The organism is Methanocorpusculum vombati, from assembly GCF_026891935.1.
In the GTDB taxonomy this organism is placed as follows: domain Archaea; phylum Halobacteriota; class Methanomicrobia; order Methanomicrobiales; family Methanocorpusculaceae; genus Methanocorpusculum; species Methanocorpusculum vombati.
This window is the reverse complement of the sequence record NZ_JAPTGC010000011.1, coordinates 1-57671: the sequence shown is the minus strand read 5'-3', so window position 1 is coordinate 57671 and position 57671 is coordinate 1. Positions and strand designations below refer to the sequence as shown.

The following is a 57671-nucleotide window of genomic DNA, read 5'->3' as shown; positions in this document are numbered from 1 at the left end:
AAAAATACGAACCTGCCCGCTGGCAAAACGCTTTGCCAACCCGGTTGACCCGATCACCAGCAAAGCCGTTGCCGCAAACATCACCGCACGGATCCAGCGGTTCGGCATGTGCACCCGCGAACGCGGAGTCCTTGACAAAGAAACCTTTGTCCTCTTCGGCGCATCCGAACTCATGAACACCGGCCTGCGCACAGGAACCCTGGACGCAGCGATCATCGCCTGCGACGGAGCAGGAACAGTCATCGTCCGCTCACCCGAAATGGTACAGGGCATCGGCGGCAGAATGTCCGGCCTCATCTCCACCACACCCTATCCCGAAGTCATCGCACGCATCGAAGCCGGGGGCGGCATAGTGATCAACCCCGACACAGGAACAATGGACGCACTTGCAGGTCTCGCCACAGCAAAAGAAAAGGGATGGACAAAAGTAGCCGTAACAATTGCCGGATTCCAGCACGAACTCGCCGAAGAAATCCGGAAAAAATATCCGGACGCCCTGATCATTGCAGTGCACACCTCCTCCGTGGCATCACGCGAAGATGCCCTGCGGCTGGCAAAAGCATCGGATCTGATCTTCTCCTGCGCGTCAAAACACGTGCGCGAAGCAGCCGCATCCACCGCACTGGTACAGGGCGGAGTCGGCGTACCGGTCTTCGCCACATCAAAAGCAGGAAAAATGCTCATCATGGAACGGCTGATAGAAACCGACCAGCCACTCCTCGTAAAAAATACACGCCTCCCGGTCAGCGACATGGGCAGCATCCCCGACCCCCTCATCTGACGAAACACAGAAAAATAAGTTCTGGCGTATCTATTTGACGGACAACCCGCATAAATCAGGCATTTGCCCCGCAACGCATGAAAAATAAATATTTTTTCAATCAGGTCCGCGGATTATTCTCTCTCCGTGCCCGGAGCGTATAGTGGATACCAAAACCAAGCATGACAAGTCCCACCACACCAACAAGGACACCGATGATATCCCCGATGACCACGACCGCAAACTCATTTGCAACGATCTCGGATGCCGTGAAGAGATAGTGATTAAACGTCCGTAATCCGAAAATTGAGAGGATTAACGCAAAAGCACCCCCAAAGATCAATCCGGACGGACTAGCCTCGTACTTTTGGAACATAATACCTGATACTCTTCCCTTACGATATTTATAAATATCGATCAAAATCAGAACCCGTCGGAAAAAACAGTGCGAGGGATGGGATTCGAACCCAAGAACTACTACTAGACTAGCCCCTCAAGCTAGCGCCGTTGACCTGGCTTGGCTACCCTCGCATACGGTCTGAAAACCCGTTCCGGATTGTCAGTGCGACCTATACATGTGGGTCACGCTGATTAATAAACCTACTGATGCGAAAGAATCCCCGGATTCAGGCACACAAGAGACAGTATAAATACATTCGTCGATACACATTTTTGTACATGTGGCGCAGCATTCTTGAACCATTTTCCGACTCCCCGTCTCAGCAGCGGGTTGTCAGATTCCTTCTTGAAAACGGATTCGGCATCAGCGACGCAGGCCGCGTCGTGGTAAACGGCATCGAAGTATCGGCAACCGCCATCGCCCGCGTAGTCGGCGTTGACCGGCGCGTCGTAGACACAACCGTCAAGCGCATCCTGGGAATGGAAGAAATCAGACGGACCTTTGCACACCTGCGGGTAACACCCGACCTCACCAATGTTGCCAAAAATCTCGGCTTATCCGTAATAACCATCCTTCCGAAAAACGCCGGAGACAAAAACATCGTAGCCTCCGCCGTCGCCGTCCTTGCCGCGCATGACCTGCCGCTCCGCCAGATCTTCGTAACCGACCCCTACATCGTCGAATCCCCGCGCCTGGTCATCATCATCGACGGCATAATTCCCGCAACCGCAATCGAAGAACTGCGCGCCCTGCCTGCCGTCGAATCCATCATCCTCTGAAACAATCACCTTAATTAGTCTGGGTGACGAACAATAACGATATGGTATCCAGTATTGTCCTTCCCATAAAAAAGGTCAACTCCCTCGTAGACTCCAAGATCTCCGTCGAGATCAAAGATGAGGGACGCAAATTCGAGGGACGCCTTGTTGCAGTCGATGAGTACCTCAACCTCCATCTCGAAGAAGCAATTGAAGTAAGCGATTCCACCCGCCGGAACCTCGGCACCGTAGTCATCCGTGGAAACAACATCCTGAGCATCTCTCCCATCAACTAATTCCCATGACTGCCCTCCAACTAAGTGAAACGGAGACGACCGTCCTTGCACACATCCGGGCAAAACCCGACGGTACATACCAGAGTGAACTCTGGAAAGACCTGGGTGTGGACAGCAGGACCTGTTCGCGCATTCTCAAGAAACTTGAGGACGGCGGATACATTGAGCGTGAAGAATGCAAAAAGGACGGAACCCGTACGTATCTCGTACGGATAGTAAAAACAGAGAAAACCATCAACCCGATGCTTCTGATGGCTGGCGAGACTATCGTACCCTGCGTTGCCTGCGATGAAGAGTGCGACATCGAGCACTGTAAAATGCTTGAGGACTGGGTGTACGAACTCGTCTTTTCGGAAATGGAATAAAATTCCGGAAAAATACCCCGCCTATTTTTCAGAGAATCGATACGTTATTTTATGCAGGCGTAGATGTTTTATGCATCATGTCACAGCGAGCCGCAGATGCTCTTTTTACCGCCCTGTTTTCGTTAACGGACGTCCGCGCACTCCTCCGCGAGACCGCGCCGTCCCATGAATTCGATGAATCCCAGAAAGCAGCCGCAGCAAAGTCCCTTGCATCCGTCAAAAAACAGATTGCCATTCTTGAGGAGGAGCTGTTATGAAGTGCGCGGCAAACATCGACGCACGCATGGTTGAAGAAACCGCCATCAACCTCGACCCGATTCAGGTCGCCGGACGACTGACACCCGAAGCAATGAAAGCCATGATCGCCTGGGGAGACGGCTACTCCGTCTGTGACAACTGCAGAAAACCGTTCCGGCTGGACTACATCCAGAACCCGCCCTTAAAAGACTTCCACGTGGAACTTGCCGAATGGCTGGGAATGGATCAGGCACGTACCGTACCGGGCGCACGCCGTGCATTCCAGCAGATTGCAGGAACCTATGTGGAAAAAGGCGACCCGGTACTGATAGGCGCGCTTGCACACTACACCTCCTACCTCTCCGTGGAGATTGTGCAGGGAATTGTCCGTGAAATTCCCAAAACCGCCGACAACCACATCACCGCAGATGCCGCAGCAGACCGCATCGAAGATGTCATCCGCGAGTTCGGCAAAGCGCCGAAACTGCTCTACATCGATCACGTGGACTACCAGTTCGGCAACATGCACGATGTCGCAGGCATCGCAAAAGTCGCACACCAGTACGATGTCCCCATACTCTACAACGGCGTCTACACAGTCGGCGTAATGCCGGTAAACGGAAAAAAACTCGGCGTTGACTTTGTCGTAGGCTCCGGCCACAAAAGTATGGCCGCACCCGCGCCCTCGGGAGTCCTGGCAGCAACCGAAGAACGTGCCGAAGAAGTGTTCCGCACAACAAAGATGACCGGCGACCTGACCGGCAGAACCTTCGGTATCAAAGAAGTCGGCATCATCGGCTGTTCCCTGATGGGCGCACCCATCGTCGGCATGCTTGCATCATTCCCGAAGGTGAAAGCGCGGGTTGAACACTTCGACGAGGAAATGGCAAACAGCAAAATCATCGTAGATGCGCTGAAATCGATTGAAGGAACAAAAATTCTGTCCGAATACCCAAGAAAGCACACCCTGACCCGCGTGGACACCACAGGATCCTTTGACATCGTTGCACAGACCCACAAAAAACGCGGATTCTTCCTATCCAGCGCGCTTGGCAAAAAAGGCATCACCGGCATCATTCCGGGCGCAACAAAGGTCTGGAAGTTCAACACCTACGGCATGACAAGAAAACAGGCCGAGTACGTCGCCGACACCTACCTTGGCATCGCCGAAGACAACGGTCTCCGGGTTGCATAATGTTCTTTCATCTGATCGTAACCGACGACTGCAACCTCTGCTGTTCCTACTGCCGGGCAAAAATGTTTGAAGAAGAGGATCCGGCAGGCGGAACACCCGGAACGATCGATGAAACGATCGCAGAGACGATTCAGTATCCGCTTGAAGAACTGTACCGGTTTCTTGCAAAAGACCCGGACTGCGTACTGACGTTCATCGGAGGAGAACCACTGATGCGCGCCGACCTCGTAAAGGAGATCATGGATCACGCACCGGTCCGGCGGTTTATGCTCCAGACGAACGGCACACGGCTCGGCGACCTCCCGGCCGCCTACGTGAACCGGTTTGAGACGATCCTGATCTCCATTGACGGATGCCGGACACTCACCGACGGTCACCGCGGAAACGGCATCTATGACACAGTACAAAAAACCTCTGCACTGATCCGGGAACGCGGATATGCGGGCGAGCTTATCGCCCGCATGACCGTTGCCGAAGACACCGACATTTACGCAGCAGTAACACATCTCGCCGAGCATTTCACCTCGATTCACTGGCAGATGGACGCGGACTTTACAGGCGACTACTCACACCGCCGGTTCGCGGAATGGAAAGACTCCTACAACAACGGAATCCGCCAGCTTGCAGCAGAGTGGGTAAACCGGATTGAAACAACAGGTATTGTACCGAAGTGGTATCCCTTCCTGTCAACGACCGAGGACCTCTTATCGGGAACAGCGAGCAGACTGCGGTGCGGATCAGGATACACAAACTACAGTATTATGACAAACGGCTGGATCGCACCATGCCCGATCATGGTGGGAATGGCAGACTACTATGCAGGCCACATCCGGGACGCCGACCCGCTGCACCTGCCGGAGATTCCGATCGGAGAACCGTGTCCCTCCTGTGACATCTACGGATTCTGCGGCGGAAGATGTCTGTACTCAAACATTGTGCGGCCCTGGCGGGAACATTACACACTTGTCTGCGACACGGTACGCGCACTGCACGACGCCCTCGCAGCAGAACTGCCGCGCCTCAAACGTATGATTGCCGAAGACCGCCTGTCACAGACAGCATTTGCGCATACGCGCTACAACGGCTGTGAAATTATCCCGTGAGGTGAGATGAAATGGAGCCGGTTTTATTTTGTCTGCTGATTGCAACCGGCTTATTCGCCGGATGCATGTCAGGACTCCTCGGGGTGGGAGGAGGATTTATTTTCGCACCCGTGATGTATTTTGTACTGAAGATGTCGGGTGTTGCCCCTGAGACAGCAATTTTGGTGGCATTCGGAACGAGCCTGGCGGTTGCACTGCCGACAGTACTGACAAGTGCGCTCGGCCATAGCAGAAAAGGGAATGTGATCTGGCGTGATGCAGCGGTAATCGGGATTGCGGGGATTATCACCGGATACATCGGCGGGACGGTTGCAACATATCTGCCTGTTGCCGTGCTGACATTTTTGTTCGGCGTAATGCTCGTAATCGGCGCGGTACGAATGGTAACCGCCCTGCCGTCCGGCGCGGCACAATCACTCCCCACACCCGCCGGCATAGGAATCGGAGGAATGACAGGATTCTTCTCCGGTCTTCTGGGCGTGGGCGGCGGAACAATTGTAGTCCCGATGCTGACGATTTTCGGAAAATATCAGATGCGGTATGCAGTAGCAACATCCGCCGCAGCGATTGTATTCATCACGCTTGGCGGCATCGTTTCATATCTGACAAACGGCATAGCGGCCGGAGTGAATCTGTCCTCCTACGGATTTTATCTGATCGGCTACGTGGACCTGGTGGAATGGACGATTCTTGCGGTAACAGCAGTACCGACGGCGCTGATCGGAGTAAAGTATGCAAACCGGTTCCCGGATAAGATACTCCGAAAACTGTTCGTACTGCTGATGATTGTCATCGCCCTGGATATGCTCGGAATCTTTTCCCTCATCGGAAAAATCCTCGGGCTGTAACCATCACGAAATAAAACAAAAAAAATCTGAATCAAAGCGGGAAGAAAACCCCCGCTTTCGATATTTCTTTAGTACCGGGGCGAACGCGGTGCTCTGTGCTTGGGGAGGCAGTCACGGCAATAAACTGGTCTGCCCTCGGTTGGTTTAAACGGAACTTCGCACTCTTTACCGCAGTCTGAACAGATTGCTTTGGTCATTTCGCGGGGCGCGTCGTTGTATTGGCGGGATCCGCCGTAGGAATTTCTTCTTTCCATTTTTTTAACTCCATGAGCGGGCATGACTGCCGCGCCCATGAGTCTGCACACAGGAACCCCGGGGACTCCCGGGATTCTGCGTAGATAACTCATGCAGACGAAACTGCATTGTGACATTGGTTTTGCATAGTTAAATAGCAATGTATTGCTCCTCCCCCGCGCGCAGTAAACAACATCCACCAGACAGACAATACGAGTAAACCTTACAACATTGACAAAACCACTGATAATCATCAAAATACGGAAAAAACACGGTTAAGTTAACTTTAGGATTATATGCGGCGGTCATCGACCTTTGTATGAACAATCATGGAAATGGAATATGTAACAACCACCTGCCCCTACTGCGGAACAGGATGCGGACTCAACCTCATTGTGTCGGACGGAAAGGCTGTGGGTGTGGCCCCGTATCACCGCTCGCCCGTTGGTTCCGGCAAACTCTGTACCCGCGGACTGCATGCAGCAAAAGCACTTTCCGAATGGCGGATAGAAAAACCGGCCGTCAAAGGTGAACCGGTCACCTGGGACGAAGCAGTTGCCGAGGCAAAGAAACTTACCGCCTACTCCGGTGACGAGATTGCCGTTGCGATCTCCTCGCGCCTGACAAATGAAGCAATGTTCCTTGCAGCATGCTACGCCCGCGAGGTGCTGGGCGCTGCAAACATCGGTGTTGTCGGCGGCGGATGCGGCGCGTCCACAACAACGATCACTGATCTTGCAAAAGCAGACACCATTCTGATGATCGGCGACGTGATGAAGCGTCTGCCGGTAACGGGCAACAAACTCTATCGTGTACAGGCAAACGGCGGAAGACTGCTCTACCTCGGCCCGGAATCCTACACTGCGGTACAGGCCGACACAGCGGTCATTACAGACGAGTACACCAAAATACCGGATGAGTTCTCCAGGGAACTTGCCGCCGCCGCAAATCCGGTTGTGATGTATCTTGCAGGTGATACCGCCGCCGCCGCAATCACCGCCGCCCTTCCGGCAAAAACCGCAGTTCTCTACGAAACAAACAACGGCCGCGGTGCAGCGGCACTTGGTCTTGACCGGTTCGCTCTTGGAGAAAAGACGAAGGCTCTGCTCATCATCACCGAAACGCCGGAACGCGAAGAGGATATTTATGCAGACCTCATGCCGAATCTGGAGAAGCTTGAAATGATTGTGGCAGTCGGCAGCAACGCAACATATCTTTCCGATGCCGCAACGGTTGTCCTCCCCGCCGCAGCCGTAAACGAATACCCGGGAACGGTCACCAGCTGGGAAGGCCGCGTCCAGAAAGTACGTGCCGCCGCCGCAGCACCGGAAGAAGCCAAATGCCCGTGTGAGATCATCAGCCTGCTTTCCGGCGGGAAGTACGCATGGGAAGACAAAGCAGCAGTCTTCGCAGATCTTGCCGCAGCAGTTCCGGCATATGCAGGAATTGTCTATGAAGAGATAGAAAAGCCCGAAGGCGTATTCCTCAGGGAGGCCTGAACATGACAGCAAAAGGCGATATGGTGTATGCATGGACAACATCCTGTGACATTCACGGAGAGTGCGGAGGAGCAGTTACCGCCCTTCTGCAGCATGCACTTGCAAGCGGTATGGTTGACGCGGTTCTTGCGGTCTGCCGCGGAGCGGATCTGTATGACGCAAAACTTACCCTGATCACGGACCCGGCACAGATGCCGAAAGCAGCAGGTTCCCTGCACTGCGGAACACTGCTGTCCGCAAAGATGGTGAAAAAGTACCTCGGCGGCGCCCGCGACATGAAGATCGCCGTTCCGGTGAAAGGCTGTGATGCCATGGCATTCTATGAACTGGCAAAGCGTCAGCAGATCAATCTGGACAATGTGATCTTAATCGGCCTGAACTGCGGAGGAACGGTTTCCCCCATGGTCGCCCGCGACATGATTGCAGACAAATATGAGGTAAACCCGGATGCGGTCCTGAAAGAAGAGATCGACAAGGGTCAGTTCATCATTGAGTACACCGATGAGAACGGTGCGCACCAGCACAAAGGCATCTCGATTGAGAAACTTGAGGAAGAACCCGAGGGATACGGCCGGCGGCAGAACTGCCAGCGCTGTAAATGCAAGGTACCGCGCCAGGCGGATCTTGCCTGCGGGAACTGGGGTGTTATCGGTGAGAAGGCCGGAAAAGCAACCTTTGTGGAGGTCTGCTCCGAAAAAGGTGCCGCACTTCTTGATGCGGCGGTCAGCGCCGGAGCGGTTGCAACCTGTGCGCCCGAACCAAAAGGCCTTGAGATCCGCGGGAAGGTGGAAAATGCAATGCTGAAACTGGGCGACAAGAACCGTGCCCGCCAGTTTGCGGAACTCGGCAGCGGACGTGAGCGGCTGGAGAAGATTATGAAACTGTCCTCCCGCTGTATCGCCTGCCGTGCCTGTATTGAAAACTGTCCGATCTGCTACTGTGTGGAATGTTCAACCGCCAAACCGCATCTGGTACGTCCCGGACAGATTCCGCCGGACTTTATGTTCCATTTAATCCGGTTCGCCCATATCGCAGACTCCTGTATCAACTGCGGACAGTGTCAGGAACTGTGTCCGATGGACATTCCCAATGCACTGTTTATGCATGCACAGCAGGTTGAGCTGGAGAAAATGTTCGGCCACAAACCGGGTTACGACATGACGATGCCGGTCCTCTCCTATGCCGAGGAGGCGGAGGAACGTGCCCGGCTGAATGCAACCGGATCGGACATGATCTTTGAGAATGTATTCAAAGAATAGACCGGGAGTATGCCGCCCGCACCCGGGGATATCCCCCGGAACGTTCCTCTTTTTTTCTCACGTCCCCCTCTTCCGGACGCAGAACCTGAACCGTCCGCCCGGGATTCCGGAGTTCCCCGGAATCAGATACCGGCGGATGCTGCCTCTTTCTTTCCGGGATGCGATACTTCATCTTTACCGCCGTCCAATCAACACCTATGAACAGAAGGCCGATCGTTGCGGTAATCGGTGACGGTGCGCTTCCGCCGCAGTCGGAGAAGGAACGGTTTGCCGAGTGTCTGGGAGAAGCACTCATCACCGCAGGCTACCGGATAATCTGCGGAGGACTCGGCGGGGTGATGGAAGCTGCCGCCCGCGGGGCACACCGGTCACCCCGTTACCGTGACGGGGATGTTATCGGGGTTCTGCCGGGCTGCACCCCGGACGCGGCGAACGAGTTCATCGACATCCCGATTGCAACCGGACTGGATCATGCACGCAACTTCATTGTTGCCAACAGTGACGCGGTGATTGCCGTCGGCGGCGGGTCGGGAACGCTGTCGGAACTTTCGTATGCATGGATTATGCGCAGGCTTATCCTCGCCTACCGCGTGCCGCATCCGGCAGGGACACCCGACACGTTTGCGGACTGGAGCGCGGTTGTTGCCGACAAAAAGCTTGATGATAAAAACCGGTGTCCGGAGATCCCTGATGACCGGATCTTCGGCGTAGATACTCCGGAGGAGGCGGTCAGACTGCTTGGAAAGAACCTGCCGCTGTATGCAGGCCGTCCGCCGTGCGCAGGAAAACGATAAACAATACTTTGGATCCGCAGCTTCCGGAAATCCTGACGCAATCACGTTGCGGCATTACACAATCTATGCCGTTGCTGCTGCTCCATAATTCCGGGGATTACCGGAAAAATTTCCAAAAAAGTAGGGGGACTGACCTGTTTGGAGGAATTTCTGGAGAAACATGCCACAACATTTCTTGAATCCCAAATGATGTATTTTTCAGTGCTCAGTGCTCAGTGCGCAGGCCACTGTACCAACAGACACCGTGCTGAAAAATCCCGCATACTCTATTTTATTCCTGATGTTTGTGCTCCGTGGAATACTCTCGTGTAACATATTTGTAATTAATTGTATAAATATATTCACAGATGCTTGTTAGTGATCATTAGGAAAAACACGTAAACTGCAGAGGAAATGAGGGAGATGTTCCCCCTCTCCTCCTTCGCGCAGCATCCCCCTGCGCACTGAGCACTGCGCACTAACCCTCTCATCAGACAATAACACGGACACCCAGAAACGGATCTGAAACAGGAGATGAAGTGAAAGTACATCTCCGGCAGAATTACTGCATGCCTACGAAAATCGGAAGAGATATTCGAAAAAAAGAATGTGATCAAAAATATTCAGGCAATTCTGGAAAGAACGCCGGTATTCAGATCATAGTATAATCCGTGCACCTCCAGAGCACCGCGCTTTTCTGCGTCGGCGACCAGCGGATAGGATCTGAGATGCTCGATCTGGAGACGGATATTTTCGATCTCAATCTCTTTTTTGCGTGCTGCCTTCTCTTCAGGAGTTGATGCGGGCTTACCGAGCCGTGCATCAACCCGGACCTGGGCTTCACGGGCATTGTTGATCCACATCGGAATATAGGCATCGCCCGTCATATCTGCATCAAGTGCCTTGAGTGCACCGCAGTCGGAGTGACCGCAGATCACAATATCCTTGACTTTAAGATGACGCACGGCATACTCAAGAACCGTTGCAAAGTTCCAGTCATGCGTGGGAACAATGTTGCCGATGTTTCGGTGGGTAAACAACTCTCCCGCACGGCAGTGGGTAATCCGCTCCGCATTGACACGCGAATCGGAACAGCCGATCCACAGAACCGTCGGGTGCTGGGACTCGACCAGAGTCATATACCGATCCTTTTTCCGCTCGAAATCCTTCTCGAGGAAAATCCTGTTGCCTTCAATAAAACTATCAATCATAGGTACTCATCTCCGTTTTTTCAAAAAAAAGTTCGGGGGACGATCCGAACGCCCCCGCGAGGTTTATCCTGCAGCTGTTTTCGGAAAAATTATTCCTTAAACACATTGTCAAAGATCATATCAGACCCGGTCGCATTCAGACGTGCACGCTCCTCCGTCTCCTCAGCATAGGAGAGAACCGGCATCGTCATATCGTAACCCGGTTTGTGACCGAACATCTTCTCCAGCTCAACCTGCTGTGCATGCATAAAGAGCGAGTTCGGAATGTTCATCGGACACAGCTCCTCGCACTGACCGCAGTTGATACAGGAATCCGCAATATGGGCAAAGCGGATCATCTGGAACATAAAGTCCGGCGGAATCCGTCCGGGCCGCACCAGATGCGGCTTCTTCGTCGAACACTCCACACAGTAGCAGATCGGGCAGTTCTCAATACAGCCGTAACACTTAATGCAACGGCTCGACTCTGCCATGATATAGTTCAGACGCTCGGTTCCGGTACCAAGAGCTGCAAACTGCTTCTCCTGGTTTTTCTTCCCCATCTTGATCATCACGTTCTCGATCTTACCGCGAATCTCAAGACCCTTTGCCTCGGGTGCAGACGTCTCAATGACACCGGCCTTTGCCGCTGCATCAAAAATTGCCGCACCTTTCTCCGAACAGACCTCAACAAACGTTGCTTTGCCGGCCTTCTCGCCGATGACACCCCAGTTACCGCAGGCAAGATCCGCCTGGCGCGGAATCTTCGTCTCACAGCGGTGACAGTTCGTTCTGCGGCCAAGACCCTGCTCCTCCAGCTCCTCAATCGAGATGCCTTTGTGCTCACCGTCCTTCGTGATCACAATGAACTGACCCTTATCGATCTCCTCTTTCACGATATCATCAGGGTTCAGACCGTACTTCTGGGCAATCATCGTGCGTGCCGTAACCGGCGACACCGAACCGCCGCAGTTCAGACCAATCATGAAGATATTGTCCATGTTGATCTGATTCCGCTTTGCAAGCTCGTACATTGCCTTTGCATCACAGCCCTTGCAGGTAACTGCGATCTTCATCTCGCGGGCACCATCAAGATACTTCTTAATCAGCTTCGGCAGAAGAACCGTACCGCAGTGCAGAGACCCGGCAGTCTGTTTCAGCTCCTCGGACGTGTGAACCAGAACCGGGACTGCCTCATACAGGTCACGGCCTTTGGTAACCGTCAGCACTGCATCAACAACTTTGTTGTCAAGCATATACGAGAGAATTGCCGTAACCGCACCGCCGCACTCACCCTTCACCGGGCATGCGGACTGGTTAGCCCATGCATAGAACATATCGCCTTTTGCTGACATTTTCAGGCCTCCGTAATCTTTTCAAGTCTCATAGCGCATGCCTTGTACTCCGGAATCTTACAGACCGGGTCCAGTGCATTGTGGGTCAGCAGGTTTGCCGGGCACTCGATAAAGTGGAACGGCATAAACGTGGTTCCCTTCTTAATCGTCGGGGTAACTCTTGCAGTAACCGTGAGTCCGTCACGGCGGGTAACAGCACGAACCATCTCACCGTCGTGGATGCCCAGTGCCGCTGCGTCCTCGGAGTTGATCTCAATCCAGCCGGTCGGAACCTCTTTGTCGAGTGTCTCGGATCTGCGGGTCATCGTACCCGTGTGCCAGTGGAACAGACAGCGTCCGGTCGTAAACTGGAACGGATACTCATCATCCGGAACCTCTGCCGGCGGCTGCCAGTCTGCCGGGAAGAACACTCCAAGACCGTCCGCAGTCAGGAACTTCTGCGTGTGCAGAACCGGGGTTCCGGGGTCCTCCGGAGTCTTGCACGGCCAGTGCAGACCGTCTGCCTGTTCCAGACGTGCATAGCTCATACCGTGATACTGCGGGGTAACCTCGGCAATCTCGTCAAAGACCTCAGAGGAAGACTTCCAGGCGAACTGATCCGCATAGCCCATCTTGGCTGCAACCATCGACAGAATCTCCCAGTCGTACTTTGCCTCTCCCGGTCCGTCCGCTGCCTTGTGCCAGCGCTGGACACGGCGTTCCGTGTTGGTCTGGGTACCGTCACGCTCTGCATAGCAGACCGCAGGTAAAATCACATCCGCGTACTCACAGGTCTCATTGTAGAAAATATCCTGCACCACAACGAACTCAAGGTTCTCAAATGCCTCTTTCACGTGGTTGATATCCGGATCGGACAGAAGCGGGTTCTCACCCATGATGTACATGGCTTTCAGCTCGCCGGGGTTGTCGGTTAAGACGTTCATCATGATGGTGACTTCGTAACCGTTCTCCGCCGGAGCGATGCCGTCAGGGAACTTCCAGGCATCCTCAAACTTCTTGTGGTTTGCAGGATCGGTAACCTTCTGGTATCCGCTGAAGTTCACCGGCAGTGCGCCCATATCACAGGCACCCTGCACATTGTTCTGGCCACGCAGCGGGTTCACACCTGCACCGCGCTTTCCGAGGTTGCCGGTCAGCATCTGCAGGTTTGCACAGGCGTGCACATTGTCCACACCAACCGTGTGCTGGGTAATACCCATCGAGTAGATCAGAGCAGTCGGGCCGTTGTTAGCGATCCAGTCTGCTGCCGTCTCAATGTCCTTGGGATCAAGACCGGTGATCTTGGCGACGTTTTCAACGGAGTACTCCTCCTTCATCACAATCTTCTTGAGATCTTCGTAGCCTTTGGTACGCTTCTCAATGAACTCTTTGTCTTCCCAGCCGTTCTTGATGATAATCTGCATCAGACCGTTCAGGAGAGCCACATCCGTTCCTGAGTGGAACTGTAAGAACAGATCCGCCGGGCTGCTCGTGTGGGTACGGCGGGGGTCGGCGTAGATGTACTTTGCGCCGTTGTTCATCTTTGCCATAACCTCACGGCGTCCGATCAGCGGGTGCTGCTCAAACGTGTTGGAACCGATAATGAACACACACTTTGCCTCGGCAATGTCGGGGATGCTGTTGGTCATCGCACCGGAACCAAAGGAACCGGCAAGACCGGCAACCGTTGAAGAGTGGCACAGACGTGCACAGTGGTCGATGTGGTTCGTCTTTAACACACCACGGGCGAACTTCATCATTGCATAGTTATCCTCGTTGGAAGCACGGGCAGAGGAAAGAGCACAGCGCTCCGACGGCTTGTACTTCTTCAGATTCTCTGCAATATACGTCGTTGCCTCATCCCAGGATACCTGAACAAGCTCACCGTTCTTGCGAATCATCGGGTGGGTAAGCCGGTCAGGCGAGTTGATGAACTCAAAGGCGTACATGCCTTTCGGACAGAGTTTGCCTTCGTTGACAGGAGACCGCTGGGAAGGGGCAGTGCCCACGACTTTGCCGTCTTTGACAACGAGGTTAAAGGAACAACCTGTTCCACAGTAGGGACAGGTTGTCGGAACAAATTTCAGGTCCGTCATTTTTCAAAACCTCATCTACAGTAAAGGTTTCAAACGGGACATATTAAGGTTGGTGAATGTTAAGTAAAAATCATGAAAATAAATTTGGTTTAGTTTACTCACACATCTTCATTCAGGCGAGTTTAGTTAATTGGGATGACGAACCAAATTTGTAAATGTTTTTTGTATTTTCCCCGTCCGTTGCCGGTTCCGCACCCGAAAGAAATTCGCGCAGAAAATCAGGGTGTTTTGTAGATTAACGGTGGGTTTGGACCCAACGTGCGGCACGCAGCAACCGGCGGGATACATATCTGCCGGCGCATGAAGATATCCGGTTTTCCCAGGTTGTTTCCGAAAAAAATAATCACAAAAAAGAAGGAGAAGAAGCAGATATTACTTCTTCAGATACAGCTTTGCATACACCGTCTCGCCCTTCCGGGTCGGATGACGTTCACCGAGATCTCCGTTATAGACAGCAAACACCGCCTTCGTACCGCAGACCTCAAGCTCCTCGTCACGGGCATATGCATAGCCCGGCATCATCACATCAACGGTGCCGAACACATACATCTCACCGCGGGAAGCCTGACCACCAAGCCGGCTCTTTGCATTACCGAGGATAACGATCTTTCCCCCGTCCGCATGGGTCATTACGTGTACATCAATGTTGCCGCCGACAATGATCTCGCCGCCGAGCATGAACGTACCGCAGTCGGAACCGACATTACCGTTCACCGTGATCTTTCCGCCCTTCATACCACGCCAGTCGCCGCGGTAAGATGCTGCCAGATAGTTCCCGGCATTGCCGTTCACGACAATCTCGCCGCCCGCCATAGACGTTGCCGCAAAGTGGCCGATGCTGCCGTTTGCCGTGATCTTTCCGCCGGTCATCCATGCACCGACGTACATATCCGCATCACCGTTGATGACAACTTCACCTGCGGACATCTTCGATCCGATGTACTTCACGCGGGTAAGATCGCCTGAGATAACCAGCTTCGTATCCTCCGCAGTCTCACCGGCATTGCCCTCAACCGTAAAGTAGTCACCGACCTTCTCGGTCGTTCTGCCGATATAAACCGGCAGTTCGGCAATCTGCTCTGCAGTTTTGCCTGCTATTGCATCCGGCGTAAAACACTCGGCTTCAATAAACAGCTCCGGCTGTTTTGTAATGGTAATAGTTACAGTATTCATGGATTCCGCCTCACAGTGTTGCGTCAATCGCAATGACGCTCGGATTCTTCATAAAGGACTTCTCCTCGACCTCGTAATTCCGTTCGCTGACCGTGTAGTACTTCCGGAACATCTCGGTGAGGTCGTGCTCAACCTGGGGGCTTGCATTCGTCTTGACATCAACCCAGTAGGTCTGCTTGTTGCCGTTACTGACAATCTCGGAGTCGTTGATTATGACCTCACCGGACTTAATCAGGTACTTCGCATTGGAGAATGCCCGTTCGATCTGTTCAGGATCGGACTCCGTCTCCGGATTGTACGGATACACCGCAATATCCGCCTGCATTCCGGGTACAAGACCGCCGAGTCTGCCGCCAAGACCAAGAGCCTTTGCAGTTCCTGCACGGGTCATCATCGCAATCTCGTAGAGCGTCAGTTCACGGTCAATACCGCCCAGCGTCGATCTGTCGCGGACCTTGTCCTCGCTCTTCATCGAGGCAAAGACTTCATCCCGTGCCTTCTCGCTCATCAGCCACTTCATCACACGCGGGTAGCGGGTAAAGGGACCTGCATTCGGGTGGTCGGTGGTCAGATAACAGCGCATGTGATCCTTTGCAAGGAGCGCCATCTCCAGACCGATCGACCACTGCACGCCGCAGACATAGATGTCTTTGCTGTACACATACGGCACAATACCGGAACCGCACTCAACCTCAACATCGGTGTTTGCCCACTTGAGGTGGTTGAGGGCGTTTAAGTGGTACTCGAACGGACCGTCACCGGTCATCGTTGTCGTCTCGTCCAGCGTAACAAAGCCGATATCACAGGTCAGCTGCGGATTCTTGTTGATGTAATCCATGACCTCCGCACCTTTGGACTCAAAGTCCGCCCACGTTGTTCCGCCGTAGGAGTGGAACTGAATGTGGGTATGGTGCAGAACCTGATCACGGCCGAAGTTGTTGTTCGGCTTAAAGCCCTCGGCAATCTTCAGGGTATCGAGAGTTGTCTGGTAGTTACCGGGATTGCCAAGATTATTGCCGTGCAGATGCAGGGAATGCGGCAGATGCAGCGCCTCGTTTGCAGCAATCAGACCGGCAACGATCTCCTTGGGGGTGATCTCAAAGTACGGGACAGGATCGTTGATGGTCATACAGTTCAGACCCCATGCCCATGCCTCGGTTCCTCCGGGGTTCACGCACTTAATGCCGTAGCCTTTGGTACTGCGCAGAAGCCAGGAGATGTAGGCGGTTGCATTGTCCATCTCGCCGTTTTTCAGGTACTCAAGGATGAACCAGTTGTTACCGAACAGCGGAAGTGCCGCCTGGTCAATGATCGGGGTATCCCGCATCTCCTCATGGGTGTGACGGGCATACAGCGGCGGCATGGCAGCCTCCATAACCGTAGTGTATCCCATATCGGCATACTTGTATGCGGTCTTGAACACCGTCGGCACCGAGTTACCGCCGGCCATGTGGCGGACACCGCGTGCAGGCTCATAGACCGCCTGAAGTTTGTCCTCAGGCCGGAAGTTCCGTCCGACATTGACCTTTGCTCCGGCAACGTGGGAGTGAATATCCACGCCACCGGCCATAACGGTCATACCGGAGGCATCAATCACCTTTGCAGCACTGGAGACAGACTCCACAATGACGCCGTCCTTGACTGCAATATCTTTTTTGTCGCCGTTGATTCCCTGAACGGGATCGAAGACGAATCCGTTTTTGATCAGAATTTCGGTCATGCTGCAACTCCTTTGATGCGTTTAACCTCAGCGAGCACCAGTTCGAGGAACTCAGCGTCGGTCAGCATTCCTGCCGGCGGGTCAACGACTTTGCGTGATTCAATCGGAACATTGTCCATACGGTAGCAGGAGCCGCCAATCTCAATACCGACCAGAGCAACCGGTACATGGCATTTGGAAACGGCCACGGTCGGCGTCATATGGGGATCGATACAAACCGAGGGGAGGTCGTGAATCTTTTTGACCGACTTGAACGGGAAGTGGGAACCCGGATCACTGCCGATCACAAAGCTTGCATCCACTTCGCCGCGCATCAGGAGATCGTTGGCGCTGCTCTCACCCGGATTGTAACGGGCAAAGCCGCGGGAGAGATCCACACAGAACGGGAACCCGAACTGCCAGCCGAGCACCTGTCCGGAACCGGTAACGTTATAGTGACCCCGCATCGGAATGATGGCAGCTTTGGTGTATTTGTTCAGGTCAGACGTCAGAGCAATGGCAATGTCGATGTTGTGATTTTTCCCAAGAGAATGGGTCACTCCCATACCGAAGAAGATGGTGACAAACCGGCCGCTCTTTAACAGACGGGCAAGTTCATAGATCTTTTCTTTGGGAACACCGGCAACAGTCTCCGGCAGCGGACCTTCCTGTAAGGCAACACGCATCGCATCAAGCAGTTCATAGTCACGGCCCTGCTCAACCTGCACGTGATAATCGGCAACTGATGCAGTATCAGTCGGACGCGGATCGACCACAATGACCTTTCTGCTCTTCGATCCTCTCGTCGTAAAAAAGCCGCGGCTGAAGATGGAATACCGGGACATGTGGCGGGGGTGGGCATGCGCCGGGTTACAGCCCCAGAAAATAACACGGTCAGCACGGTTCTTGACCTCCCCGAGTGTACAGGAGGGAATACCCACATCATGCACCGCAATCAGGGACGGACCATGACAGACGGTTGCCGTGTTGTCCACAATACCACCGACCAGCTCGGCAACCATATGACCGGTTGCCTGGGCTTCGCAGGAGGTTGAGGACCAGCCGTACATCAGCGGTTTTTTCGCATCGCACAGAATCTTTGCAGTATATTTCGCAGCTTCGTCATAGGTGATCTCCTTCCAGCTGCCGTCTTCCTGCTTCATGCGGGGACGGACAATTCTGTCCGGAGACTGGGCGTGCAGAAACTTCTCCGCACCAATAGCACAGGCGTTCATCACCTTGAGGATCTTCTTTCCGTCATCGCTGACCTCGACCTCAATGTCGTCGCACAACGTCCCGCAGAACGGGCAGATAATATCGGTTACCAGTTTCGTCATAGAACTCACTCCTTATCACCGCAGGCAGAAAGTACCAGATCGATGGAACTGAGCACTTTCTCTTCCTCGGCAGGTTCGACTGTAACACGGGTTCCTTTGAAGGTCGGCATACCAGTTGAGTAGGTATTTGTGTCAACCACCATGTTGGCCCAGGGTCCCATCGGAATCCAGGCAAGACCCGGATGCGGTCCCTGGGTTGTCGGAATGGCTTTGACCACAACACTGCCGAAGTCGCTTGAGACTCTGACATTGCTGTTCTTCCAGATGCCAAGTTGGGCAATATCAGCTGCGTCCAGCTCAATAATGCCGCAGGATTTCATGTAATCCTCTTTTTCCTTGCCTGCTTCCATAGAGACACCCTGTTGGATTGTCCTGCCGGTAATCAGGTTTACGGTTATTTTTGTCAAGTAAATCATCCTCTCCGGAGAGTTTGTACGAGAGATATGTTCAAAATGCAGTAACGACTGATACGATAAAACTGCAAAAGACGGATTCCCCGGGCTTGGGATCTGGCACAACATCATCGTTGTCTCATTGATGCGGGAAGCAGAAAACGAATTTATCTACCCGGAAACAGTTCCAGTTGCAGCGGTATCAACATACATTTTGACTGGAGCGAAAGGACAGAACCGGTTTAGTGACCGGTTTTATCCTCTGCTGTTGGGTATGATGGGATATTGTCGATATATTTTTCACCCATGAGTTACAGAGTACTCACTTCCCGTTCGAGGCTTCTGTAGTTGTGGCTATCATCCCGACGATTACCATCGACCCGCATATCAACATGTCCACAGAACTTTGATGCATGTGGTATCTGTTACCGCATGGACAACGTGCCAAGTTGAAAGTCCGAAAGACCGCTGTTGATGACTGCTCCATGCTCCTATCAGGAGACATAACTAACGCTGGTAAGCGTATAGTCAATACATAGGTTGCCAAAGTCCACGTATATAGCTTCGGACGGGTATCAATCAATTACTTTTCATTACTTTTACCCAATTTACATAAAAATAAATTAACAAAGCAGACAGAGATCTTGTGAGTAAATCAATCATGATTACCAGATAAACAAGAATCCGAAAAAAGGGAAGTTTACAGGTTTTCATCCGAAACGCGCACAAGTCTCTATTTGACAACAGCAGGAATCAGATGCACCAGAGAAAACTGCCAGGAAAGCCGTACCCGGGTTCCTGTGGCAAAAACATCGGCAATGTGATGACGGGCAGGAACCAGGGCAGTGATCAAAACGCCGCAGTCGGCAATAATCTCAATCACCGGCCCGAGTTTTCTGACCGAACAGACCGTGCCGGAGACACCTTCCCTCAAATCCGGGATGTCGGCATCGGAAAGGGAAACGGTGATCTCTTCGCTGCGGAGCGCAACCGTTACGGTATCTCCCGGACAGGCGAACCCTGCAGGTGCACGGATCAGACCGGCATCGGTTTTGACCGTGGCACAACCTTCCGCAACAGTCAGCACCGTCCCCTCAATTAGTGTCTGAAACCCGACAAAACGGGCTGCCTCAACAGTTGCAGGATGATAAAACACCTCGTCCGGCGTACCTGTCTGCACAATTCTGCCGTTCATCAGGACTGCAACCCGGTCGGCGAGCCGCATGCCCTGGCTCTGATCATGGGTATTGAGAATAATGGTCGTGTTGTGTACCGCATTCTCGGAACGGATCATATCCTCCAGCATCTTCGTTGCAAGAGGATCGAGATTCGCCGTCGGTTCATCAAGCAGAAGCAGATCCGGACCGGTCAGCAGTACACGGGCAAAGGCTATCCGCTGACCTTCCCCGCCCGACAGGGTCCGGGCATTCCGGCATCCGTACTCCTCCATCCCCAGACTTTTCAGGCATGCAGCGGTACGTCTGCGGATTTCATCAGGAGAACAACCATGATACTTCAGGCCAAGCCCCACGTTATCGGTAACGCTGCGGTCAAACAGCACCGTCTTCTGGAACAGAATACCCACCCGTTCCCGAAGAGATTTGCGGGTTTTCTTTGTGACCGGCGTACCAAACAGCATAACCTCACCGGAGCTCGGCTCCTCAAGCATATCACAGATACGCATCAGAGTACTTTTACCTGCACCCGAAGGACCAATCACCGCAAGAACCTCCCCCCGTGAAACTGACAGGCTTACCTCTTCAAGAGCGTGTTTTTCTCCATAAATCCGGCTGATGCGGTTAAGACACAGTACTGGTTCTTCAGACATCCTTTTCTCCTCCCATATGACGGGTCTGAATCAGATTCATACCGAAGTTCACGATCAGTGCAATGGACAATAAAATAATACCGAGCGCAATGGAGGTTGCAAACTCGCCCATTGATGTGTTCAGCGAGATTGCCGTGGTCAGAGTGCGGGTAAAGTGGCGGATATTGCCGCCGACCATCATCACCGCACCGACCTCGGCAATTGCCCGGCCGAACGCGAGCATAACGCCGGAAAGAATCGCAAACTTTGCTTCACGGCAAAGCGTGACAATCGCCTGAAACGCACTCGCGTTCAGCGACTGAATCGTGTACTTCATCTCTTTGTCAAGACTGGAAAGTCCGGCAATTGTAAGACCGGCAATGATCGGAATGATCAAAAGTATCTGCGCAAACACCATCGCGTTCGTCGTGTACAACATCCGAAACATTCCAAGCGGCCCGGCATTGGAGACCAGCAGATACACCAAAAGACCGACAAGAACCGTCGGCAGTGCATACAGGGTCTGAATCGTTCCAATCACAATCCGTTTCCCCCGGAACGAAAAGTAGTAAATAACCGCACCAAGCGGGATTGCAATCAGGGCGGCAATGATCGTTGCCTCCATTGAGACGGTCAGACTTCGCTGGGCGATCTCCATGACCTCATGGTCCATGGTAATGATCAGCTGAAATGCTTCGATGATACCGTTAACGATGTCGTCCATTGCTCACCACACACAGTTGCCGGAAAAAGAAAAAAATAAGTGGGGATTTATGCAGTTGCAACGGTCGGAACAGTCACCGGCGTGGTACAGTCGATGCTGAACGGCGGAACCGTGCTGTCTGCAAGAGAGCTCATCGGGACAAACAGGGATTTGCCGTAGGTCTCGGTACCGTAGTCACCAATAAATTTCTGACCCTCTTTGGAGATGAGCCAGTTGGTGAAGTCGGTTGCAGCTTTCACGTTCGTGTTCGAATACTTCTCCGGGTTGATGGTCATGACGGTGTAGCGGTTCAGAAGAGACTCGCCTTCATCAATGATCGGAACAAGCTGGAGGTCGTTGTTCTTCTTGTAGGTCAGGAACGTCGCCTCATCGGTCAGGGTGTATGCCTGCTTCTGGCCGGAAACGGTCAGAGTGTCGCCCATACCGGAACCGGTCTCAACGTACCAGGTACCCGGGTTGCCGCTGATGTTTGCAGTATAGTTGAAGCCTGCTGCCTTCCAGATGTTCTTCTCTGCAGAGTGGGTTCCGGAGTTGTCACCGCGGGAAACGAAGATAACGTTGCTCTCACCGGACTCGCCAAGGTTCTTCAGCTTGGTGAGACCCTCCTCAGGAGTCATGCCTTTGATGCCTGCCGGATCGGACTCGGGGCCGACGATCAGGAAGTAGTTGTAGGCAATACCGCGGTGGTTGACACCATAGCCCTCATCAATGAATGCGGCTTCCTGAGACGGGGAGTGGACTAAAAGGACATCAACATCGCCGTTCTTTGCGGACTGGATTGCCTTACCGGTTCCCTGGGACGTGATCAGGAGATCAACGTTATAGGTTTTCAGATAATAGTCCTGCACAGAGTCGAGAAGACCGGTATCATACAGGGACGTAGTGGTTGCGATCTTCAGCTGGTCCGGCGCTGCCCCGGTGGTGGGGGTCGCGGTCGGAGTTGCAGTCGTGGTTGCGGTCGGAGTTGCAGTCTGAGTGCCGGTTTCCTCGCCCGGAGTGCCCACACACCCGGCAGTAAGGATAACTGCGACAATCAGAAGAACCATACCAAACACAGGTAATACTTTCTTCATCAGGATATTTCATATGTCACTTCTGAGATAAAAGGAGTATAGTTGATTAAATTAACAATGACGTGGACATTTAACATGATGTCATTAGACGACACTGATTGTCAAACAGATGTGATTTCCGGCAAGGAAATTCTCCGTTGTTCTGGCGTGCTGGAGAAAACCGCGAACAATATAGCGAAGAAACTCCTACGATATTCCCATGGCAACCAGTTCTGAGGAACAAATCCGCGCAGCATTTACCGCTGAGCAGATAGGATCAGAGATAACCTGCCCGAAGGCACAGGCCATCTGCAAAAAATACGGGATTGAACCGGCATCTCTGGGAGAATACTGCAACAAGGAAGGAATAAAACTGCGCCACTGTATGTTTGGCTGTTTTACCTAATTTTTTCAATTTTTGCAGGCCGGCTGCCTGCATCACGACCGGTTACCGTGTTTTGTACAAGTTCTCTGGTCTCGAACTCAACATAGTGCGATGGCATGAAGAGGGTGCCCGGCAGAATTTCCGTGGTGACCCGGGCAACGGCAGAGGTTGCGCTGTCGCGGGTAATAATGCGGACCGGATCGCCGGATTCAATACCAAGCCGTCCGGCGTCGGTACTGTTGATCTCGACCCAGCCTGATTCTCCGGTACTGGTACTTTTGCGTGCCATTGTCCCGGTATCCCAGTGGAAGATGCAGCGGCCGGTGGTAAATCTGAACGGGTATTCTGTATCAGTGGTTTCCCTAGGAGAATGCCACACAGCAGGAAGAAAGATGCCAAGACCATCGGCGGTTGCGAACCGGTCGGTGTACAGATGCGGAGTTCCGGGATGAACGGCAGTGGGGCACGGCCACTGCATACCGTCCGGAGTCTCAAGCCTGTCGTAATCGAGGCCTGCATACTGAGGAGTGAGTGAGGCAATCTCGGTAAAAATTTCGTCGTAAGAGGACCAGGGAAACTGATCCGCATAGCCAAGCGCTGCGGCGATGTCAGCGATGATTCGCCAGTCGGCTTTTGCTTCACCCGGCGGGGTTGCTGCTCTGTGCCACCGCTGTATCCGTCGTTCGGTACTGGTCTGCGTACCGTCGCGTTCGGCAAAGCAGACTGCAGGCAGCACGACGTCAGCAAACTCGCAGGTTTCGTTGAAGAAAATGTCCTGGACAACGAGAAACTCAAGATTGGTCAGGGCTGCTTTTGCATGGTTTATATCAAGATCAGAGAGGACAGGGTTTTCACCCATAATATACATGGCTTTGAGTTCGCCACTGCCGGAGATCAGGGTATCCATCATTTCCGTGATTTCATAACCGCAGATAGCAGGGGCAATACCGTCGGGGAACTGCCAGGCATCGGTGAATTTTTTGTGGACAACTGCATCGTCAACACGCTGATAGCCGGTGAAATAGAACGGCTGTGCCCCCATGTCGCAGGCACCCTGAATGTTGTTCTGACCGCGGAGAGGATTGATACCGGTTCCCGGACGGCCGATATTTCCGGTCAGAAGCTGGAGATTGGCGATACTGTGGATATTTGCCGCACTGTCCCCCTGTTTGGTGATGCCGGTTGAGTAGATGACAATACAGTCCGGCTGGGCAAGGAGGAATGCCGCGCGTCTAATGTGGTCTTCGGGAACTCCGGTCGCTGCGGAAACAGCGGAAACCGAATAGGCAGGATCCATGATGATATTTTTGAACTCGGCAAATCCCCGGGTACGTTCCGCAATAAAGGCAGTGTTTTCCCATCCGTTCTGCAGAATTTCCTGCATGATGCCGTTGAGGAGCAGGACATCGGTCCCTGCATGGAACTGAAGAGAAAGATCCGCTCCTTCGCCGGTGAAGGTGCGCCGGGGGTCGGCACAGATGTAGGTCGCGCCGCGTTTTTGGGCGAGTGCGATCCGGCGGCCGATCAGCGGATGCTGAGCGAAGGCATTGGAACCAATGACAAAGATCGTCCGGGCAGTTGAGAGATCAGGGATGCTGCCGGTCATCGCCTGACACCCGAAGGAGTCCGCGAGTGGTTCAACGATGGAAGCATGACAGAGCCGTTCGCAGTGATCGATATGGTTGGTTTTCAGAACACCCCGGGCAAACTTCATCATAACATAGTTGTCTTCGTTGGACGTCCTCGGCGAAGAAAGAACACAGAACTCGGAGGGACGGTAGTGCCGGAACCGCTCGGCGATCAACAACACAGCTTCGGTCCAGGAGACAGGAACGAGAGTGCCGTCTTTGCGGATAAGGGGGCGGGTCAGGCGGTCGGGGCTGTTGATGAATTTCCAGGAAGACATGCCGCGGGGACAGAGTTTGCCTTCGTTAACGGGAGAGCGCGTAGATGGAGCGACCCCGACAACTCTGCCGTCCCGTACGACGAGATAGAGACTGCATCCCGTCCCGCAGTAGGGGCAGGTGGTGGGAACATACTTCAGGTCCATTGGGTTATCCTATGTAGAGAATACCGGTTTCGTTGAGGTAGATGTGAATGTCGGATCGAACGGTTGCATCACGGAGTTTTTCCGGAACAGCGATGCGAATCTGGGTAACAAGCGCACCGATGTCGTATTGAATTTTGATGCCGAGCGGCTGGGCTGCTTCATACAGAGTCTGGGGCGCGTGATTGATATCAGTTCCCCGTTTGAGAACACAGATGTGAATGGCATCCATGGAGTACACGAACTCAAGGACATCTTTTGCCATGCGGACATTTTTGAGCGCAGATTTTTCGATGAGACTGATATTGGATTTGTTCGTCTGAAGCATTTCAGAGATCTGCTGCTGGGTCATTCCCATCTTTCGGCACTGGAGAACGGTCTTCTGGCGCTCGGTAAGAATGCTGTCTCTCACGGTGAGATATTCTACGTTTTTTTCCATATAAAATCTGTTGTTGCGGTGAGGCATGGCAGATACTAACTATTATGTGGTTTGTAAACGATTTTGTTAGGTATAATGCGTGAGATATCCGGGATAATTTTGTACCCGCATGCAGGATGCGGGAGGTTTTTATGAGGTCAACCAGGTTTTTACATCTGGTGTCGGCGGAGACAGCAGCAGAGACACTGATTGAGATGGCAAAACGGCTGCCGGAGGAGATGATTCCACTGGAGAAAGCGTGCGGCAGAGTGCTTGCAAAGCCGATTGTTGTGCAAAAAAATAGTGTTTTGTCAAATGAAATGCTGGATGAGGTGATTTCTGAAGGAGAAACAGTGTTTGCGGAGGGGACGATTCTTTCTGCGCGGGATGTAGGAGGGCTGGCAGCGCTGTGTATCGATCCGGTACCGGTTGTGCGGCAGCCGCGGGTCGGAGTTATTTCGACCGGGAATGAACTGGTTCCACCGGCATCAAAGGTGATGACGGGACAGATTCGGGATGCGAACAGTACGCTCCTGATCTCGTATCTCCGTGATTTTGGAGCAATCCCGGTATTTTATGGAATTGTACCGGATGTGGCCGAAAAACTGACCGAGACATTACGGCGTGCGGCAGAGGAGTGTGATCTGGTGGTGGTTTCGGGAGGAAGTTCAAAGGATGAACGGGATGTGACGGCAGGGGTAATTGCACAGCTTGGAACCGTACGGATCCATGGAGTCTCGGTTGCGCCGGGAAAACCGTTAATCATCGGAACGGCAAAAGACACACCAGTGATTGGACTTCCGGGAAATCCGGCTTCAGTGTATATGATTACGCAGGTGTTTGTGACCCCGATGCTGCGAAAAATGACGGGAGAGCCGGCTGTGGAGCGGACTGTTAGAGCGGTTCTTTCGATGAGTTTTCCGTCGGAACGGGGACGCGAAGATCTGGTCCGGGTAAAGTTCCGTCCGGATGGAACGGTGGAACCATGTCTGGGGAAGTCAGGGCTGCTGAATACCCTTGTCCACAGTGACGGGTATCTCCGGGTACCGGCAGGAGTTGACGGGCATGAGGCAGGAGAAGAGGTGGAGGTGCATCTCTGGCAGGGTTGCTGAATGGTTACAGGAACCGGGAAAATCAAAAGCAATTGGGATATGCAGCCGGATGATATGTTCCGGAAAAATGTGAGGTAAAATATTCAGGCAATTCTGGAAAGAACGCCGGTGTTCAGATCATAGTATAATCCGTGCACCTCCAGAGCCCCGCTCTTTTCCGCATCGGTGACCAGCGGATAGGTTCTGAGATGCTCCATCTGGAGACGGATATTTTCGATCTCAATCTCTTTTTTGCGTGCTGCCTTCTCTTCAGGAGTTGATGCGGGCTTACCGAGCCGTGCATCAACCCGGACCTGGGCTTCACGGGCATTGTTGATCCACATCGGAATATAGGCATCGCCCGTCATATCTGCATCAAGTGCCTTGAGTGCACCGCAGTCGGAGTGACCGCAGATCACAATATCCTTGACTTTAAGATGACGCACGGCATACTCAAGAACCGTTGCAAAGTTCCAGTCATGCGTGGGAACAATGTTGCCGATGTTTCGGTGGGTAAACAACTCTCCCGCACGGCAGTGGGTAATCCGCTCCGCATTGACACGCGAATCGGAACAGCCGATCCACAGAACCGTCGGGTGCTGGGACTCGACCAGAGTCATATACCGATCCTTTTTCCGCTCGAAATCCTTCTCGAGGAAAATCTTGTTGCCTTCAATGAAACTATCAATCATTTTCTGTATCACCTTGTTGTCTGTTGTGAAAAAGAGGAGACGCATCCGGTCTGCCCGTAAGGCAGCCCGGATACATGTCCGGAAAAAGTATGTGAGAAAGATTACTCTTTGAAGACGTTTTCAAAGATCATGTCCGAGCCGGTTGCATTGAGACGTGCACGTTCCTCGGTCTCCTCAGCATAGGAGAGGACCGGCATCGTCATGTCGTAACCCGGCTTGTGGCCGAACATCTTTTCAAGTTCTACCTGCTGGGCGTGCATATAGAGTGAGTTCGGAATGTCCATCGGACAGAGTTCACTGCACTGACCGCAGTTGATACAGGAGTCCGCAATGTGGGCAAAGCGGATCATCTGGAACATGAAGTCCGGCGGAATGATTCCCGGGCGGACCAGGTGCGGTTTCTTCGTCGAACACTCGACACAGTAACAGATCGGACAGTTCTCAATACAGCCGTAGCATTTGATACACTTGGAGGACTGCTGCATGATCTTGTTGAGTCTCTCAGTTCCGGTTCCGAGTTCGGCGAACTGCTTCTCCTGCGCCTTCTTTCCCATCTTGATCATGACGTTCTCGATCTTTCCGCGGATCTCAAGGCCCTTTGCCTCTGGTGCACAGGAATCGATTGCTCCTGCCTTCTGTGCTGCATCAAAGAGCATCGCACCCTTCTCTGAGCAGATCTCAACAAAGGTTGCCTTACCTGCCTTCTCACCGATAACACCCCAGTTACCGCATGCGAGATCGCACTGACGCGGAACCTTGGTCTCACAGCGCTGGCAGTTCTTGCGGCGTCCGTATCCTTCCTCTTCCAGCTCGTCAATCGAGATACCTTTCTCCTGACCGTCCTTGGTGAAGATGATGAACTTACCCTTGTCGATCTCCTCTTTTACGACATCGTCAGGGTTGACCCCGTACTTCTCACGGATCATTCTGCGTGCCGGCATCGGAGAGACGGAACCGCCACAGTTGAGACCAATGGAGATGACATTGTCCAGATTGATCTGCTGGCGTTTGCCCAGTTCCAGGAGCGCCTTTGCATCACATCCCTTGCAGGTGACGGCGACTTTGATGTCTTTTGCACCGTTCAGGTACTTCTTGATGAGTTTTGGCAGAAGCAGCGTTCCGCAGTGGAGGGACCCTGCACAGGAGTCAAGGTCTGCTGGGTTGGTAATGAAGACCGGCTGCGGGTCATAGACATCGACACCTTTCTTCACGGTCAGAACAACATCCACAATCTTGTTCTCAAGCGCATACTTCAGGAGGGAGATGACAGCTCCGCCGCACTCGCCTTTGATATCGCAGGACTTGGTCCATGCGTAGTACATATCGCCTTTTGCTGACATTTTTAGGCCTCCATCTTCTTCACATTCACCGCACAGACCTTGAACTCCGGAGTCCGGGATACCGGATCGTATGCCGTGTTGGTAACGAGGTTTGCACGTGCTTCGGTAAAGTGGAACGGCATGAAGAACACACCCTCTTTGATAAGCGGGGTGACCCGTGCGTTGACGGCAACCTCACCGCGGCGGCTGTAGAGGATAACCTTCTCACCGTCTGCAATGTTGTATTTTGCAGCGTCTGCCGGGTTCATTTCGAGCCATGCGGTTGGTGCATCGCGGTCAAGCTGTTCGCATCTGCGGGTCATGGATCCGCTTGGCCAGTGCCAGATAGTAGCTCCGGTGGTCAGCCAGATCGGATAGTCGCTGTCGATAACTTCGGCAGGTGCACGGTGCTCGATTGCCTGAAGTTTTGCTTTGCCGTCCGGCATACCGGCGAACTTGTCGATGTGGAGAATCGGGGTTCCCGGGTGGTCCTCGGTCGGGCAGGGCCACTGGATACCGTCTCCGTCGAGTTTTGCGTAGGTGATACCTGCATACTGCGGGGTGATACCGCGCATCTCGTTGAAGACATCCTCGGTAGTTTCCCAGGTGAAGTACTTGCCGTAGCCCATCTTCTCTGCGATCATCTTCATGATCTCCCAGTCGAGTTTGGACTCGCCGGGTGCATCGGCTGCCTTTCTGAATCTCTGGACACGGCGTTCTGCATTGGTCTGGGTTCCGTCTTCCTCTGCGTAGCAGGAACCTGGCAGAACAACGTCTGCGTATTTCGTGGTCTCGGTCTCAAAGATATCCTGCACCACGAGGAACTCACAGTTTTCCATTGCCTGTTCGACACCCTTGGAGTTCGGGTCGGACATAACCGGGTTCTCACCCATGAGGTAGAGACACTTCAGTTTGTCGGGATGCTCTTCAAAGGTTTCGAGCATCTCCGGAATGTGCAGACCGAGTTTTCCGTTCGGCACTTCGTCAACGCCCCAGTAGTCTGCGACCTTCTTGGCGAGGTCAGGGTTCATGACGCTGAGGTAACCGGCGTAGACGTTCGGCAGTGCACCCATATCGCAGGAGCCCTGCACGTTGTTCTGACCGCGGAGTGCGTTGACACCGCATCCGGGTTTGCCGATGTTGCCGAGAAGAGTCTGGACGAATGCGATGGAACGCACGTTGTCGACACCAACCGTGTGCTGGGTGATTCCCAGACAGTGGACGAAGGCGGTCTTGTGCTGGCATTCGCGGAGCCACTCAAGGGCCTGCTCGATCTTTTCTGCCGGTACACCACATACGACAGAGGTGTTTTCGATGCTGTATTTGTCCTGAGTGACACAGGCTTTGAGTTCTTCGTAGCCGTTGGTCCGGTTCTTGACGAACTCTTCGTCAACCCATCCGCGCTCAATGATCTGTTTCATCAGACAGTTGAGGAGCTGGATATCGGTTCCCGGGAAGTGCTGGATGTGCAGGTGTGCCTGCTTGGCGGTCGGCGTGACACGCGGGTCGCAGACAATGATGTGTGCACCCTTTTCCTTGGCCTGCATGATTCTGCGGCCGGCAAGCGGGTGGGCCTCGAAGTTGTTGGAGCCGATGATGAAGACACAGTCGGCGATTGCGAGGTCGTCAAAAGAGTTGGTCGAAGCACCGGAGCCGAAGACCATGTTCAGACCGGCAACGGTCGGGGCGTGGCACAGACGGGCACAGTGGTCAACGTTCGGGGTCTTTAAGACGATTCTTGCGAACTTCTGCATTGCGTAGTTGTCTTCGTTACAGCAGCGGGCAGAGGAGATGACTGCGATCTCTTCAGGGCTGTATTTCTTGAAGTTTTCGGCAATGACTGCGAGGGCTTCGTCCCAGGTTGCGGCCTTGAACTCGCCGGTTGCTTTGTCTTTGATAAGAGGTGTCTTCAGACGGTCTTCGGAGACAATGAACTCCCAGCCGAAGATTCCCTTCGGGCAGAGTTTGCCTTCGTTCACCGGGCCGCGCTGGCACGGCTGGACACCAGAGATCTTGCCGTCCTTTACCACCAGGTTAAAGGTACAGCCTGCACCGCAGTACGGGCAGGTCGTGGTTACATACTTGATTTCCATGGATAAACCTCGGATACTATAACCTCTGTAAAGACGGCATAAATACCTATCCAGATTTTTGTGATTTTTGTATGTTATCGGTGGGTGTACGATTTTTGTTCAGACCCCTGAATTCAATTTGTTCCATTAATATAATTTACAGGTTAAACATATTTGCAGAGTGGGCGCGCATTTTGCGGGATCTGATCGCAGATTTTCAGATTGTGTAATTGGATAAACTAACCTTGATTTATTTTCCAAAAATAAATTGCAAAAATCATTTCCATATATATAGGATTCCCTGACGGAGATGTTGTTCGTAAATCCGTTTACGGAGATCGTGATCCCGGAAAAAATTTCGTCAGAAGAGTTCGGGAAAAAAGAAAACCGGTTCTCTTTTCGTGTAGCTGTTCCTGTGCTGCACACCCAGACAGCCGCAGCCGCATTTTTCAAAAAGAACATACCGCCCCGTCACTTACAGCCCGAAGAAACTCTTCAGCATTGCCCGTGACGACACCGGCATCAGGTGCGTATACGCTCCCAATGTCCGGCGTACCACTGCACCGTCCTGTCCGTTGGCGATGCCGGTACCGCGGGAAAGCCGGTATGCATACCGTACCCCTGCATCCATCGAAATACCACTGTAATGGAACTCATGCCCGCGGAACAGAAACTCACCGTCCGGAAAAGACGCGGTCCCGACCACATACCCGAGTGCCTTTTTTACCGGCATCCGCGTATCCCCCGCAAACACCCCGCACATCTCGCAGGAAAGACGCTCGTCGCGTCCCTGCCATCCCTGCTCAAGCGTAAGCGAACGCGTCAGATACATCAGTCCCCCGCACTCCGCATAGATCGGCACATCGTTCTCCGCTGTTTCCTGTACCGCCTCCCGCATCGCATCATTTCGTTCCAGCTCCTCCAGAAACAGCTCGGGATACCCGCCGCCAAAGACATATCCGTCCGCCTCCGGCAGCCGGTCATGTACCGGACTGAAGTGCACAACCTCCGCACCAAGACTCCGCAAAACCGCATTCAGCTCCCCGTAATAGAAATTAAATGCCTCATCGTATGCAACCGCAATCCGCATTGAAGGGTCCGGCTGCGTATCCAGCATACCGCATACCGCATTCGGACGGGGTGTCCGATCCTGTGCCGTCTCACGAATCCGGTCGATGTCCACATACTCCCCGATCACGTTCGTGATAAAGGAGATCCTGTCATGGAACTCCGCAGTATCCGAACCCTCACGATAGGGAACAAGACCCAGATGCCGCATGGCAAGCTCCATCTCCTGCCTTCGCGGAACCGCCCCCAGAACCGGAATCCCGCAGTAATGCTCAACTGCCTTGGTTGCCTTTCCGATATGGCGTTCACCCATCACATTATTCAGAATCACCCCTTCGATCCTGATATCCGGGTCAAACGCCGCAAACCCCTTTACCAGCGCAGCAGCGCTCCGCGTAATGCTCCGGGCATTGATCACCAGAATCACCGGCAGATCAAACATTTTTGCAACGGATGCCGTACTGCCGACATCGGTCAGCGCATCCACGCCCTCATACAAACCCCGCACGCCTTCCACAATACCGTACTCGGCCCCTTCGGACCCGTAGCAGAACAGGCCCGCCGTCTCCTCGGCCGTCTGCACAAACGTATCCAGATTATACGACGGTCTGCCGGTTACCCCTGCAAGATACGACGTATCGATATAATCCATAGCAACCTTGTAGGTCTGCACCGCAGACTCCTGCGCGAGCAGACCTGCAATTGCAAGCGTCACACTCGTCTTTCCCGCACCCGACCGGTCACCTGAGATCAAAAGCGATCTCATGCAACGCTCCGGAGCACCGCCCCGAACTCACTCTCCACAATCTCATGGACGCCCAGCGTCTTGGGATGCAGATCGATCTCAACCATCACATGAGCATGCCCCTGCTCTTTCAGGGGAGCTACCTGCCGCGGTCCGTTCGTAACGGAGAACACGGTAATACCGGCGAGGGCTTCGGGCGCGACCGCATGCGGAACGCCAACCAGCAAAATAAAGTCGGGATGGGATTCGGCAATCTTTGCGGCAATCGCCGTACCGTTCTCCCCGTACTCATCCAGCGCACCGCAGAGAACCGGGGTTACTCCGCGTTCCCGCATCTGCGCAAGAATAGCCGCAGCATCGCCCCGGACTTTGGGAAGACCCCGTTCCTCAAGATTTGCCAGATACCCGATATTTGCATCGGGAACCGCATCATGCAGTGCGAGAAGCTCATCGGCAAACATGTATGCGGTCTCTTTCTTTGCGTTCATGATCGCAAGACCGCGTTTACCGGACCGCGCAAGCGCAAGCAGTTCTGCTGCCGCCACATGTTTCAGATCGCCGCGGGACGGTGCAATGTAGGTCTTGCAGGCAGCCCCGCGTGCACGTTCCGTGGCATTCGCCGCCGCAAGCACACGCCGCTGCCGTTCAAGCTCCTCGGAACTGATCCAGCCTGCCGCCGCCGCCGGTTCAAGGGCGGCAATCACACCATCAATATTTTCACGGAATCCCGCATGGATATTCACCGCAATCGCCGGAGTGGAAATACCGGACGCCTCAATTGCCGCCTCCATATCCTCACCGATGATCATCGAGACGCAGGTACCCACGACCGCGATCTTCTTTGGCGCAAACTCCTCCTCGGCGTACCGGAGTACATCTTCAAGAAGCCGCTGGCCGCCGAAGATGAACTCTTCGTCACCAAGCGAGGTAGTCAGAACACGGATGCCGTCCTCCTCCAGAAGTCTGGCATGCTTAAACGAACACCCGGACGGACCGTGCAGAATCGCAAGATCCACATCCAGGTCCCGCAGCGTGTACAATGCTGCAACAATCGAACTCGGACGGGGCTGAACATATCTCATCGTCATATTATCTCCATGTTTTTGCCGCGAGGAGGACAGAACCTCCGGTGTTTTTGGCAAGGTCAGCAGCTGCGGCGGATGCTTCTGAAAGGGTTGTGCAGACCGCGTCTGCATCCGGGAACTGCCCGGCACAGTCATCTGTTTCTGCAATGATCACCAGATGTGCGGGACGGACAGCAGAAACCGCCCGGCGGATCTCAGATACCGGAAACCCTTCGCAGACCGCGTGATGCTCCATCCCGATCACCAGCACGATCTGTCTGCCGGGGCGCATTCTGCGCAGGTAGGCTGCGGCTTCAATCGTAGTGTCTGCGTTTGTTCCGCTGTTTGCATTGTCGAGAAACGGCACACCGTTTTTCTCGGAAAGCTGCATCCTCCCTGAAAGCGCGGAAAAATCCGCAAGTTTTTCCACCGGCAGTCCGAGCAGCAGACCCGCCGCCGCCGCCGCCGATAGTGCTGCCCGGTATCCGGCAAGGGTCAGGAGAGGATTGGTCACCTCACCGCCGTCAAAGGAGAGTACATCGTCTTCAACGCTGACCAGATCTTCGATAACCTGCCAGCCCATTTGTACCGGCACGCCGCGCGGTACCAGCACCGTCCTGCATGCCGCAAGACTTCTGCACTTCTCCTGAAGCGCGCTTTTTGAACCTCCCGCAATGGCATAATCATCTGCGGAGGTGAGAATTCCCAGTGTCCCAAACCCTGCAACTCCGACGGACTCCTCTGCAATCAGCCACGCGGCCCCGCAGTTCCGCGCGGCAGTGCATGCTGCAATCACCGAGGCTGGTGTAATACTTTTCCTCCACAACAGTTCGGACTCCGGCATCCGGAACGTTCCGCTGCTTGTGTGCAGAATACCGTAGCCGGTTCCGGTCATCAGATGCGCCAGAGCAAACGCGGTTGTGGTTTTTCCGCGTGCACCGGTGATCTCAACAGAAATACGGGGAGGAACAACCAGTTCCCGCACCATTTCATGATGCGTTTTCACGGGCGCTTTTGCCAGCAGCGGGTAGGAAGGGGTCAGATGCACGGGGGCGGTGACCAGATCATAGCTGCGGGAAGCGGCGGTCTGTTCCGGAACGCCGGTTCCCCGGTACACATCCACGGCGTCAACGGTGTCGCCGCGCTGCTGCAACGCTGCTGCAATGTCTGCACCGCCATGGATTGTATCGAGAACCAGTATCCGCATACGAAAATTCAGAGATGGGTAGCTACTGCTTTTTCTGCATTTTTGAGCATCAGCTCTGCAAGCAGCGGATCAATGCCGATAGGCTCCGCATACACAACCGGTATTTCCCTGCCGTCTGCGAGCGTGAATACACCGCGGTTGGACCCGCTCTCCAGACCCAGAAGCCCCGGAATGTCGCGGAGCACGTGGATTCCTTTTGCAAGGAACAGGGGCACAACAACCAGAAGGTCCAAGTCTTCTCCGCGCATTGCATCAAGACCTTCGGGAACAGTCGGGACGCTGTTCTCCATGAAACAGGATTTGATCAGGTATTCATCGGTTTTTTCAGCCATCATCTGTGCGGTGGTGGTGATCAGTTCTTTATTGTACTGCAGTCTGCTTCCGTGTCCGACCAGCAGGAGACCTTTCTTGCTCATAATATTGTATTAGCGGCGGGAGGTTAAAAAAAGTGTGAATAATCCGGAGAAATCGTAGCACTGGATTTAGCAGGGGAAGCAAAGCAGGAATCACAATTGCCGGCGGGCGGGTTGTAAATGGGCAGAACGAAATTTCAAAAATCCCTCCATCCCGCTCACACAGGACTTTCTGAAACAAGATTCCAGAAAAAACAACAAAATATTCTTCACAGCAGTACCTCACGCCCCAACTCCTTAATTTTCTCCCCGCCCATATACATAGCAGAAATGGCCGACTTACTCGACTCCCTCACTTATGACGGCGGACTCATTCCCGTGATCGTTCAGGACGCCGCAACCCGGACCGTCCTCATGTTTGCCTACGCAAACCCCGAAGCCGTCGCGCTCACCAGAGATACAGGATTTGCCCACTACTACAGCCGTTCAAGACAGAAACTCTGGAAAAAAGGAGAAGAGTCCGGCCACCTGCAAAAGGTCTGCGAGATCCGTGTTGACTGCGACGCCGACTGTCTCCTCTACCTTGTGGAACAGACCGGCTGTGCATGCCACGAAGGATACTTCAGCTGCTTTTTCCGTACCATTGACGGCAGGACCATACTCCCCTTACTTAAAGACCCGCAGAAAATCTATCACAAAATACAGTAGATCTAATAAGATATTGGCAACCCATACATAATGGTAGATTTTTTATGATACTCGTACCGGATACAAGCGTCGTCATCGACGGACGCGTCACCGCCCTCATAGAACAGGGTGAATATCGTGGCGCAACGATAATTATACCCGAAGCCGTCTTCGCCGAACTCGAAGCACAGGCCAATCAGGGAAGAGAAATAGGGTTCTCCGGCCTCGCAGAACTACAGAAGCTTTGCAGAATGAAGGACGAAGGACTCATCAATCTTGAATATGTAGGCGTTCGCCCCAAACTGGAACAGGTCAAACTCGCCGGTGGGGGAGAGATTGACAGCATGATCCGGGAGGTTGCCATCGCCCACAATGCAACGTTCCTGACCAGTGACTACGTCCAGGCCGAGGTCGCGCGTGCAAAAGGAATCAACGTCGTCTTCCTCAGACCGGAAATCACCGACAACTTTGCCCCGCTGTTAATCGATGCATTCTTCGACGAAAACACCTTCGCCGTATATCTCAAGGAACGTGTCGCGCCCTACGCCCGCAAAGGAACAATCCGCGAATCAAAACTTGTCACTATCCGTGATGCACCCGCAACCGAATATGAACTGCGGGCAATTGCACAGGAGTGTCTCGAGCGCGCCAAACGCCACCCGGACGGATTTGTCGAGGTTGAAATGCCGGGTGTTACCGTATCGCAGATCGGCTCCATGCGCATCACCACAACACGCCCGCCGTTCTCGGACGGTATCGAAATAACCATCGTCCGGCCGACCCGCGAGGTCTCCTTTGACTCCTACAACTATGCAGCCGCACTCAAAGAACGGCTGAACATCGGAAACGGCGGTATGCTCATCGTCGGAACTCCGGGTTCGGGCAAGTCAACCCTTGAACAGAACATTGCGACCTACCTTTCCGCAGAAAACTACATTGTCAAGACCATCGAGTCGCCGCGCGACCTCATGGTGCCGGACAAGATCACCCAGTACACTGCTCTTGACGGCAGCATCTCCGCAACCGGCGAGGTGCTTACCCTGCTCCGGCCCGACTACGTGGTGTTTGACGAAATGCGCAGATCCGAGGAGCTTGCAGTCTTCGCCGATCTCCGCCTCTCCGGCATCCGGGTCATCGGCGGCCTGCACGCGCGTTCAGCACCGGATGCATTAATCCGGCTTGCAAGCCTCGTGGACCTCAATCTCATCCCGCAGATCGTCGCAACGGTGGTCTTTGTCAAGAGCGGCGACATCACCGATCTGTACAGTGTCAGTACAGTCTTTGGAGTACCTGCAGCACTTGAAAGAATCGGCGACCCGCAGGTCAGACCTATTGTCCGGTTTACGAACATTATCACAGGTGTTGTTGCCGCTGAGGCATTCCGCTACGAAGGCGAAGTTACCGTCACTTCCGGCGGCGGTATTCACCCTGCAGAACAGCCGCAGACATCATCCGCAGCTGTGCAGGTGATCAATGCAGCTCCCGCAGAGGTCGTCGAGACAACCGCCACCTCCGTGACGGAATCCTCCCCCGTGGAAGATGGCGCCGAGGATGACGCATCCCATATCCCGCCGCCGATTCATACTATGCCGACCTATGAGGTCACCGAGGATAATCCTGCATGGCTCGTCCTCGAAAAAGAGATCCAAAAAGAGATCTGCCGCTTCACCGAAGGTGAGATCATCGTCAGAATGATCAATGACACCAAAGCTGCGGTCTATATTGAAGATGCAGATGTTCCGGCAGCCATCGGCAAAGCCGGAAAGAACATTGCCGCAGTTGTCAGTAAAGTGGGTGTCGGTATTGACGTCCGCCCGCTAAGTGACCTGCCGGGACGGGAGGTCTCTACTCCGGCAGCACCGACCGGCACAGCCGCTGCCGGTGCATTCAAGATCAGAAGTGAGAAAAAGCAGCTCGCGCTCATCTGCCCGGAATACAGCAACAAGATCGTTGATCTCTTCTCGGGCAAGGAGTACCTGTTCACCGCAACGGTTGATGCACGCGGCGAGATTCATCTTGCCCGGAACAGCAGCATCGCCATGGAGATGATCCGCCGCTACGGTGCAGGCGAGGAGCTGAAGATTCGTCCGGTGGACTAACAATACAATATTCATAAGGTGGTTAATTTGGCAAAAGAGTTCGTAATGAGTGAAATTGAGCAGGAAATCCGCAAAACATGGATTCCTGCCTTTGAGTCGAATCCCGCAGAAGACAAGGAAAAGTTCTATATCAACGTTGCATTCCCCTATCCGAGCGGTGCAATGCATGTCGGCCACGGCAGGACTTATATCGTGCCGGATGTGGTTGCACGGTTCTGGAGGATGCAGGGGAAGCAGGTGCTGTTCCCGATGGCATTCCATGTTACCGGTGCCCCGGTACTCGGTATTGCAAAGCGGATTGCAAAAAAGGATGAAAAGACCCTGAAACTCTACGGCGGTCTCTACCGCGTGCCGCAGGAGACGCTGGATTCCTTTACGGATCCGATTGTGATCGTGAACTACTTCGCCGATGAGTACGAGCGCGTGATGAAACAGCTTGGTCTTTCGATCGACTGGCGCCGCCGGTTCACGACGATTATTCCGCAGTACAGCAAGTTCATTGAGTGGCAGTACTCCCACATCTATGGTCAGGGCAAGGTTGTCAAAGGTGAGTACCCGGTACGGTACTGCCCGAACTGTGATCAGCCGGTGGGTGATCATGATCTGCTGGAGGGTGACTCGGCAGAGATTATGCATTTCGTGTTTGTGAAGTATCCGTTCGGTGAGTTTGTTATCCCGACGGCAACACTCCGGCCTGAGACGATCTTCGGGGTGACGAATCTGTGGGCAAACCCGGAGGTTACGTACCTGAAGGCAGAGGTTGACGGCGAGAAGTGGATCATCAGCCGGGAAGCGGCGGAGAAACTCCGGATGCAGAAACACACGGTGACCGAGATTGGTACGATCTCCGGCGCAGACCTCGTGGACCAGGCAGCGACACATCCGGTTTCGGGTGCTGCGGTGCCGATCCTTCCGGCATCGTTTGTTGATCCGGATATGGGTTCGGGTTTGGTGATGAGCGTTCCGGCACATGCACCGTTTGATTACATTGCACTCCGCGATCTCCAGCAGCAGGGCAAATATACGGACATTGTCCCCATTCCGCTGGTGACTGTCCCCAACTTCGGAAAGATTCCGGCACAGGAGATTGTAGAGAACAATAAGATTCCGCATCAGGATGATCCCCGGATGGATGAGCTGACGCAGGAACTGTACACGGCGGAGTTTTCCAAAGGTAAACTGAACGAGAACTGTGGTGAGCATGCAGGCAAATCTGTGCGTCAGGCACGTGAGGATGTGACCCGCGAGTTTGTGGATACACGCGGAAGTATTGTCTTCCATGATATGAGCGAGAAGCGCGTTATCTGCCGCTGCGGTAACCGCGTGTATGTGAAAATTCTGGATGATCAGTGGTTCCTGAACTATGCAGACCCGGCATGGAAGGAGCAGATTCATGCCCAGCTGCCGAAAGTGGCACTGGTACCGCCGGAGGTCAGGGCTGAGTTTGAGCGCACAGTTGACTGGCTGAAGGAATGGCCGTGTACCCGCCGTGTGGGTCTGGGCACGCATGTACCGTGGGATCCGAAGTGGCTGTTTGAGCCGCTGTCCGACTCGACGATCTATATGTCGTATTACACGATCGCCCACAAGATTACGAAGATCGATGCGGAGAAGCTGACGCCTGCGGTGTTTGATTACATCTTCCTCGGAATCGGGGACTGTAATGCTCTGCCGGTGGATGCGGCTACTCTGAAAGAGCTTCGTTCCGAATTCCTGTACTGGTATCCGTACGATTACCGGTTCAGTGCAAAGGATCTGATCTCAAACCACCTGACGTTCCAGCTGTTCCACCACCGGGCAATTTTCCCGGACGAGCTTCAGCCGAAAGGTATGGTTGTGTTCGGCATGGGTCTTCTGAACGGCATGAAGATGTCGTCGTCGAAGGGCAATGTGTTCCTGCTGGAGGATGCGGCAAACGAGTTCGGTGCGGATACGGTTCGTATGTTCCTGGTGGGCAGTGCGGAGCCGTGGCAGGACTTTGACTGGAGAAATGAACTGGTTCTGTCGGTGAAGAAGCAGATCGAACGCATGTGGCAGATGGTGCTGGACGCTTCTTCGGCAAGCGGGTCTGCACCGATTGATGCATGGCTGATCTCCCGTCTGCAGCACCGGATTGATGCGGCTACGAAGGCGCTTGCGGCGTTCCAGACCCGGCAGGCTTTGCAGGAGGCATACAACGGTATTGTTTCGGATCTTGCCTGGTACCGCCGCCGGCTGCCGGAGGGTTCAAGCGGTACGGCTGTGCTCCATGAGGTTACTTCCGCATGGATTCGCCTGATGGCTCCGGTTATTCCCTATACCGCAGAGAAGCTGTGGGCGGAGACGGGGCACGAAGGTCTTGTTTCCTTTGCTCCCTGGCCGGTTGCGGATCCGGCACTGGTAAACGGGGACATTGAGGTTTCCGAAGAGCTGCTCCTGCGGACGGTTGAAGATATCCAGTCGATCCTGAAGCTGGTGCAGATCGAAGCAAAGAAAGTGACGCTGTTTGTGGCACCGGCATGGAAGCATCAGGTGTTCGGTATCGTTGCCGCTGCCGAGGATAAGCGCAATGTGGTGAAGACGGTAATGGCTGATGCGGATCTGCGTGCAAAGGGCAAGGAGGCAACGGATGCAGCTGTCCAGACGGTGAAGCTGATTCACAGTCTGCCGCCGGAGCTTGTGGCATCGATTGCCGCAGGTGTGGATGAGTTTGCAATTTTCTCTGCAGCACAGGCATTCCTGGAGAAGGAGTCAGGCCTTGCGGTTGAGATTGTTGCGGCAGAGTCAAGTGCACATCCGAAGGGACGTATGGCACTGCCGTTTAAGCCTGCAATTGTAATAGAATAATTTCCTTTTTTTTCGTTCGTGCCGGGACAGTGAGTGAGAGAAAAAATAGACGGCAGAAAAAAGATCTGCGGGATCACTCGCCGCAGGTGTCGCAGTCGTGACCGCAGGAGGAACACGATGCAGGTTCGCCCCAGGGTTCCCGGCCGTTTTTGACCAGATAATCATTAATCGCCTTGTGAATCGTCTCCTCCGCAAGGACCGAACAGTGCATTTTGATCGGCGGCAGACCATCAAGCGCTTCTGCAACCGCTTTATTGGAAAGCTGCCAGGCCTCTTCCAGAGTCTTGCCCTTGATCATCTCGGTCGCCATACTGCTGGAAGCAATTGCAGCCCCGCAGCCGAAGGTCTGGAACTTTGCGTCTACAATTCTGTCGTTCTCAACTTTCAGGTACATCTTCATGATATCGCCGCAGGAAGGGTTTCCTTCTTCGCCGACACCATTCGCATCTTCAATGACACCCACATTCCGCGGGTTCATGAAATGATCCATAACTTTTTCACTGTACATTTATCTCAGCTCCTCAGGGGTAAGGGGAGACATCGACCGGAGCTTGTGAATAATCTCCGGAAGTTTTTCCAGAACATACGAAACATCCTCCTCTGTGTTCAGCTCACCAAGAGTCAGACGAACCGACCCATGGGCAATTTCATGCGGAACGCCCATCGCCGTCAGCACATGGGACGGTTCAAGGGAAGCAGAGTTGCAGGCACTGCCGGTGGATGCACAGATGCCGAACATATTGAGCAGCAGCAGAATACCCTCTCCTTCGATGTACTCAAACGTGATGTTCACATTGTTCGGCAGACGCTTTGTCGGGTGACCGTTTAAGTGACTCGCCGGAATTTTGAGAAGTTCGGTAATCAGGTGATCCCGCAGAGCAGTCAGCCGTGCTGACTCCTGCGGCATCACGCGGACAGCCCGCTCAATCGCGGCACCGATACCAACAATGCCCGGGACATTCTCGGTTCCCGCACGGTGTTTACTCTCCTGGGCACCGCCGTGGATCAGATTTGAAATCCGCACGCCGCGCCGGATATAGAGTGCACCGATACCTTTCGGCCCGTAGAACTTATGCCCGGACAGCGAAAGCATATCGATGTGTTCGGCCTTTACATCAATCGGGACATGACCAACCGCCTGCACGGCATCGGTGTGGAAATAAATTCCGTGCGCTTTGGCAATTGCCCCGATCTCTGCAACCGGCTGGATGGTTCCAACCTCATTGTTGGCATACATGACGGAGATGAGGATCGTATCCGGACGAATCGCTTTCTCCACATCCGCAGGCGACACCATACCGTAGCGGTCCACCGGCAGATAGGTCACCTCAAAACCCTGGGACTGCAGCCACTCGGCTGCGTGCAGAATCGCGTGATGCTCGACTGCGGTAGTGATGATGTGTTTTCCTTTCCGGATATTGGCAAAGGCAACACCTTTGAGCACCCAGTTATCGGATTCAGAACCGCCGGCGGTAAAGTAAATCTCGTTTGGCTCCGCATTGATGGCCGCCGCAACCTTCGCACGAGCTGCATCAATTGCCGCTTTGTTCTCCTGGCCGATGCTGTACACCGACGACGGGTTGCCGAACTTTTCGGAGAAGTACGGAAGCATCGCCTCCACAACCTCCGGCGCCGCATATGTTGTTGCGGCATGATCCATATACACAATTTTCTTGTCCGTTCCGGTCACCTCGGCATATGCAATTCACGCTGTGAATTGAACTGATAGTAGTATATTGCTGTTCTTGTATTTGAAAAGATATGGATATGCAGGTAGTGACAATACAGAAGACCTCTCCGGTACTGTCTCTTTCCCCGCATCTTTCATTCCGCCGGCATACGGCACATCAGACACGCGGGTTACGTGTGGTCCGTGTTTTTCCGCGCGTATCCGTGACTCTTAACTATGTCAGAGTCTAACATACTTAGCGATGTACGCAAAACGCCTGGACAACTTACCACCCTATCTGTTTGCCCAGATCGACGCTATCAAAGCACAGAAACGTGCCGAAGGCGTTGACCTCATTGACCTCGGAGTAGGAGATCCCGACCTTGCGACTCCCGCACACATCGTTGATGCGCTGTGCGAAGCCGCCCGTGATCCGGCAACCCACCACTATCCCGACTATCTCGGCATGATCGAGTACCGCAAAGCGGTCGCCGCCTGGTACAAAAACCGGTTCGGCATCACCCTCGATCCTGCCAAAGAAGTTCTGGCACTCATCGGCTCCAAGGAGGGAATCGCACATATCCCTGAGGCGTTTGTAAACCCGGGAGACTACGTGCTTGCATCCGACCCGGGTTACCCCGTCTACAAGACCTCCACGCTCTTTGCCGAAGGAAAATGCTACAACATGCCGCTCCTTGAGGAAAACGATTTCCTTCCCGACTATGATGCAATCCCCAAAAACATTGTGGCCGGCGCAAAACTGATGTTCATCGGCTACCCGAACAACCCGACCGGCGCGGTAGCACCCATGAAATTCTTCAACGAAACCGTCGAGTTCGCCAAAAACAATGACATCATCGTCGTCCACGACAATGCATACTCGGAGATTTCCTACGACGGCTACAAGGCGCCCTCTTTCTTACAGGCAAGCGGTGCAATGGACGTCGGTATTGAGACGCATTCCCTCTCCAAAACCTATAACATGACCGGCTGGCGGATTGGCATGGCCGTCGGAAATGCCGACCTCATCGGTGCATTCGGCCGCGTCAAAACCAACATCGATTCGGGAGCGTTCGATGCAGTCCAGCGCGCCGCAATCGTGGCACTTACCGGCTCGCAGGACTGTGTCGCACATGCCTGTGCTATTTATCAGGAACGCCGCGACGCACTCGTTGCAGGCCTTCAGTCCCTCGGTTTCACCGTTCACGTTCCCAAAGCAACATTCTATGTCTGGATGAAGGTGAACAACTCCGTTGAGTTCACCCAGAGAATGATCAACGAAGCAGGCATCGTTGTTACCCCCGGAACCGGCTTTGGTCCGAATGGTGAAGGTTACGTCCGCTTCGCCATCACCCGCCCGGTAGAACGCATCAGCGAAGCCATTGCCCGCATGAAAGAACACAACATCACCGGTAACTGAAATGAATCTTCCCGAATCACTTTCCATTCAGGGCGGCCACCTCTACTGCGGCGGCGTTGATACCGTAGAGCTTGCAAAAAAATTCGGTACCCCGCTCTACGTCACCAACGAAACCCATGTAATCAAAAACTTCCGCCGCTTTGAAGCAGCCCTCAGAACATATACGGACAACGTCCAGCTGCTCTATGCCGCAAAAGCAAATGAAAATCCGGTCCTCATCCAGACCCTCGCACGCGAGGGTGCAGGGGCAGATGTCTTCTCCTTAGGTGAGATGCGTGCGGCCCTGGAAGGCGGTATGCCTCCGGAAAAACTGCTTTTCAACGGCAGTTCCAAGACCGCTGCCGATCTCCGGGCGGCAGTTGAACACGGGATCAAAATCTCCGTGGACTCCGTTGACGAACTTCATCAGCTCGATGCCATCACCAGAGAGATGAAGAAGACCGCAAAAATCGGATTCCGTGTTAATCCGGAGATCAACGTCCCGACCCATCCGAAGATTGCAACCGGTATCAAAAACAGCAAGTTCGGCATTCCGGCAGAGATGATCCTTGACGCCTACGCCGAAGCGCTTGCCTGCGAGTACATCGTTCCGGTCGGCATGCACTGCCATATCGGGTCACAGATTCTGGAGATAGAGCCGTTCAGAATCGCCTGCGGTGTCATTATGAATGTGGCAAAAGAGATCACCCGACTCGGTGTCAAACTGGAGTTTGTGGATTTCGGCGGAGGTCTTGGCATTCCGTATCACCGCGGGGAAAACCCGGATGCAGCCCCGACTCCGGAGGAGTACGCCGCAGCGGTCATGCCCGTTTTCGTGGATGCCTGTAAAGATGCCGGCATCTCGCCTGCATTCTGGGTCGAACCCGGACGCTGGATGGTCGGCGAATCCACCATTCTGCTGACCGGTGTCAACTCGGTCAAGACTGTCCACAAGACCTTTATCAACGTGGATGCGGGATTCAATCTTCTGATCCGTCCGGCAATGTATGATTCCTGGCACGAAGTGGTGGTGGCAAACAAGGCCGACGCACCTGCAGCGATCATCGCAACCGTTACCGGCCCAATTTGCGAGACCGGCGACATTCTTGCCGCTGACCGGAGCCTTCCGGAGACCGTGACCGGTGATGTTATCGCGGTTCTGGATGCAGGAGCATACGGCTATGCCATGTCTTCGCAGTACAACAGCCGTCCGCGGTGTCCGGAAGTCCTTGTCAACGGCGATAAAGCCGAACTGATGCGCCGCGCCGAAACCTACGAGGACATGACGGCTACCGTCGTGTATCCGTCCTGGCACAGGAAGTAAGTCATGCACTATGCGCTCGTCTCCGATCTCTTGACCAAAGAGGAGTTTGACGAGCGGGTAGAAACCAAATGCGAAGAGCTCGGCGGTGCGGTTGATGAAATCTGCGCCGCCATGCTCGTTGTTGAGGAGTTGGGGCGCAGCCACATAAAAATCGGCGAGATTAAAAATACCGCTACGGCCCTCGTATCTTTTTTCGGAAAAATTCTTGAGATAACTCCACCCCGCGAGTTCAAACGCGACGGCGAAGACCGGGAACCGGGACTGGTGGCATCCCTCGTCCTTGGAGATCCGACCGGTACCGTAAAGATGACGCTGTGGGATGCAATGGCTGCAGCCGTTCCGGAGCTTGAGGTCGGGTCGGTTCTTGAGGTGATCGCAAAACCGCGGCCCGGTTACCGGAACGAGGTGACCTGCGCGGCGCTCAGACCGAGTCAGGTCACCATCGTGGAGACGAAGAAACCGCCGAAGTCTGAAACGATGAAGATCCCTCTGGCGGTAAAAGTGCTCCATATAGGATCGGTCCGCGAGATCACCCGCCGTGACGGATCCCTGTCCGAGCTTCAGGAGATTCTTGTAGGCGATCCGTCCGGAACGGCCCGCATCATTACCTGGGAACCGGAACTGTTCGCGGATCTGGAGGAGGGGGTGTCGGTAAGTTTTGCCGGACTCACCCGAAAAGAGGATGAGGATTCGGTTGAGTACGTCGCAGGCGACGGTGTGGTGATAACGCCGCACGCAGAACCGATCGAGGTTCTCACCTGCGATGCAGGCGATGTCACCGAAGGCCAGACGTCGGTGGTGACCGGGGTTGTGCGATCCGTCTCGCCCATCCGGACGTTTACCACTCGCCGGGGAACCGAGTCACGGGTGAAGAACGTCAAGGTCGGCAGCGAGACCGGATACGGATACGTAAACGTTGCATGCTGGAATGAAGCTGCGGATACGGCAGTGTTTGCCGGTGACAGGATTGAGGTTGTCAATGCACCGGCAAAGCTGAACAAGTACGGGGATGTGGAGCTTTCCGTCGGTCGCGGTGCGATTCTGCGGGAGCGGGAAGAGGAGGGTGTCTATACCGAGGTTGAGGGATTTGTTGTCCCCCGGTGCGAGGGAATGACAATTGACGATGGAACACAGGCCTTTCTGCTGGTAACCGATATGCCGCTTGCCCCGGCGGCCTGTATCCGGGCCAGAGGTATCTGTAAAAACTCCCGGCTGTATGCGGAGAGTGTGGAAGTGGTGCGGGTTTCGGCAGCCGATCTGAAGGATCGGCTGCGCAATCTGTGATCTATTTTTGTACTCCGATGTTTTCTTTGATTCTCCGTTTTGCGTATGCGACGAATGCATCGCGGCACTCGGGGGAGGAGAGGAAGTCATACGCGATCTGTTCGATTACGGGACCGATAACCGGATTTTTGGCGAGATCGCCTGCAGTACTGAGCAAGGCTGATTTGAAGGATGAGTCCTCCGCAGGTGTCATGATGGAATCGTAAGGGGGATATGGATAAATCTGTATGGATGCTGACAGGGGAGAGGGGACCACCGTACTTCGTACGGAGGGCACTTTCACACCGCGCGGTCAGGGGTTTATATGCCGCAAATGTCGATCTAATAGTATATCTCAACAATACGAAGGAGACAGAAGATATGACAGCAGCTGATATTGAGGACATTCCCGGAGTCGGACCGGCAACCGCCGACCGTCTCCGTGAGGCAGGGTACATAACCGTTGAAAGTATTGCAACCGCAGCACCGGTTGATCTCTCCGAGGCTGCCGAGCTTGGCGAGTCAACGGCGAAAAAGATCATCAAGGCAGCCCGTGAAATCGCTGATATCGGAGGATTCAAGACCGGTACGGATGTTCTTGCACGCAGACAGGAGGTTCTCAAGCTCAGTACGTTCGTCCCCGAGGTGGATGAACTTCTGGGAGGCGGTATTGAGACACAGGCCATTACCGAGTTTTATGGCGAGTTCGGTTCCGGAAAGTCGCAGATTGTCCACCAGCTTGCAGTGAACTGCCAGCTTCCCCAGGAAGTGGGCGGCCTTAGCGGCAGCTGCCTCTACATCGATACGGAGAACACGTTCCGCCCGGAGCGTATAGAACAGATGGTGGCAGGTCTTGAGTTTGAAAAGCCGCTTCCCGAAGGATATGAGATTCCGTCGGCGGAAACGTTCCTTGCAAACATCCATGTTGCCCGTGCCCACAGTTCGGATCACCAGATGCTTCTGATTGATTCTGCACGGGATCTGGCGAATGAACTCAAAGAGACGGATATGCCGGTCAAGCTGATCATTGTGGACTCTCTGACCGGTCTCTTCCGTGCCGAGTATGCAGGCCGCGGTACCCTTGCCGGACGTCAGCAGAAGCTCAACCGCCATCTGCATGATCTCTTCAAGCTCGTTGATGAACTGAATGCGGTTGCCATCGTCACGAATCAGGTCATGTCCAACCCCGGTGTTTTCTTCGGCGATCCGACAAAACCGATCGGCGGCAATATCGTCGGTCACTCGGCAACATTCCGTCTCTACCTCAGGAAGAGTAAGGCAGGCAAACGTATTGCCCGGCTCGTGGACAGCCCGAACCTCCCTGAGGGAGAGGCTACCTTCATGGTTGAGACCGCAGGTATCAAACCCTGCTGAACAGCCACGCGGCGGGTATTATCCCGGAAAAAACCCGCAGAAAAACAGAGGCAGAGTCATCCGCTTCCAAAGAGCATCTCTGCCAGTGTTTTTTTTTGCGAGCGATTCATCATATCGTGTCCGGTAACTTGAAGAGGGTCAGGAGAATCGCACGAAAAAAGGAGGCAGGATAATGCTTCCCGCGGAAACACTAAAACCCTGCCGGCCCCAATATATTTTTCATGCCCAAAGCCTTCGTCACCGATATCGACGGAACGCTCACCGATGATCGGCGGCGCCTCTCAATGCATGCCGTGGAAGAGATCCGTCGTCTGGTGGATACAGATATTCCGGTGGTTCTGGCATCCGGCAATACCGTCTGTTTTATTGATGCTTTATCCAAAATGATCGGAACAGATGGTGACATCATTGCAGAAAACGGCGGAGTGTACCGTCATGGATATACCGGAACGCGCCATGCCGAGGGTGATCGCGAACTTTGTCTTGTTGCTTACCAGAAAATCATTGATCATTTTCAGCCGAAAGGAGAGGAGCTGCGGCTCTACAGCAGCGAGTACCGGTACTCTGATGTTGCCTTTGCCCGTGATGTGGATGCAGGCGAGGTAAGCCGCCTCCTTGCAGGAATGCCGGTGCAGGTCGTAGATACCGGTTTTGCCATCCATCTCCAGCCGCCGGGACTTTCCAAGGGAGCAGCTCTTGCAAAACTCGCAAAACTCATGGGCCTTACCCCTGCTGATTTTCTTGCCGCAGGCGATTCGGTTAACGATGTTTCCATGCTCAAATCAGCAGGTATAGCTGTGGTTCCGGCAAATGCAAGCCCCGAAGCGCGGGCAGCAGCAGACGATATCATGGACAAACCCTTTGGGGAAGGAACAGCCGAGGCCCTCGCCAGGTACTTTCCCTGAAAAATGATTCTGAAGAGTATTCTCCTAAAAACGCAGGAGAATCTGTTGATATTTTTTTACCGCAGCATATAGCGGTCCACCACGATGAAGTCCGTGATGTCTTTAACCGCCTCAAACGGCAGGGTAATTGCGTCTCCGTCCAGTTTGTAACCGGATGCATCAAATGTCTGATCCGGACGCACGACGAGATTCAGCAGCTGCCCGGTTACACTGTCAAAAGTGATGTTCTTGATCTGTCCGATAATTTTTCCGTCGGTGCTCATCACTCTCTTTTTGCGGATCGAATGGGTAAACTGCTCACTCTTCATAGTAATCAGTAGATTTTATTGATAACGAAAGTATATATCCGTTTTGAATACAACGGGTGGTTCAAAGGGTGGGAAACACCCGGATAATATCCGAATGGGTAAGAATACCAATCGGTTTTCCCTCCTCGGTTACGATTACCCGACCGATGTCCTGTTCTTTGAATCTGCGGATAACCTCATACAGCCGCATATCTCCGGGGATGGTAACAACATTGCGGACCATGATCTCTGCAATCGGGGAGTCCATCGCAACGCCCCGGTCGATCGCTGAAACAATGTCTGTCAGGGTGACAATCCCCAGAAGCTGACATCCTTCAATTACCGGCGCACCGTGAATTCTCCGCTGCAACAGCGTTTTCATTACGTAGGCAACGGTCATGTCCGTTTCCAGCGCGATGAGGGGGGCGGTCATGTACTCACGGATGGGAAGTTTCGGCAGGGATGTCATCTCCGACGTTGAGATGAGAAGGGCACTGTTGATCTCATCTTTGCCAAACACTTCGCCTTTGATGAGCAGTTTGTTCACCGGTGTCGGGCCTATGGTCACTTTGTCGCCTACGTCAAAGATACGAACGTTGCCGATTACTTTGATCAGCGCATGACAGAGGTCTGCGTGCGTCAGGGTGGTGAAGTCGATCTCGTTTACGCGCACACCGTCAATCATCTCGCCGTTGCGGAGAATAGCTACCTCGCTCTCCGAATCGTCGGCAGTAACGTTGAGTTCACTGTAGGCGCGGGAGGTCGGGTGGTATCCTCCTTTTGGTCCGGGGACTCCGTCCACCAGACCCAGCGCTTTGAGGGCCTGCATCTGATTGCGGACCGTTCCGGGGTTGCGCCTGATAATATCGGCAATATCTTCCCCTTTTATCGGATGCGAATATTGATGATAAAGCGAGATAAGTGTAATAAGGATATCTTTTTGGATCAGCGACAAATCCATACTGATTGTTCAGACCGCCACCCTAATAAAGAAATCGAGTGAATCAGGCAACTATGTACTTTGACAATATTCCTACAATACCCACGGCCGATGAACTGCTGGATCGCAGTTTCCGGCGTGCCGCAAAGAAAATGCGGGAAAAAAATAATAAGAACCGCGCGAACGAAGATTTTGTCCGTGCCATTACGCAGGCAACCCATGATAAGCTGGTAAGTATCATCCAGAGTTTCCCTGAGTTTGAACAGCTCCCGCCGTTCTATCGCGATCTTTGCGATATCCTCTTCGGCATGGATAATCTCCGCCAGGCACTCGGCATGGTGGGCTGGGCGGCAAAGAATGTGCGTGATGTCGGAGGAGGAATCTCCCGCAGCATGCGGCGTGCCGATCCTTTAACCGAACGTAAGCGTGCGGTCGCCCGCATTGCATCCATTGTGCACCGTGCAGATGATGCGCTCCGGTACCTGAATGATGTGCGAAACGTGCTCCGCAAACTTCCCGTCATTAGTACGGATGAGTTTACTATCGTGGTTGCCGGGTACCCGAACGTCGGCAAGTCGTCCTTTATCCGGCTGGTATCCAGTGCCGAGCCGGAGATTGCATCGTATCCCTTTACTACGAAGGGGGTGGTTGTTGGTCACCGGAATGCGGAGCGGAGAAAACGGATTCAGTTTATTGATACGCCGGGTCTGCTTGACCGTACCGAGGAGGAGCGCAACGCCATTGAGAAGCAGGCACTCAACGCTCTTGTGTATGTTGCGGATCTGGTGCTGTTTGTGATCGATGCAAGTGAACACTGCGGCTATTCGGTTGAGGCGCAGGAGAAACTCCGCGAGGAGATTGCAGGAATTGTTACGGTTCCGATGCTGACCGTGGTAAACAAGGCCGATATCAAAAAGACGGAGGACCGTTTCAACATGTCAACGGTCACGGGCGAGGGTGTGGAGGAGGTTCTTGCGGAGCTGCTCCGGCAGCGGATGGAGATGATGCAGGATGAGGTGGTGGATATCAGATCCGAACTGCCGGTGCCGGAGATGAAACGCCGCGGGGGACGATCTGAGACGAAAACCGACTACTAACTTTTTTTTCATAGACCATCCACGGGGTCTCTGCGGGACGGGGGACGGACGGGATTTTCATCCTGCACTGACTCCGGAAAAACGTCCCTGTGGTTTTTTATTGATTGTGTACTGCTGAGTGGTGAGTAGGCAGGATGAAAAACAGCCACGCAACAGCACACGAAGCCCGGGACGAAGCCCGGCCTCCTTTTTCCCGTTTTTGCACCGCAGCGGCCGGTACGCCCGCCGGGATCAGGAAAGATCTGCCGCAATTTTCCCTGCAATCCTCCGCACGAACGGATTTTCATCCTCCTGCATCCGGATCACATCAGGAAGAGCGCGGGAATCTCCAAGAATCCCCAGCCCTTTCACCGCCATGTACCGCACATGATCGCGGGGATCGGAAAGCATCCGGAGCAGCACCGGAAAAGCCTCCGGCTGTCTCGTCATCCCGATGATCTCACAGGCACGGTAGCGGACAACCCAGGACACATCCGCAAGCAGCGGGACCGCCGCCGCAAACCCTTCCATCCCGCGGCTGCCAAGCTCCTTCGCCGCCGCATTGCGCACCGCCTTATCCTCAGCATAGAGCAGACGCACCAGGTCCGCTGAACTCTTCTCTGCATCACTCATACTACAACATACGAATGCAGAACTATTTCACACTATGGATTTCCTCCCTCCTCTCAGTATGAAATACAGCATCTTAAAGTAACACGCAAACCCACATAACTACCAATGATTCCGCTGATGCTTGATCTCTCCGCAAAGCGCATCCTCATCTTTGGTGCAGGAGCGGTCGGCGTTCGCAAAGCCCGCCATTTTACCGGCTGCCGGATGACCGTCGTCTCGCGCAGCATCTCCCCGGACGTCTTTTCTCTTCCCCAGACCTCCATCAAACAGATGGACGTTGCGGATATCGAAGACGACAACCTCCGAACCCTCATCGAAAAGCACGACATCATCATCGCCGCGCTCTCCGATACCGGGCAGAATGAACGCATCATCCGCCTCGCAAAAACCGCGGAAAAATGGTACAACTGTGCAACCAGCGACGACGCAAACTTCCTCATCCCCTCAACCGTTCAGGGAAAAGAGTACACCATTGCAGTCTCCACCTCAGGCCGTGCCCCCGCAGTCCCGCGCTGCATCCGTGAAGACCTTGAAGAAAGGTATCAGGGACTCGACAACATGATCCTGCTGCTTGCCTCCCTGCGCGAACGGCTGAAGGAAACCGTTCCCGACCAGGAAAAACGTGCGGAAATCCTCAGGAACATTCTTCACGACGAAACCATCCGGCAGAGATGCCGGGAAAACAAAAATGCAGACGACCTTGTCGCAGGATACCTCTGATGCCGGACACCGGACTTCTCACGCCGGTCGCCATCGCCGGAATTGATCACACCATCCTTGACCAGAACCAGCTTGCCGGATACCGGTTTGCAGACGAAACATCCTTCCTTACCGACTCCCGGCAGCACTTCAAAGGAGTCATCCTTTTACAGACCTGCAACCGCGTCGAAATCCTCGTGCATGGCACCGGAGCCGCACTCACCGACTACCTCCACAGCCTCGGACGTACCGGATTTACCCTCTACGAAGGAGACGCCGCCCTGCGTCATCTCCTCGCCCTTGCCGCCGGAACCAAATCCATGATCATCGGCGAAGACCAGATCCTCGGCCAGCTCAAACGCGCCCTCCTGCTCGCCAGCGAATGCGGCACCACTGACCCCGTCACTGACATCTGCATCAACACCGCCATCCACGCAGGCGTTGACATCCGTGCCGCAACCCACATCAACCGCGGCGCAGTCTCTATCGGCTCAGCTGCAGTCCGGCTTGCTGAAGAACTGCTCGGCAGTCTCGACGGCCGCAACATCCTCGTCGTCGGCGGCGGTGAAATGGGAAAACTGGTCACTCAGGCACTCGCAGAAAAAAATCTGCGGGCAATCTATGTAACCAACCGCACCTACAACCACGCCGTAGAACTTGCCCAGGAGATCGGCGGTCGTGCCATGCGCATGGACCAGCTCTACCCCTGCATCGCCCTCTCCGACGTCGTCATCTCCTGCACGGCAGCCCCGCACGCAATTATTACCGCAGAACCGCTTGCCGCCACCATGAACGAACGGTTCTGGCCGCTCGACCCGACCCCGCGAAAACTCATTCTCATCGACATCGCCCAGCCCCGCGACACCGACGACGCCTGCCGCGGTATCCCCGGCGTCCACCTCTTTACCATCGACGACCTGCGCTCCGTCTCAGAAAAAAACATGGAACACCGCAAAGACGAAGCCGCCCATGCTGGTGAACTGATCGAACAGTACCTGCCTGAATTCATCCGGCTCTACAACCGTACCGCCGCAGGTGATCTGATCGCAGGACTTTATACTTGGGCAGAGTCAATCCGTGTACGAGAACGTGATAAGGCGCTCGGAAAGCTGGACTCTCCCGACCCCCGCACGCTCGCTGTGATCGATGATCTGACCCGCGTCCTGACAAAAAAACTTCTTGCCGACGCCACCCTCTCAATTCGGGCGAGCGCCGAGTGTACCGATATCACAACAGCCCGGAAACTGGTTGATGCAATTACCCGTGGTGAACAAGTATGTTTCCTCAAACACGATTAAGACGGCTGAGAAGACAGAGCCTGCGTCCTCTGTTTACCGAAACCCAAGTAACGCGCAATGATCTTATTATGCCCCTGTTCTTTGTGGAAGGAGCAGCGGACAAAGTCCCCATCACCTCCATGCCCGGCCAGTACCGCTGGCCGCTCTCCGCTGCCGCCGACGTTGCCAAAGATCTCGCCAAAGACGGCATCAAAGCTGTGATCCTCTTCGGCATTCCGAAAACCAAGGACGCCGTTGCAAGCTCGGCCTTTGCCGCGGACGGTGTCATTCAGGAAGCAACCCGCGCAATCAAAGCGGCGGTTCCCGACATGGTAGTAATCACCGACCTCTGCGCCTGTGAATACACCGATCACGGCCACTGCGGCATCATTCACGAATCCTGCGACGGCCCGGACCTGGACAACGACGCATCCCTTGCCCTCATGCAGAAGATCGCCGTCAGTCAGGCCGCCGCGGGAGCCGACATGGTTGCACCCTCCTGCATGCTGGACGGCATGGTCATGGCCATCCGCGAAGCACTGGACTCTGCCGGATACGAATATATCCCCATCATGTCCTACTCCACCAAATTTGCCTCCGCCCTCTACGGCCCCTTCCGGGAAGCGGCGGACTCCGGCTTCTCCTTCGGCGACCGGTCCACCTATCAGATGAACCCCGCAAACGGCCGTGAAGCGCTCCGTGAATCACTGCTGGACAAAGAGGAAGGTGCAGACATTCTGATGGTCAAACCCGCAAGCTTCTATCTGGACGTACTTGCGCAGGTTAAGGAACTCGGTCTTCCCACCGCCGCCTACCAGGTATCAGGCGAGTACTCAATGATCAAAGCCGCCGCACAAAACGGATGGATTGATGAAAAACGGATTGTAATGGAATCCCTGACAAGTATCAAACGTGCGGGAGCGGATCTGATCATCACCTACTATGCGCAGGACGTTGCGAGGTGGCTGGCATGAGCAACAGCGAGACACTGTTTAACGAGGCAAAAACCCTGCTGCCGGGCGGCGTCTCCAGTCCGGTACGGGCAATCAAACCGTACCCCTTCTATGTGAAAAGCGCAAAAGGCGCGGTACTGACAACCGTCGAAGACACAAATCTTGTGGACTGCTGCCTTGGCTACGGCCCGCTGCTCCTCGGACACGCCAACTCGGTGATTAAAGCCGCAATCTCCTCGCAGCTGGACAACGGCTGGCTGTACGGCACACCAACGGAACTGGAGATCGATCTTGCAAAACGGATCTGCGGCGATCATCCGTCAATGGACATGCTCCGGTTCGTCTCAACCGGAACGGAGGCCACGATGGCAGCGCTCCGGCTCGCCCGCGGGTTCACCGGAAAGACCGACATCGTCAAGGTGGAAGGCGGTTTCCACGGTGCGCATGACGCGGTGCTGATTGCCGCAGGTTCGGGCGCAACAACGCACGGCACGCCCGACTCGGCTGGTGTTCTTCCCGACTTTGCGGCGCACACGCGGCAGGTTCCCTACAATGATCCCGAAGCCCTTGAGGAGCTGTTGTCGAAGAACGACAACATCGCCGCATTCATCATCGAGCCGGTGATGGGAAACATCGGCCCGATCCTCCCTGACGACGGATACCTCAAAGCTGTTCGTGAAATTACCGCGGCGCATGATGTTCTCCTTATCTTCGATGAAGTGATCACCGGATACCGGCTCGGTATCGGCGGTGCGCAGGTGAAGTTTGACATCCGGCCCGACCTGACCACCCTGGGAAAGATTGCAGGCGGCGGTCTGCCGATCGGAGTGTTCGGCGGACGACGGGAGATACTGGAGATGATCTCTCCGGCAGGACCGGTGTACAATGCGGGCACGTTCAACGCAAACCCGGCAACAATGGCCGCGGGAATTGCGATGAACAAATATCTGCACATGCACGAGGACATCTACGCAAAACTGGACGAAAGAACGCGGCAGATTGAAGAGGCTGTTTCGTCGAAGGCGTCGGGAACCTTTGTGCGGATGGGATCGATGTTCAAGTACTTCTTCCGCAGTTCCGCGCCCCGCAACTACACGGAGGCAAAACAGTGCGATACGGATGCGTTCCGCAGGTTCTGGGAAAAAGCACTCTCCGCCGGCGTGTTCCTGCCGCCGTCGCAGTTTGAGACGAACTTCCTCTCAACCGCCCACGGGGAATCGGAAATGACAAAACTTGTGCAGGTGTATAGTCAATGCTGAACGTGCGGATAGGTACCCGCGGCAGCAAGCTGGCGCTTGCACAGACCAATAATGTGCTCGGACTTCTCACGGAAGCTGGTGTTCCTGCCGAATCGCAGATAATTACCACCTCCGGCGATGCGGTGCTTGACCGCGGTCTGCATCAGATCGGGGGACAGGGCGTGTTTGTCCGCGAGCTGGACAATGCGATTCTGCGCGGCGAGATCGACGCGGCAGTGCACAGTATGAAGGATATTCCGGCCGAACGCCCGGACGGGCTGATCACGGCGGCGATTCTTCCCCGTGACCCGCCGTATGATTTTTTTGTGTTTAACCGTCCGGTGGAGGAGATCTACTCGGTGGGGACGTCAAGTACCCGGCGGCGTGCACAGCTTCTCCGGTATTATCAGTGCATGCCGCAGGTGCGGGTTGAGCCGCTGCGGGGCAATGTGGATACCCGGCTTTCCAAGCTGAATGACGGTCTCTACGATGCGATTGTGCTTGCGGAGGCCGGTCTGGTGCGGCTCGGCTATCATGTGAACGGGGTACGGCTGCCGGCGGATCAGTTTGTGCCGTCGCCGAATCAGGGGACGGTTGCGGTGGTCTGCCGCGACACGCCGGAGCTCCGGGAGGTGTTTGCGCCGCTGAATGATCCGCAGACCGCGTTTGATACGGGGGTGGAACGCCGGGTAATGGAGCAGGTGGGCGGCGGCTGTTTTACGCCGCAGGGCATTTTCTGCCGCAATGGTCACCTGATCGCGGAGGTTCTGTCGCTGGACGGCACCCGCAGTGACCGTATCGTGGAGACGGTCACAAGCTTTGAGGAGGCAACGGAGATCGGCATACAGTTCCGCGAAATTGCATCCGAACTTATTGAGGAGGCAAGGACTGCCCTCGGGTTGAAATCATGACAGGTAAAGTGTATTTGGTGGGGTCCGGGCCGGGAGGCCTCGGACTTCTGACGGCAAAGGCGCGTGAGGTTATCGATTCAGCGGATGTGATTCTGTATGATCAGCTGCCGGGTGAAGAGGTGTTGTCCACGCTTCCGGCGTCGGCTGAGAAGATTGATGTCGGCAAGTATGGCGGATGCCACACGATGAAGCAGGCGGATATTGAAGCGCTGCTGGTTGCAAAGGCACAGGCCGGGGGAACGGTTGTGCGGCTGAAAGGCGGTGATCCGTTTATGTTCGGCCGCGGCGGTGAGGAGATGGAAACGCTCCGCGAGCACGGTATTGCCGTTGAGGTGGTGCCCGGGGTGACGAGCGGGATTGCGGTTCCTGAGTGTGTCGGCATTCCGGTGACGCATCGGTCGTGGGCAAGTCAGGTGACGTTTGTCACCGGTCACGAGGATCCCGAAAAGGAGGTTTCCTCCATTGACTGGAAGTGGCTTGCAGGAAGCCCCGGGACGATTGTAATCTTTATGGGCGTCAAAAATCTCCCGGTCATCGCGGAACTTCTGATCGAAAACGGCAAGACACCGGAGACGAAGATTGCAGTGATCGAACGCGGGTTCCGGAAGGATCAGCGGGTGACATGTGCGACGCTTGCAGACATCGGTGAGGTTGCAGGCCGCGTCGGGGTAAAGCCTCCGGCGATCATCGTGATCGGCGAGGTGGTAAGTCTGTACCGCGACGGTTCCGAAGGTGCCTGGGCCCAGTGGTGAATTTTTTAGAAAAATATTGAGAATTTCTATTTACCCTTCTTTTTGATCTAACCTGCTATACTGAGTTAAAACTTCACGAACTTGCTGGTAAAAATCTGAGAATGTCTATCAACCTTTTTTTCTGGCGAAGCTGTAGGTGAGTTCGTGGTGAGTGGGATACCTGAAAAAGGAAAACGCAGATAACGCAGATGCGTCGCTGCGCTCCGCTGAGTCGCAAGCCCCAAGGTCTTGCTCCGCTCCCCACTTCGTGGGTCGCCTTCGCTCGTCGCATTTGCTCTTCGTCGCTCGCCATCCCGCCCAGAGCTGGGCGGGCGGCGTTGCTGTCGCAAGCGCGACGGCAAATGCTCGCGAAGCTCCCACTCATCCC

The 57671-nt window shown here is 54.2% G+C and carries 56 protein-coding genes and 1 tRNA gene (1 of these 57 running past the window's edge); 28 read left to right on the top strand and 29 right to left on the bottom strand.

The window, feature by feature from the left end:
• Nucleotides 1-781: the 3' portion of a methanogenesis marker 8 protein gene (locus O0S09_RS08250; RefSeq protein ID WP_268923492.1), read on the top strand. The gene continues 83 nt to the left of window position 1, outside the view; 781 of the gene's 864 nt are visible here — the last part of the coding sequence; its start codon lies off the left edge, out of view; it ends in the stop codon at nt 779-781.
• 100 nt (nt 782-881) lie between these two features.
• On the opposite strand, the gene O0S09_RS08245 is transcribed toward O0S09_RS08250, so the two are convergent.
• Nucleotides 882-1136 (bottom strand): hypothetical protein, encoded by a 255-nt coding sequence (locus tag O0S09_RS08245; protein WP_268923491.1) that lies wholly within the window; start codon nt 1134-1136, stop codon nt 882-884.
• A gap of 70 nt (nt 1137-1206) precedes the next feature.
• A tRNA-Leu gene (locus O0S09_RS08240) sits at nt 1207-1291 on the bottom strand.
• A 147-nt stretch (nt 1292-1438) separates the two neighbouring features.
• On the opposite strand from O0S09_RS08240, the gene trpY reads away from it, so the two are divergent.
• The 7 genes from trpY to O0S09_RS08205 all read left to right on the top strand — a co-directional run bounded on the left by trpY (nt 1439) and on the right by O0S09_RS08205 (nt 5962).
• On the top strand, nt 1439-1939 hold the full coding sequence (gene trpY, locus O0S09_RS08235) for a TrpY family transcription regulator (RefSeq protein WP_268923490.1): 501 nt from the start codon (nt 1439-1441) through the stop codon (nt 1937-1939).
• Nucleotides 1940-1980: 41 nt separating this feature from the next.
• Entirely contained in the window at nt 1981-2214 is a 234-nt protein-coding gene (locus tag O0S09_RS08230; RefSeq protein WP_268923489.1) for an LSM domain-containing protein, read from the top strand.
• Between the two features lie 5 nt (nt 2215-2219).
• Nucleotides 2220-2579, top strand: a complete 360-nt coding sequence (locus tag O0S09_RS08225) for a helix-turn-helix transcriptional regulator (RefSeq protein WP_268923488.1) — start codon at nt 2220-2222, stop codon at nt 2577-2579.
• Nucleotides 2580-2656: 77 nt separating this feature from the next.
• Nucleotides 2657-2836: a hypothetical protein gene (locus tag O0S09_RS08220; protein ID WP_268923487.1), complete on the top strand. Its 180-nt coding sequence runs from the start codon at nt 2657-2659 to the stop codon at nt 2834-2836.
• Entirely contained in the window at nt 2833-4011 is a 1179-nt protein-coding gene (gene pscS, locus O0S09_RS08215; RefSeq protein ID WP_268923486.1) for an O-phospho-L-seryl-tRNA:Cys-tRNA synthase, read from the top strand. The genes O0S09_RS08220 and pscS overlap by 4 nt, the downstream gene beginning before the upstream one ends.
• Nucleotides 4011-5114: a TIGR04084 family radical SAM/SPASM domain-containing protein gene (locus O0S09_RS08210; protein ID WP_268923485.1), complete on the top strand. Its 1104-nt coding sequence runs from the start codon at nt 4011-4013 to the stop codon at nt 5112-5114. The genes pscS and O0S09_RS08210 overlap by 1 nt, the downstream gene beginning before the upstream one ends.
• An 11-nt stretch (nt 5115-5125) precedes the next feature.
• Nucleotides 5126-5962, top strand: coding sequence for a sulfite exporter TauE/SafE family protein (locus tag O0S09_RS08205; protein WP_268923484.1), 837 nt, complete (start codon nt 5126-5128; stop codon nt 5960-5962).
• Between the two features lie 68 nt (nt 5963-6030).
• On the opposite strand, the gene O0S09_RS08200 is transcribed toward O0S09_RS08205, so the two are convergent.
• Entirely contained in the window at nt 6031-6216 is a 186-nt protein-coding gene (locus tag O0S09_RS08200; RefSeq protein WP_268923483.1) for a CxxC-x17-CxxC domain-containing protein, read from the bottom strand.
• Nucleotides 6217-6531: 315 nt separating this feature from the next.
• Between O0S09_RS08200 and O0S09_RS08195 the strand changes: the two genes are divergently transcribed.
• The 3 genes from O0S09_RS08195 to O0S09_RS08185 all read left to right on the top strand — a co-directional run bounded on the left by O0S09_RS08195 (nt 6532) and on the right by O0S09_RS08185 (nt 9748).
• Complete coding sequence (locus tag O0S09_RS08195; protein ID WP_268923482.1) at nt 6532-7695, top strand: molybdopterin oxidoreductase family protein; 1164 nt, start codon at nt 6532-6534, stop codon at nt 7693-7695.
• A 2-nt stretch (nt 7696-7697) separates the two neighbouring features.
• Nucleotides 7698-8954 (top strand): Coenzyme F420 hydrogenase/dehydrogenase, beta subunit C-terminal domain, encoded by a 1257-nt coding sequence (locus tag O0S09_RS08190; protein ID WP_268923481.1) that lies wholly within the window; start codon nt 7698-7700, stop codon nt 8952-8954.
• A gap of 197 nt (nt 8955-9151) precedes the next feature.
• Nucleotides 9152-9748, top strand: a complete 597-nt coding sequence (locus O0S09_RS08185; protein WP_268923480.1) for an SLOG cluster 4 domain-containing protein — start codon at nt 9152-9154, stop codon at nt 9746-9748.
• A gap of 602 nt (nt 9749-10350) precedes the next feature.
• On the opposite strand, the gene O0S09_RS08180 is transcribed toward O0S09_RS08185, so the two are convergent.
• The 10 genes from O0S09_RS08180 to O0S09_RS08135 all read right to left on the bottom strand — a co-directional run bounded on the left by O0S09_RS08180 (nt 10351) and on the right by O0S09_RS08135 (nt 22552).
• Nucleotides 10351-10938, bottom strand: a complete 588-nt coding sequence (locus O0S09_RS08180) for a carbonic anhydrase (protein ID WP_268923479.1) — start codon at nt 10936-10938, stop codon at nt 10351-10353.
• An 89-nt stretch (nt 10939-11027) separates the two neighbouring features.
• Nucleotides 11028-12272 (bottom strand): Coenzyme F420 hydrogenase/dehydrogenase, beta subunit C-terminal domain, encoded by a 1245-nt coding sequence (locus tag O0S09_RS08175; protein WP_268923478.1) that lies wholly within the window; start codon nt 12270-12272, stop codon nt 11028-11030.
• Between the two features lie 2 nt (nt 12273-12274).
• Complete coding sequence (gene fdhF / locus O0S09_RS08170) at nt 12275-14347, bottom strand: formate dehydrogenase subunit alpha (RefSeq protein ID WP_268923477.1); 2073 nt, start codon at nt 14345-14347, stop codon at nt 12275-12277.
• Nucleotides 14348-14719: 372 nt separating this feature from the next.
• Entirely contained in the window at nt 14720-15520 is an 801-nt protein-coding gene (locus O0S09_RS08165) for a formylmethanofuran dehydrogenase subunit C (protein WP_268923476.1), read from the bottom strand.
• 10 nt (nt 15521-15530) lie between these two features.
• Nucleotides 15531-17240, bottom strand: coding sequence for a formylmethanofuran dehydrogenase subunit A (locus O0S09_RS08160; RefSeq protein WP_268923475.1), 1710 nt, complete (start codon nt 17238-17240; stop codon nt 15531-15533).
• Entirely contained in the window at nt 17237-18556 is a 1320-nt protein-coding gene (locus tag O0S09_RS08155; RefSeq protein WP_268923474.1) for a formylmethanofuran dehydrogenase subunit B, read from the bottom strand. The genes O0S09_RS08160 and O0S09_RS08155 overlap by 4 nt, the downstream gene beginning before the upstream one ends.
• Nucleotides 18557-18561: 5 nt before the next feature.
• On the bottom strand, nt 18562-18963 hold the full coding sequence (locus O0S09_RS08150) for a molybdopterin dinucleotide binding domain-containing protein (RefSeq protein ID WP_268923473.1): 402 nt from the start codon (nt 18961-18963) through the stop codon (nt 18562-18564).
• A 718-nt stretch (nt 18964-19681) separates the two neighbouring features.
• On the bottom strand, nt 19682-20776 hold the full coding sequence (locus tag O0S09_RS08145; RefSeq protein WP_268923472.1) for an ABC transporter ATP-binding protein: 1095 nt from the start codon (nt 20774-20776) through the stop codon (nt 19682-19684).
• Nucleotides 20769-21479 (bottom strand): ABC transporter permease, encoded by a 711-nt coding sequence (locus tag O0S09_RS08140; protein ID WP_268923471.1) that lies wholly within the window; start codon nt 21477-21479, stop codon nt 20769-20771. The genes O0S09_RS08145 and O0S09_RS08140 overlap by 8 nt, the downstream gene beginning before the upstream one ends.
• A 47-nt stretch (nt 21480-21526) precedes the next feature.
• Nucleotides 21527-22552, bottom strand: coding sequence for an ABC transporter substrate-binding protein (locus O0S09_RS08135; RefSeq protein WP_268923470.1), 1026 nt, complete (start codon nt 22550-22552; stop codon nt 21527-21529).
• Nucleotides 22553-22751: 199 nt separating this feature from the next.
• On the opposite strand from O0S09_RS08135, the gene O0S09_RS08130 reads away from it, so the two are divergent.
• Entirely contained in the window at nt 22752-22937 is a 186-nt protein-coding gene (locus tag O0S09_RS08130; protein WP_268923469.1) for a hypothetical protein, read from the top strand.
• Here the strand turns inward: O0S09_RS08130 and fdhF (O0S09_RS08125) are convergent.
• Together fdhF (O0S09_RS08125) and O0S09_RS08120 are read right to left on the bottom strand one after the other, a co-directional pair.
• A complete protein-coding gene (gene fdhF / locus O0S09_RS08125; protein ID WP_268923468.1) occupies nt 22930-24966 on the bottom strand; it encodes a formate dehydrogenase subunit alpha in 2037 nt (678 codons plus the stop codon). The two genes, O0S09_RS08130 and fdhF (O0S09_RS08125), sit on opposite strands and share 8 nt — an antisense overlap.
• Before the next feature lie 4 nt (nt 24967-24970).
• The gene (locus O0S09_RS08120) at nt 24971-25402 is read right to left on the bottom strand and encodes a Tfx family DNA-binding protein (RefSeq protein ID WP_268923467.1); all 432 of its coding nucleotides are present in this window, start codon (nt 25400-25402) and stop codon (nt 24971-24973) included.
• 131 nt (nt 25403-25533) lie between these two features.
• Here O0S09_RS08120 and O0S09_RS08115 point away from each other — a divergent pair, with 131 nt between their 5' ends.
• Nucleotides 25534-26493: a molybdopterin molybdotransferase MoeA gene (locus tag O0S09_RS08115; RefSeq protein WP_268923466.1), complete on the top strand. Its 960-nt coding sequence runs from the start codon at nt 25534-25536 to the stop codon at nt 26491-26493.
• 83 nt (nt 26494-26576) lie between these two features.
• Here O0S09_RS08115 and O0S09_RS08110 read toward each other — a convergent pair whose 3' ends face one another.
• The 7 genes from O0S09_RS08110 to cfbA all read right to left on the bottom strand — a co-directional run bounded on the left by O0S09_RS08110 (nt 26577) and on the right by cfbA (nt 35055).
• Nucleotides 26577-27164, bottom strand: a complete 588-nt coding sequence (locus O0S09_RS08110) for a carbonic anhydrase (RefSeq protein WP_268923465.1) — start codon at nt 27162-27164, stop codon at nt 26577-26579.
• Between the two features lie 101 nt (nt 27165-27265).
• On the bottom strand, nt 27266-28504 hold the full coding sequence (locus O0S09_RS08105; RefSeq protein WP_268923464.1) for a Coenzyme F420 hydrogenase/dehydrogenase, beta subunit C-terminal domain: 1239 nt from the start codon (nt 28502-28504) through the stop codon (nt 27266-27268).
• Nucleotides 28505-28506: 2 nt separating this feature from the next.
• Nucleotides 28507-30576, bottom strand: a complete 2070-nt coding sequence (fdhF, locus tag O0S09_RS08100) for a formate dehydrogenase subunit alpha (RefSeq protein WP_268923463.1) — start codon at nt 30574-30576, stop codon at nt 28507-28509.
• A 454-nt stretch (nt 30577-31030) separates the two neighbouring features.
• Entirely contained in the window at nt 31031-32389 is a 1359-nt protein-coding gene (cfbB, locus tag O0S09_RS08095; protein WP_268923462.1) for a Ni-sirohydrochlorin a,c-diamide synthase, read from the bottom strand.
• Nucleotides 32386-33450: a Ni-sirohydrochlorin a,c-diamide reductive cyclase catalytic subunit gene (gene cfbD / locus O0S09_RS08090; protein ID WP_268923497.1), complete on the bottom strand. Its 1065-nt coding sequence runs from the start codon at nt 33448-33450 to the stop codon at nt 32386-32388. The genes cfbB and cfbD overlap by 4 nt, the downstream gene beginning before the upstream one ends.
• A 7-nt stretch (nt 33451-33457) precedes the next feature.
• Complete coding sequence (gene cfbE / locus O0S09_RS08085) at nt 33458-34639, bottom strand: coenzyme F430 synthase (protein WP_268923461.1); 1182 nt, start codon at nt 34637-34639, stop codon at nt 33458-33460.
• An 8-nt stretch (nt 34640-34647) separates the two neighbouring features.
• Nucleotides 34648-35055 (bottom strand): sirohydrochlorin nickelochelatase, encoded by a 408-nt coding sequence (cfbA, locus tag O0S09_RS08080; RefSeq protein WP_268923460.1) that lies wholly within the window; start codon nt 35053-35055, stop codon nt 34648-34650.
• Between the two features lie 267 nt (nt 35056-35322).
• On the opposite strand from cfbA, the gene hisI reads away from it, so the two are divergent.
• Genes hisI through leuS form a run of 3 tightly spaced genes read left to right on the top strand, consistent with a single transcriptional unit; the run spans nt 35323 to nt 40604 of the window.
• On the top strand, nt 35323-35700 hold the full coding sequence (hisI, locus tag O0S09_RS08075; RefSeq protein WP_268923459.1) for a phosphoribosyl-AMP cyclohydrolase: 378 nt from the start codon (nt 35323-35325) through the stop codon (nt 35698-35700).
• A gap of 44 nt (nt 35701-35744) precedes the next feature.
• On the top strand, nt 35745-37778 hold the full coding sequence (locus O0S09_RS08070) for a PINc/VapC family ATPase (protein ID WP_268923458.1): 2034 nt from the start codon (nt 35745-35747) through the stop codon (nt 37776-37778).
• 45 nt (nt 37779-37823) lie between these two features.
• On the top strand, nt 37824-40604 hold the full coding sequence (gene leuS, locus O0S09_RS08065; RefSeq protein WP_268923457.1) for a leucine--tRNA ligase: 2781 nt from the start codon (nt 37824-37826) through the stop codon (nt 40602-40604).
• Nucleotides 40605-40677: 73 nt separating this feature from the next.
• On the opposite strand, the gene nifU is transcribed toward leuS, so the two are convergent.
• Together nifU and nifS are read right to left on the bottom strand one after the other, a co-directional pair.
• Entirely contained in the window at nt 40678-41112 is a 435-nt protein-coding gene (nifU, locus tag O0S09_RS08060) for a Fe-S cluster assembly scaffold protein NifU (RefSeq protein ID WP_268923456.1), read from the bottom strand.
• Complete coding sequence (gene nifS / locus O0S09_RS08055) at nt 41113-42264, bottom strand: cysteine desulfurase NifS (protein ID WP_268923496.1); 1152 nt, start codon at nt 42262-42264, stop codon at nt 41113-41115.
• Nucleotides 42265-42535: 271 nt separating this feature from the next.
• Between nifS and O0S09_RS08050 the strand changes: the two genes are divergently transcribed.
• Genes O0S09_RS08050 through O0S09_RS08040 form a run of 3 tightly spaced genes read left to right on the top strand, consistent with a single transcriptional unit; the run spans nt 42536 to nt 46280 of the window.
• Nucleotides 42536-43693, top strand: coding sequence for an LL-diaminopimelate aminotransferase (locus tag O0S09_RS08050; RefSeq protein ID WP_268923455.1), 1158 nt, complete (start codon nt 42536-42538; stop codon nt 43691-43693).
• Nucleotide 43694: 1 nt separating this feature from the next.
• Nucleotides 43695-44996 (top strand): diaminopimelate decarboxylase, encoded by a 1302-nt coding sequence (gene lysA / locus O0S09_RS08045; RefSeq protein ID WP_268923454.1) that lies wholly within the window; start codon nt 43695-43697, stop codon nt 44994-44996.
• 3 nt (nt 44997-44999) lie between these two features.
• On the top strand, nt 45000-46280 hold the full coding sequence (locus O0S09_RS08040; RefSeq protein ID WP_268923453.1) for a hypothetical protein: 1281 nt from the start codon (nt 45000-45002) through the stop codon (nt 46278-46280).
• 1 nt (nt 46281) lies between these two features.
• Here the strand turns inward: O0S09_RS08040 and O0S09_RS08035 are convergent, their stop codons facing one another.
• Nucleotides 46282-46473, bottom strand: coding sequence for a hypothetical protein (locus O0S09_RS08035; RefSeq protein ID WP_268923452.1), 192 nt, complete (start codon nt 46471-46473; stop codon nt 46282-46284).
• 167 nt (nt 46474-46640) lie between these two features.
• Between O0S09_RS08035 and radA the strand changes: the two genes are divergently transcribed.
• Together radA and O0S09_RS08025 are read left to right on the top strand one after the other, a co-directional pair.
• Nucleotides 46641-47633, top strand: a complete 993-nt coding sequence (gene radA, locus O0S09_RS08030) for a DNA repair and recombination protein RadA (RefSeq protein WP_268923451.1) — start codon at nt 46641-46643, stop codon at nt 47631-47633.
• A 221-nt stretch (nt 47634-47854) separates the two neighbouring features.
• The gene (locus O0S09_RS08025) at nt 47855-48538 is read left to right on the top strand and encodes a phosphoglycolate phosphatase (protein WP_268923450.1); all 684 of its coding nucleotides are present in this window, start codon (nt 47855-47857) and stop codon (nt 48536-48538) included.
• Nucleotides 48539-48594: 56 nt separating this feature from the next.
• On the opposite strand, the gene O0S09_RS08020 is transcribed toward O0S09_RS08025, so the two are convergent.
• Together O0S09_RS08020 and O0S09_RS08015 are read right to left on the bottom strand one after the other, a co-directional pair.
• On the bottom strand, nt 48595-48846 hold the full coding sequence (locus O0S09_RS08020) for a PRC-barrel domain-containing protein (RefSeq protein ID WP_268923449.1): 252 nt from the start codon (nt 48844-48846) through the stop codon (nt 48595-48597).
• Nucleotides 48847-48907: 61 nt separating this feature from the next.
• On the bottom strand, nt 48908-49786 hold the full coding sequence (locus tag O0S09_RS08015) for a CBS domain-containing protein (RefSeq protein ID WP_268923448.1): 879 nt from the start codon (nt 49784-49786) through the stop codon (nt 48908-48910).
• Nucleotides 49787-49839: 53 nt separating this feature from the next.
• Here O0S09_RS08015 and O0S09_RS08010 point away from each other — a divergent pair, with 53 nt between their 5' ends.
• Nucleotides 49840-50862: an NOG1 family protein gene (locus tag O0S09_RS08010; RefSeq protein ID WP_268923495.1), complete on the top strand. Its 1023-nt coding sequence runs from the start codon at nt 49840-49842 to the stop codon at nt 50860-50862.
• Between the two features lie 231 nt (nt 50863-51093).
• On the opposite strand, the gene O0S09_RS08005 is transcribed toward O0S09_RS08010, so the two are convergent.
• Nucleotides 51094-51474 (bottom strand): HEAT repeat domain-containing protein, encoded by a 381-nt coding sequence (locus O0S09_RS08005; protein ID WP_268923447.1) that lies wholly within the window; start codon nt 51472-51474, stop codon nt 51094-51096.
• A gap of 105 nt (nt 51475-51579) precedes the next feature.
• Here O0S09_RS08005 and O0S09_RS08000 point away from each other — a divergent pair, with 105 nt between their 5' ends.
• Genes O0S09_RS08000 through cobA form a run of 6 tightly spaced genes read left to right on the top strand, consistent with a single transcriptional unit; the run spans nt 51580 to nt 57304 of the window.
• Nucleotides 51580-52194 (top strand): precorrin-2 dehydrogenase/sirohydrochlorin ferrochelatase family protein, encoded by a 615-nt coding sequence (locus O0S09_RS08000; protein ID WP_268923446.1) that lies wholly within the window; start codon nt 51580-51582, stop codon nt 52192-52194.
• Nucleotides 52194-53471, top strand: coding sequence for a glutamyl-tRNA reductase (gene hemA, locus O0S09_RS07995; RefSeq protein ID WP_268923445.1), 1278 nt, complete (start codon nt 52194-52196; stop codon nt 53469-53471). Before O0S09_RS08000 ends, hemA begins: the two co-directional genes overlap by 1 nt.
• Nucleotides 53450-54424, top strand: coding sequence for a porphobilinogen synthase (gene hemB / locus O0S09_RS07990; protein WP_268923444.1), 975 nt, complete (start codon nt 53450-53452; stop codon nt 54422-54424). Before hemA ends, hemB begins: the two co-directional genes overlap by 22 nt.
• A complete protein-coding gene (gene hemL, locus O0S09_RS07985) occupies nt 54421-55662 on the top strand; it encodes a glutamate-1-semialdehyde 2,1-aminomutase (protein ID WP_268923443.1) in 1242 nt (413 codons plus the stop codon). Before hemB ends, hemL begins: the two co-directional genes overlap by 4 nt.
• Nucleotides 55656-56552: a hydroxymethylbilane synthase gene (gene hemC, locus O0S09_RS07980; RefSeq protein ID WP_338148510.1), complete on the top strand. Its 897-nt coding sequence runs from the start codon at nt 55656-55658 to the stop codon at nt 56550-56552. The genes hemL and hemC overlap by 7 nt, the downstream gene beginning before the upstream one ends.
• Complete coding sequence (gene cobA, locus O0S09_RS07975) at nt 56549-57304, top strand: uroporphyrinogen-III C-methyltransferase (protein WP_268923442.1); 756 nt, start codon at nt 56549-56551, stop codon at nt 57302-57304. The genes hemC and cobA overlap by 4 nt, the downstream gene beginning before the upstream one ends.
• A gap of 65 nt (nt 57305-57369) precedes the next feature.
• On the opposite strand, the gene O0S09_RS07970 is transcribed toward cobA, so the two are convergent.
• Nucleotides 57370-57671: hypothetical protein (locus tag O0S09_RS07970; RefSeq protein ID WP_268923441.1), on the bottom strand; the 302-nt coding region annotated here is incomplete at its 5' end.

Coding starts and splice junctions, on each gene's coding strand:
- O0S09_RS08245 (WP_268923491.1), bottom strand. CDS start 1,136: ATGTTCCAAAAGTACGAGGCTAGTCCGTCCGGATTGATCTTTGGGGGT.
- trpY (WP_268923490.1), top strand. CDS start 1,439: ATGTGGCGCAGCATTCTTGAACCATTTTCCGACTCCCCGTCTCAGCAG.
- O0S09_RS08230 (WP_268923489.1), top strand. CDS start 1,981: ATGGTATCCAGTATTGTCCTTCCCATAAAAAAGGTCAACTCCCTCGTA.
- O0S09_RS08225 (WP_268923488.1), top strand. CDS start 2,220: ATGACTGCCCTCCAACTAAGTGAAACGGAGACGACCGTCCTTGCACAC.
- O0S09_RS08220 (WP_268923487.1), top strand. CDS start 2,657: ATGTCACAGCGAGCCGCAGATGCTCTTTTTACCGCCCTGTTTTCGTTA.
- pscS (WP_268923486.1), top strand. CDS start 2,833: ATGAAGTGCGCGGCAAACATCGACGCACGCATGGTTGAAGAAACCGCC.
- O0S09_RS08210 (WP_268923485.1), top strand. CDS start 4,011: ATGTTCTTTCATCTGATCGTAACCGACGACTGCAACCTCTGCTGTTCC.
- O0S09_RS08205 (WP_268923484.1), top strand. CDS start 5,126: ATGGAGCCGGTTTTATTTTGTCTGCTGATTGCAACCGGCTTATTCGCC.
- O0S09_RS08200 (WP_268923483.1), bottom strand. CDS start 6,216: ATGGAAAGAAGAAATTCCTACGGCGGATCCCGCCAATACAACGACGCG.
- O0S09_RS08195 (WP_268923482.1), top strand. CDS start 6,532: ATGGAATATGTAACAACCACCTGCCCCTACTGCGGAACAGGATGCGGA.
- O0S09_RS08190 (WP_268923481.1), top strand. CDS start 7,698: ATGACAGCAAAAGGCGATATGGTGTATGCATGGACAACATCCTGTGAC.
- O0S09_RS08185 (WP_268923480.1), top strand. CDS start 9,152: ATGAACAGAAGGCCGATCGTTGCGGTAATCGGTGACGGTGCGCTTCCG.
- O0S09_RS08180 (WP_268923479.1), bottom strand. CDS start 10,938: ATGATTGATAGTTTTATTGAAGGCAACAGGATTTTCCTCGAGAAGGAT.
- O0S09_RS08175 (WP_268923478.1), bottom strand. CDS start 12,272: ATGTCAGCAAAAGGCGATATGTTCTATGCATGGGCTAACCAGTCCGCA.
- fdhF (WP_268923477.1), bottom strand. CDS start 14,347: ATGACGGACCTGAAATTTGTTCCGACAACCTGTCCCTACTGTGGAACA.
- O0S09_RS08165 (WP_268923476.1), bottom strand. CDS start 15,520: ATGAATACTGTAACTATTACCATTACAAAACAGCCGGAGCTGTTTATT.
- O0S09_RS08160 (WP_268923475.1), bottom strand. CDS start 17,240: ATGACCGAAATTCTGATCAAAAACGGATTCGTCTTCGATCCCGTTCAG.
- O0S09_RS08155 (WP_268923474.1), bottom strand. CDS start 18,556: ATGACGAAACTGGTAACCGATATTATCTGCCCGTTCTGCGGGACGTTG.
- O0S09_RS08145 (WP_268923472.1), bottom strand. CDS start 20,776: ATGTCTGAAGAACCAGTACTGTGTCTTAACCGCATCAGCCGGATTTAT.
- O0S09_RS08140 (WP_268923471.1), bottom strand. CDS start 21,479: ATGGACGACATCGTTAACGGTATCATCGAAGCATTTCAGCTGATCATT.
- O0S09_RS08135 (WP_268923470.1), bottom strand. CDS start 22,552: ATGAAGAAAGTATTACCTGTGTTTGGTATGGTTCTTCTGATTGTCGCA.
- O0S09_RS08130 (WP_268923469.1), top strand. CDS start 22,752: ATGGCAACCAGTTCTGAGGAACAAATCCGCGCAGCATTTACCGCTGAG.
- fdhF (WP_268923468.1), bottom strand. CDS start 24,966: ATGGACCTGAAGTATGTTCCCACCACCTGCCCCTACTGCGGGACGGGA.
- O0S09_RS08120 (WP_268923467.1), bottom strand. CDS start 25,402: ATGGAAAAAAACGTAGAATATCTCACCGTGAGAGACAGCATTCTTACC.
- O0S09_RS08115 (WP_268923466.1), top strand. CDS start 25,534: ATGAGGTCAACCAGGTTTTTACATCTGGTGTCGGCGGAGACAGCAGCA.
- O0S09_RS08110 (WP_268923465.1), bottom strand. CDS start 27,164: ATGATTGATAGTTTCATTGAAGGCAACAAGATTTTCCTCGAGAAGGAT.
- O0S09_RS08105 (WP_268923464.1), bottom strand. CDS start 28,504: ATGTCAGCAAAAGGCGATATGTACTACGCATGGACCAAGTCCTGCGAT.
- fdhF (WP_268923463.1), bottom strand. CDS start 30,576: ATGGAAATCAAGTATGTAACCACGACCTGCCCGTACTGCGGTGCAGGC.
- cfbB (WP_268923462.1), bottom strand. CDS start 32,389: ATGAGATCGCTTTTGATCTCAGGTGACCGGTCGGGTGCGGGAAAGACG.
- cfbD (WP_268923497.1), bottom strand. CDS start 33,450: ATGAGATATGTTCAGCCCCGTCCGAGTTCGATTGTTGCAGCATTGTAC.
- cfbE (WP_268923461.1), bottom strand. CDS start 34,639: ATGCGGATACTGGTTCTCGATACAATCCATGGCGGTGCAGACATTGCA.
- cfbA (WP_268923460.1), bottom strand. CDS start 35,055: ATGAGCAAGAAAGGTCTCCTGCTGGTCGGACACGGAAGCAGACTGCAG.
- hisI (WP_268923459.1), top strand. CDS start 35,323: ATGGCCGACTTACTCGACTCCCTCACTTATGACGGCGGACTCATTCCC.
- O0S09_RS08070 (WP_268923458.1), top strand. CDS start 35,745: ATGATACTCGTACCGGATACAAGCGTCGTCATCGACGGACGCGTCACC.
- leuS (WP_268923457.1), top strand. CDS start 37,824: ATGAGTGAAATTGAGCAGGAAATCCGCAAAACATGGATTCCTGCCTTT.
- nifU (WP_268923456.1), bottom strand. CDS start 41,112: ATGTACAGTGAAAAAGTTATGGATCATTTCATGAACCCGCGGAATGTG.
- nifS (WP_268923496.1), bottom strand. CDS start 42,264: ATGGATCATGCCGCAACAACATATGCGGCGCCGGAGGTTGTGGAGGCG.
- O0S09_RS08050 (WP_268923455.1), top strand. CDS start 42,536: ATGTACGCAAAACGCCTGGACAACTTACCACCCTATCTGTTTGCCCAG.
- lysA (WP_268923454.1), top strand. CDS start 43,695: ATGAATCTTCCCGAATCACTTTCCATTCAGGGCGGCCACCTCTACTGC.
- O0S09_RS08040 (WP_268923453.1), top strand. CDS start 45,000: ATGCACTATGCGCTCGTCTCCGATCTCTTGACCAAAGAGGAGTTTGAC.
- O0S09_RS08035 (WP_268923452.1), bottom strand. CDS start 46,473: ATGACACCTGCGGAGGACTCATCCTTCAAATCAGCCTTGCTCAGTACT.
- radA (WP_268923451.1), top strand. CDS start 46,641: ATGACAGCAGCTGATATTGAGGACATTCCCGGAGTCGGACCGGCAACC.
- O0S09_RS08025 (WP_268923450.1), top strand. CDS start 47,855: ATGCCCAAAGCCTTCGTCACCGATATCGACGGAACGCTCACCGATGAT.
- O0S09_RS08020 (WP_268923449.1), bottom strand. CDS start 48,846: ATGAAGAGTGAGCAGTTTACCCATTCGATCCGCAAAAAGAGAGTGATG.
- O0S09_RS08015 (WP_268923448.1), bottom strand. CDS start 49,786: ATGGATTTGTCGCTGATCCAAAAAGATATCCTTATTACACTTATCTCG.
- O0S09_RS08010 (WP_268923495.1), top strand. CDS start 49,840: ATGTACTTTGACAATATTCCTACAATACCCACGGCCGATGAACTGCTG.
- O0S09_RS08005 (WP_268923447.1), bottom strand. CDS start 51,474: ATGAGTGATGCAGAGAAGAGTTCAGCGGACCTGGTGCGTCTGCTCTAT.
- O0S09_RS08000 (WP_268923446.1), top strand. CDS start 51,580: ATGATTCCGCTGATGCTTGATCTCTCCGCAAAGCGCATCCTCATCTTT.
- hemA (WP_268923445.1), top strand. CDS start 52,194: ATGCCGGACACCGGACTTCTCACGCCGGTCGCCATCGCCGGAATTGAT.
- hemB (WP_268923444.1), top strand. CDS start 53,450: ATGTTTCCTCAAACACGATTAAGACGGCTGAGAAGACAGAGCCTGCGT.
- hemL (WP_268923443.1), top strand. CDS start 54,421: ATGAGCAACAGCGAGACACTGTTTAACGAGGCAAAAACCCTGCTGCCG.
- hemC (WP_338148510.1), top strand. CDS start 55,656: ATGCTGAACGTGCGGATAGGTACCCGCGGCAGCAAGCTGGCGCTTGCA.
- cobA (WP_268923442.1), top strand. CDS start 56,549: ATGACAGGTAAAGTGTATTTGGTGGGGTCCGGGCCGGGAGGCCTCGGA.